Raw genomic sequence first — 47142 nt, 5'->3', positions numbered from 1 at the left:
ATACATGTCTTTAGCCTAAAGATCTATATGTTCAGCCTAAAGACAGACTTCTTTGCGTTTTCAAGCAAGTTGTCAGACCAGTTCCGTTTTATGCGCATCTGCTATTGCTCCGGAAGCGGCCAGTCCATCAGCCGCGGCAGTCCTTTTCCTTTTTTCACTCCATAATAGTTCCATGCTCCGGAGTCCGGAAGCCCGTACGTCTTTCCGGTGTCGGCTTTGTCCGTTCCGGCAAGAATGATGTCGCCTCCTTCAGGAATGTCAAAAACGTAATACCCCTTGCCTTCGGAAGTCATCTTCACTTTGTTTTGCTGCAATTGGAATACGCTGCTCCATTCAGGCAGACTGATCCGGCACGGCTGTCCGGCATCGCTGTGTATGCGGATCCATTCCGTACTGCCGTTCTTGCGTGAGGCTGACACAACGAAGCCGCCTTCCGCACGCAGTTCGTAGAAAGAGCAGTCTTTCCAGTCCTGCGGAATGGCCGGGAAGATGCGCAAGGTTTCTCCCCATCCCTGAAGCAGCATTTCGGTGACGGCCGTAGCTGCACTGAGGGGTGTTTCTATGACAGGGTTTCTTCCGCCGCTTTCCACATACATTGTGTTGGGAAGAAGCAGCGCCAGTCCGATCCGCTCGTTGAGGAAATGCCGCAATTGGGCATATGCCTTCTCGCCGTTTCCCTGATAGGCATAAAGAGATGCCGCTCCGGTATATGAATAGCCGGCGAGCGCTTTGCCGTTTTCGATGTTCAGCCAATGGTCGATCGACTTTTCGAGCAGCGCGTTCACCTCCGGGCGGGTGGTGTCTTGCAGCCTTAGCGGATAAAAAGAAAGGAGGTGCGAATAGTGGCGGTGCGACTTTGCCAGCGGCTTGTCAGAAGCGATCATTAAGCCGTTTTCGTCTGCGGGGGCAGGGTGCAGCTTTGCGAGGATCTCTTTCCATCCGGCATATTGCTCAGGCTTTACTCCTGTCCGTTCGCTCAGGCCAGTCATGGTCAGAAGCAGCCAGCGCAAGGCTGCCAGGTTATAGTTGCTGTTGTTGTAGGTCTTGAAACCTTCATACTCGGGCGACTCCATGTCGAGAAGGTGATAGACGCCGTTGCGCTCCTGCAGGTGGGGCATGTACATGGCAAGGATCGCTTCCGCTTTAGGTATGAACTTGCTCCTGATTTCCTCCCATGAGCTGCCGGAGTAGCGCATGTAGGAGTAGTAGGTGTGGAGTGCCCACGCGAAGTCGCCCACCTTGGCCGGCCCTCTTGTCCGCATGATGTCAATCAGTGCTTCGTCAGCCAGCTTCTGGTAGTTCGCCCCCTGCTCCAGGCGGTTGGTCGCATGGGTAGCCATGTAGGTAAGCTGCACATTCAGGTTCCACCAGATTCCCGGCCACTGGCTGGTTTTGTAGAATGTGCCGAATGTATCCATTACAGGTCCGTCGGGATGCGAGCAGGTAGCCAGTTTGTAGAGCTGCAGGTGGTAGAAATTCTCCATCTTTTTGTCCGGGATGCAGATCATGCCTGTTTCGTAGTAAGCGTTCCACCATCCGTGCATTTCTTCGCGCAGCGATGCCGTGCCCTGCGCGATGGCCCTGCTGACTTCTGTCTTGGCTTTGGACAGCGATATTCCCGGTTCCGGCACCTCGTTCATGGTTGCCACATAAAGTGTTGTCCCGTCCTTTCCGGCCGTTTCTTTCCAGTAGGTCGCATAGTCACCCCCTGCAAGAAGCGGGTGTACGCTCCAGCCTTCGTGCTTGCGGGCTACGCATTGCGGCGTCGGATTGTCGGTATAGTTCAGCTTCTCCTTCTGGTCGGGGAATACGATGATGCGGGGCGAACGGGGGCTTCCCGGGAACTGTTTCCATGAATAGGGCACAGACGTTTTCACTTCAACCACATTCAGTTCGTGCGCATAAGGAGTGAATGCCCGGAAAGAGATGTCGCCTTTGTCCGTGTGCAGCAGCCCTGTCAGTTCGGCATTGTAGATGTCCAGTTCCATGGTGCCCGACAGTATCCGGGCTTCCGGGAAGAGTTTCATCTTTCCAATGTCCATCCGGCAAAAGTCGGTAAGTACAGAGGCGCCCATTACTCCCATCGACGTTTTCCGTCCGGGTGCTTTCCGGTGGTCGGTTACGTCCGGACGGCTTAGCCAGAGGGTCAGCGAATTGTCTGTGGAGTCTGCATAGACCATCATGCCTATACGCCCGTTTCCCAAGAAGGCTCCTTCATTCCATTGCATGGGCAGCTGTTCCCATTTCATGGATTGGGTGCTCATGTAGTCTTTCAAGCTCCGGGTTTCTTCCGGGCAAACGTGGTTTGCGGCGAAAAGCAGGGCAAAAAGAATCAGCAGGTGTTTCATGGCATTTGATATTCTTGTTGTTTGACTTGGTTCTGCAATCACTCTAGGCAAGCGTCCAGTTCGCGGGTCAGCTCTTCTTTGTCGAGGTGCTGTCCGATGAATACCAGCTTGATCATCCGGTCGCCGTATTTTTCGTCCCAGTCGCGCATCAGTCCCGGTTCTTGCTGCATCAGCCGGATCAGGTCTTCTTCCGGAGCTGTCGCATACCACAGTCCCGCCTCCTTCAACTGTTTTTGCGTCCCGGCCTGTTCAAACAGGTACGACATGTCGCGGTTGTGGCTGAAATAGCATACCCCTTTCGTGCGGATTACATTTTTCGGCCATTTGGTTGCGATGAAATGGTCGAGCTTGTGGATGTCGAATGCCGGACGGCGGTAATAGACAAATGTTCCGATCCCGTATTCTTCCACTTCGCTTCCTTCCGCATGGTGGTGGTGATGGCCGTGGCCGTCTTCTTCCTTATCGTGTCCGTGGTGATGATGCTCTTCTTCGTGCCGGTGCCCGGGATGTTTTGCCTCATTCTCTTCCTCTTCGGTTGCCTGGCGTTCGATTTCGCGTATCCATCCGGCTGATGTGGCCACCCTTTCAAAGTTGAAGAGGTTTGTGCTGATGATCCGGTTCAGGTCGACATCCGCATAATTGCACTCGATGATTTCAGCGGCAGGCTGCAGCCTTCGGATAATTTGCCTGATGCGATCCAGTTCTTCGGCCTTCACTTCCGCTGCTTTATTGAGCAGGATGATGTTGCAGAATTCGATTTGCTGGATAATCAGGTTTTCGATGTCCTCTTCGTCGATATGTTTACGGGTAAGATCGTTTCCGCATGCAAATTCACTTTGCATCCGCAGTGCATCGACAACCGTCACGATGCAGTCGAGCCGGCAGATGCCGTATTTGGTGTAAGCCCCTCCCAGGCGCGGAATGGAACAAATGGTCTGCGCTATCGGTTCCGGCTCACAGATTCCGCTGGCTTCAATCACAATGTAGTCGAAGCGTTCCATTTTCATCAGTTCAAAGACCTGTTCGATCAGGTCGGCCTTCAGCGTGCAGCAGATGCACCCGTTTTGCAGCGCCACCAGGCTGTCGTCTTTCTTGTTGACGATTCCTCCCTTTTGAATCAGGTCGGCATCGATGTTCACTTCGCCGATATCATTGACAATGACTGCGAATTTGATGCCGCGTTTGTTTGCGAGGATATGGTTGACTAACGTTGTTTTTCCGCTGCCCAGATAACCGGTCAGAAGCAGTATGGGAATCTCTTTTGCTTTCATATTATACCTTATTTATATATTAGGAAAAAATCTTTTTGTTCTTCGGGACACAAAAATACAGTTTATTTCATTATAATGGTCAGTGAATGCTGTTACTTGCTCTAAAAAACGGAAGAAAGGTGAGTCCCTGACTAAAAAAGGTGGCGGCTCCTTTCATCTCCGAAAGAATGTAGCCGCCGGTCCTGCATGATGTAACAAATAGATAAGGAAACAACATATATGGCTGTTTCGTATTACAAAAATATTAAGAAATTGTTCATTTAGATAGCTGTTTTTTGATATATATCAATAAATGACATCGGTATCGCGAGTTTTTTCTGCTTTTGCTTTTATGTTGTTCAACATATTCTTATCTTTGTATCGGTAAAAAGATAAAGCTCGAGCTAGATTAGATTTAAGATTGTTTTTTAGGTAAAAAGTTTTTAGGTAACAAGTAAAATTTTAGGTATTATGAGAAAATCAGGTTTAACATTGGTTGCCGCTTTGGCATTTTCCGTATCAGTATTCGCTGATGGTGTAAAGGACAACAACAACGCTTCTGCGTGGGACGGTTCGATCAACAAGTCCAAGCTGACCCAGTATCTGAAGCTGAACGGCACTCAGAACGAAAAGGTAGCAGACATCTGCGACTTCTTTAAGGCTGAGATGTCCCTTGCAAACAGAGCGAAGGAAGGGAAGAATGAAAAAGTCCGTAACGCAGTTTATGGAAATCTGAAGCTGATGAAGGAAACGTTGGATGAAAAGCAGTATTCAAACTACCTTCGTCTGATGGCGATGACCTTGCGCAACAAAGGTATTGACGTGAATGTAGACAAATAAGTGCCTGCCAAGGGCTTCTGATAAATGAAGGCTTTCCTGTGCGTTTCCTTTCGGGGAACACAGGAAAGCCTTTTTTCATTTCTTTTCTTTGAGCATATCCTCCAGCCGGAGCAGCTCGTCGCGGTATTGTGCCGCCTCGATGAAATCGAGCTTTTTCGCTGCTTCCTGCATCAGCTTGCGCGTGCGGTTGATGCTCTTTTCCAGTTGCTCTTTCGACATGTATTCTACAATCGGGTCGGCAGCGGCATAAAGAACGGGCGTTTCCGTGTAAGCTTTCGGCTGTTTCTTTTCCGTTTCCGCCTGTTTGCCGTTTATCTCCAGCAGCGCATTGTCGCGCGAGCGGACAATCTGTTTCGGGGTTATCCCGTGCGCTTCGTTGTAAGCGAGCTGCTTCTCGCGGCGGCGGTTCGTTTCGTCAATCGTCTGCTGCATGCTTTCTGTGATGTGGTCGGCATACATGATAACCTTTCCGTTCACGTTTCGGGCGGCACGTCCTGCCGTCTGTGTCAGCGACCGGTGTGAGCGAAGGAAGCCTTCCTTGTCGGCATCCAGAATAGCAACAAGCGAAACCTCCGGCAAGTCAAGCCCTTCACGCAGCAGGTTTACGCCTACAAGCACATCATATACTCCCTGCCTCAGGTCGTCCATGATCTGTATTCTTTCCAGCGTATCCACATCGCTGTGGATGTAAGTGCATCTGATGCCGCTGTTCAGCAGATATTCTGTCAGCTCTTCCGCCATCCGTTTGGTGAGCGTGGTCACCAGCACGCGCTCGTTCACCTCCACGCGCTGCTGTATCTCTTCCATCAGATCGTCGATCTGGTTCAGGCTCGGTTTGACTTCAATAATCGGATCGAGCAGACCGGTGGGACGTATTACCTGTTCCACCACAATTCCCTCGCTTTGCTGCAATTCATAGTCTGCCGGAGTCGCGCTGACGTAAATTACCTGTCTGGCCATTTCCTGGAACTCCTCGAACGTGAGCGGACGGTTGTCCATAGCCGCAGGAAGGCGGAATCCATACTGTACGAGGTTGACCTTGCGCGCACGGTCTCCACCGTACATGGCCCTGATCTGCGGCACGCTTACATGGCTTTCGTCAATCACGATCAGGAAGTCTTCCGGAAAGAAGTCAAGCAGGCAGTAGGGGCGGGTGCCCGGAGCCCGGCCGTCAAAATACCGTGAATAGTTCTCGATTCCCGAACAGTGACCCAGCTCGCGGAGCATTTCCATGTCGTATGTCACGCGTTCGTACAGGCGTTTTGCCTCCAGCGTTTTGCCCATTTCCTCAAAATAGGCTACCTGTTTGGTCAGATCGTCTTCTATATCGTGAATAGCCCGCAGCGTGCTTTCTTTGGTGGTCATGAAAAGATTGGCGGGATAGATCTTGTACTCTTCAAAGCTTCCTGTCCTGTGTCCGGATACGGGATCAATCTCTTCGATGCCGTCGATTTCGTCGTCCCAGAACATCACTCTCAGTATGCTGTCGGTGTAGGCGAGGAAGATATCCACCGTATCGCCCTTTACCCTGAAGTTTCCGCGGTTCAGTTCGATGTCGTTGCGCACGTAAAGGCTTTCAACCAGCTTTCTCAGAAAAACGTTACGGTCCAGAAGCTTGCCTTTTTTGATATCAATGACATTATTATAGAAATCGGCCGGATTTCCCATGCCGTAGATGCATGAAACGGACGAAACGACAATCACATCCTTCCGTCCGGACAGCAGCGAAGAAGTGGCTGCCAGGCGCAGCTTGTCTATTTCGTCGTTTATGGCGAGGTCTTTTTCGATGTAGGTGTCGGTTGAGGGAATATACGCTTCGGGCTGGTAGTAGTCGTAGTATGAAACATAATATTCCACCGCATTGTGCGGGAAAAACTTCTTGAACTCACCGTACAGCTGGGCCGCCAGTGTCTTGTTGTGGCTCAGTATCAGTGTCGGTTTGTTGATGTTCTTTATAACATTCGCTATGGTGAAAGTCTTTCCCGAGCCGGTCACGCCGAGCAGTGTCTGGGCCGGTACATGATTCAGTATTCCCTCTGTCAGTTGGGCGATGGCTTCCGGCTGGTCACCGGTGGGCTGGTAATCGGAAATGAGTTCGAAGTTCATAATGTCATCCTCTGATTGATTGGGCAGTAAAATTACACATAAATTCCTTTGGTATTCCGCCTGTACGGAAAAATAATTTAAAAAAACATACATCAGTTGTATTATTCAGCGGAAAAGACTACTTTTGCACGACTATCTCAACTATGCAGACTGTTATGAAAAAATATATGATGTTGGGCCTCCTTTCCGCTGGGTTGTTGAGTTCCTGCGGAGAGTATAACAAAGTGCTGAAAAGCACTGACTACGAGTATAAGTACGAAGCCGCAAAGAGCTATTTCGCTAAAGGCCAGAACTCGCGCGCGGCAACAATTCTGGAAGAACTGATCTCTATCCTGAAAGGAACGGTGAATGGCGAAGAGTCACTTTATATGCTGGCAATGACCTATTACAACCAAGGAGATTTCGTGACGGCCTCTCATTATTTCAACACGTATTACACGACTTATCCCCGCGGAACCTATACGGAACTGGCGCGCTTCTTCTGCGGCAAGGCACTGTATCTTGACACTCCGGAGCCTCGCCTTGACCAGTCGAGCACCTATAAAGCCATAAACGAACTGCAAATGTTTATGGAGTACTTTCCGGCAAGTTCCCGCAAGCAGCTGGCCCAGGATATGATTTTTGAACTTCAGGACAAACTGGTGGAAAAGGAATTCCTGTCTGCCAAGCTGTATTATGATCTGGGATCGTATTCGGGCAACGCTTCTTACAGCAGCACGGGAAACAATTATCTGGCTGCCATCGTGACTGCGCAGAATGTGCTCAACGACTATCCCTATACCAAACTGCGTGAAGAACTGATGATGCTGATCTTGCGTGCACGTTATTATATGGCGAAGGAGAGTGTGATTGAAAAGAAGGAAGAGCGTATGCGTGAGGCGGTAGACGAGTATTATGCTTTCATCAATGAGTTTCCGGAGAGCAAATATCTGAAGGAGGCGGAAAGCATTCACAAGGATGCCAGCAAGTACGTGACCGGGGAAAGTGACATATATGCAGAATAACAACTATATTTAACTGAAATAAATTATGGATTACAAAAAGACAAATGCTCCTACTAACACAGTGACTCGTAACCTGATGGAACTCTGTGAAGATACAGGCAATATTTATGAAACTGTAGCCATCATCGGAAAGCGTGCTAACCAGATTGCTGCGGAGATGAAGAATGATCTCTCCAAGAAGCTTCAGGAATTTGCTTCATACAACGACAATCTGGAGGAGGTGTTTGAAAACAGGGAACAGATCGAAATTTCACGCTATTACGAGAAACTTCCGAAGCCGACGCTTATCGCTACACAAGAGTATATAGAAGGTAAGGTTTACTACAGAAACCCGGCAAAGGAAAAGGAAAAATTGCAGTAATCTTCTATGATACAGAGAATTCAAACGGTTTATCTGCTGCTCGTGGCTGTTCTCATGATTGTGGCGATGGCTTTGCCGGTGGGCAGTTTCTATACGGTAACGGATGTGTTCGGGATGACGAACCTTTACTATACGCTTCCTGACGGCACGATGAACTATTCTTCGTGCGTGCTGTTCATCCTTCTGGCCGTTGCAGCTGTCGTATCAATCATCACGATATTCCTTTATCGGAAACGGAAGCGCCAGATCCGGCTTACTGTCATGAACTCTATCGTTCTGGTGGCATATTATCTGGCGGCAATTTATTTTATCCTGAGCGCAGAAGGACAGGATGACAGCGGATTTGTGCCGTCGTGGTCATTGTGTCTTCCTTTGATAAGCATCATCTTGAACTGGCTTGCCATCCGTGCCATTGACAAGGATGAAATGCTGGTGAAGTCTTACGACAGAATACGTTGACGGATTTATCCGGATTTGTCTGTCCGGAAACGTTGAATACAAAAAGCGCAGAAGTGCCGATGCAGCGTACTTCTGCGCTTTTCCGTTTTGCCGCTTCTTGCAAGCGGCAGGAAGAAAATCAAAGGCCGGTTCGTTTGCACTTGGCACTGATCTTCTCGATGTCGAGGCGGATAATCTCTGTTCTGGCAAACGATTTGTTTGCGTATTCTATCCCTCTCATCTTGTCGTTCGGGGAGTATTTGCTCAAAAGAAGTGACAGGGCAGACATGCGTTCGGCTTCGTGGAGGCTGCGGTGAGCCGTGCATTCAAGTATCACGCTTTCATAGGCAGCGGTAAACTTTTCCGGTATCACTTTGGTTCTGCCGACAATGCAGAAGGATACGTTGGGACATTTGTCTATACATTCCAGCTTCCTTCCGGCAGGAGCGCAATGCAGGTAAATGGAATTTCCCCGGTCCCATACATAGTTGATAGGGACTCCGTATGCACCGTTTCCGCCTGCATCCTGCATGGAAAGCACGCCGTATTCTCCCTCTTTGATGATCTCCATCGCTCTTTCCTCGTCCAGCAGCCTGTCCTGGCGCCGTATGTTGTCATTGCTGAATATCATGCTGTAGCGTTTTAAAGGTTGGCTGTTTCATAAATCTGTCTTGTGGCCTGACGGTCGAGCTTGACATAATTGCCCACAAATTCCCCCTTGTTCTCATGCAGCCTGCATACCAGTGCGCTGATATCCGGGTTCTCAATCCCAAGCTCCCTGAATGTAGTCGGCATACCGATTTCATGCAGGAACGCTTTCATCCGTGCCACTCCCTCGAGAGCCATCGCTTTTTTGTCTTCCGATGCAGGTACATCCCACACCCGGTTGGCAAACTGAGCTACTTTCCTCACGTTGTGGTCGGCCATATAAGTCAGCCATGCCGGGAAAATGACAGCCAGTCCCGCGCCGTGCGTCACATCATAAAGCGCGCTCACTTCGTGTTCCATAAAATGTGAAGCCCAGTCTTCTTCGCATCCTACGCCGCATATGCCGTTATGAGCTATGGTTCCCGCCCACATGATGTTGGCCCGTGCCCCGTAGTTTTCGGGTTCCTTGATCACTGTGAGCGCTTCCTTGATAATGGCTTTCAGGGTGCCTTCACACAAGCGGTCGGTTACTTCCGTATCAGCCGTGTTGGTGAAATAGCGTTCCATGATGTGTGCCATCATGTCGGTGATGCCGCTTGCCGTCTGCCATGCGGGAAGCGTGTAGGTGAGTTCCGGATTCATTACAGCAAATGCCGGGCGAAGAACCTCGGGAGTGCGCAGGCTTAATTTCTTCAGTCCGTCTGTCTTTGTGATGACCGAATTGCCGGAACCTTCGCTTCCGGCTGCAGGGATGGTAAGCACAACGCCGATGCGCAAAGCCTTTTCCGGTACGGCTTTTCCTGTGAAAAAGTCCCAGAAGTCGCCGTCGTAGGGTATACCTGCCGCTATGGCCTTGGCCGTATCAATGACTGATCCTCCGCCTACGGGCAGCAGAAAATCCACCTTCTCGCGTCTGCCCAGTCCGATGCCTTCATACACTTTCGGGTCAGTCGGATTCGGTTGCACGCCGCCCATCTCGACATGCGCGATGCCTTCCTTGTCCAAAGATTCTTTAACCCGTTCCAGCAGGCCGCTTCTCAATACGGAACCTCCGCCGAATACAATCAGCGCTTTCGTTCCATGAAATTTCTTTACCAGTGCACCGGTCTGCAGTTCCGTTTCTTTACCAAATACAAACTCGGTGGGACTGTAAAACATAAAGTTATTCATACACTTTCTGTAAAATTAAACGATTCATTGAAAGCAAAGTTAGGAAAAATCTGCGAAATAATGGCAGGGAGCAGGTGATTTGTATTTTTAGATAGGATGCGGCTCGGCATAAAAAATCAAGCAAGTTTGTTTTTCTGCTCTCGCCTTTCAATTATTTTTGCAGAAATTCAACTGCGGAAACATCATGAATGTAGAAGACTTCAGAACCTATTGTCTTTCATTGCCCGGAGTGACGGAGCGGATGCCTTTCACTGCGGTAAAAGACCGCTATAGCCGGGATGTGCTGTGCTTTTATGTGGGGAGCAAGTGGTTTTGCTATGTGAACATAGAAGTGTTCGACCGGTGTTGCGTCAAGTCATCGGCAGACGACGCTGAAGACCTGCGCGAGCGGTATGCCGGAATCCGTCCGGCATGGCACATGAACAAGCGTCTGTGGAACGATGTCTATTTTGACAGCGATGTGCCGGATGCGTTAGTACGGGAACTTGTGCGCAGGTCGTATGAGCTTGTCCGGGCCTCTCTCCCCAAAAAGGAACGGGACGCACTGCTATGACAAGCGCAAAGACAAGGTACATACGGTGACGGATAAGGAAATCTCCTCCCTGTTTCCCGCGTGTCCCCTGTCTTTGCTTCTTATCTTGCGAATCACTTTATAAAGTCTGCTGCTTCAGACGCTCCACAAAATGGTCGATGCGGTGCAGTTCTGCCGGAATGTCGATCCGTTGCGGACAATGCGGACTGCACTGGTTGCAGCCGATGCAGTGGTTTGCCTGCCTCAATTTAGGAACGCTCCGGTCATATCCGATGAGGTAAGCGCGGCGGGCACGGCGGTAGTCTGCATCCTGCGAGCTTTCGGGAATGTTTCCTTCGTTCAGGCATTTGTTGTAATGGAGAAGAATGGCGGGGATGTCTATTCCATACGGGCAGGGCATGCAATACTTGCAGTCGTTGCAGGGGATTGTGTCAAACTGCATCATCCGGTCTGCTGCCCGTTGCAGGAAAGCGAATTCCTCTTCGCTCAACGGATGCAGAGGAGAGTAAGTGTGCAGATTGTCCTGCAAATGTTCCATGCGGGTCATGCCGCTCAGCACCGTCAGCACGTCGGGATGGCTTCCGGCAAATCGGAAAGCCCACGAAGCGACGCTTGCCTCCGGCTCGCGCTGTTTCAGCATGGCGACGATGGGGTCGGGCACGTTCGACAGGCGGCCTCCCAGCAGCGGTTCCATAATGACGACAGGGATGTTGCGCTTTGCCAGTTCATTATACAGGTACTCGGCGTCCGTGTTGCGCGGATTGATTTGCTTGGCATATTTCCAGTCGAGATAGTTCATTTGGATCTGCGCAAAATCCCAGTGATACTTGTCGTGCTCGGCCAGCAGGCGGTCGAACACTTTCACGTCGCCGTGGTATGAAAAGCCCAGGTTGCGGATGCGCCCGGCCTCACGTTCGGCGAGCAGGAAGTCCAGCATGCCGTTGTCAATAAAGCGGTGTTCATACTCTTCCATTCCGCTGCCCATTCCGACACCGTGCAGCAGCAGGTAGTCGATATAGTCAGTCTGAAGCTCCTTCAGCGAATTGCGGTATATTGCGATGGAACCTTCCTTCGTCCATGTGGCAGGAGCGAAATTCGACATTTTGGTTGCAATAAAATAAGTATTGCGCGGATGGCGGCTCAGCGCGATGCCCGTAGCATGTTCCGATTTTCCCCGGCAATAGGCAGGCGACGTGTCAAAATAGTTCACGCCGTGCGCCAGGGCATGGTCCACCAGTTCGTTCACCATTTCCTGATCTATTTCCTCATTGCCCTCTCTCGCGCTGCGTCCGCCCACCGAAGGCAGGCGCATCATTCCGAATCCGAGCAAGGATACCTTGTCGCCCGTCGAAGGGTTGGTGCGGTATGTCATTTGTCCTTCCGGTATATCTGTCCGGACTGTCTGCGACGTGCTGTTGCCGCAAGCCGCCAGTCCGGCCGCCGCTCCTGCCGTTCCCATCATCTTCAGGAAACTGCGGCGGGAGATGTTGTTCTTTTCATTCATAGGGTTTGCTGTGTTTTTATGATTTGGCGGGAAAATGTTCTTTTGACGTGTTTCTGTCGGATATTCAGGCTGCTCAGATCGTGCGGTGCACCTTATGTCCTTCGACATAGATTGCGCTGAAGGGGCGTGCCGGACAGAGATTCTCGCAGGCTCCGCAACCGATGCACCGCTCTTCGTTCACGACCGGAATCTTTGGCGAACCGGGGTCGCCGGCATCCGAAGGCACCATCTGAATGGCACCGGCAGGGCAGTGCCGGGCACAGTTTCCGCATTCTACTCCGTCGGTGAGCGGCACGCAGTTTTTCTTTATCCATACGGCATGGCCTATCTGCGTGGCAGACTTGTCCGCAAGTGTGATCGGGCGTATTGCTCCAGCCGGACAGACATCGCTGCATCGCGTACATTCCGGGCGGCAGTAACCGCGTTCGTAGCTCATTTCAGGCTGCATCAGCCGCATCAGGTCGGCAGCGGGACGAAGCACTTGGTTAGGACATGCCGACACGCACAGCTGGCAGGCGGTGCAGTGCCGGGCAAAATGCTGCGCGCTCCATGCGCCCGGCGGCACGACAGGCGTATTGCGGTGAGGAATCTGTTTGTCTTTGATGATTGCCAGTCCGCCGTCTACCTTCTTTTCCTGTGCCTTCAAGGTAACGGCTGCTGTCACCAGAGCGGTTGCGGTAAGGAAGCTGCGCCGGGACGCCCCTTCGCCTTTGTCTGTGGAGGGAGTTTCCGGTTCCGTTTTCCTGATGCTCTTCTTGCGGAAGGAAGCCGGAGAAAAACTGATGGCTCCCTTGTGGCATTTGCCGATGCAGTCCATGCAGGCCACGCAGCGGCTGTAGTCGATGCGGTGGCGGGAGATGTCGATGCACGAAGCCTTGCAGTTGCGGGCGCACAGCTTGCAGTTTACACACTTGTCGGTGTCAATCACAGGCTTCAGCCACGACCACCGGGCGAAGAATCCCAGTATGGTTCCTACCGGACAGATTGTGTTGCAGTATGTCCGTCCGTTCCGCCACGCCAGCGTGCATATTATAATAAAGGTAAGCGCCGCAATCACGAAAGTCGGCACACTCTTCAGCCATACTTCCGTTTCGTAAAAGGCATAGCTGCCGGCACGTTCGGCAAAATAAGCCAGCAGGTTGTTGCACCATCCGTAAAGCGGAGCGAAGAGATTGCCCGCTATCCGTCCGTACGAACTGTAAGGAGCGATCAGTGCTGCCAGCGAACCGGCTCCGGCCAGCATTGCAGCTATAAATAGAATCAGCACACCGCCGCGCAGCCACTGTCTGGCAGGAGAGAAAGTGTAGCGGTTCTTTTTCTGCTTCTTTCCGAACCATGCCGCTACGTCCTGCATCACACCCAGCGGACAGATGACAGAACAGTACACTCGTCCGAAGACAAGGGTAAGCAGCAGAAGAAATACGACAGCTCCGGCATTCAGCGCCAATACCGCCGGCAAGAATTGTAGTTTTGCCGTCCATCCCAGCCATGCGTGCACCGTTCCGGTAAAGTCAAGGAACAGCAGCGTGATGGCAGCAAAGAACAGAACAGCGAGCGTCAATCTGATTTTACGTAACATATCGGCTTGATTTTTGTTTGATTGCAAAAATAGCGCGGAAGAGTTGAACTCGCTGTACACAAATTACAGATATTAGCACCCGTTTTACAGATGGTTCACACTTTCTCCAATGCCTGGCTCAGATCGGCAAGCAGGTCTTCGATGTGTTCTGTGCCGACAGACAGGCGGACGGTGGCGGACGTGATATGCTGTTCGGCAAGCTCTTCGGGCGAAAGCTGCGAATGTGTGGTGGTGGCGGGATGGATGACGAGGCTCTTCACGTCGGCCACGTTTGCCAGCAGCGAGAATATCTCCAGCGAGTCGATGAAACGCCAGGCTTCCGCTTGCCCTCCTTTGATTTCGAAGGTGAAGATGCTGCCTCCGCCATTAGGGAAGTAGCGGGTGTAAAGGCTGTGGCAGGGATGTCCGGGCAACGACGGATGATTGACCTGCTTCACCTTGGGATGACGGTGCAAGAAATCCGCCACCTGCAAGGCGTTGGCAACATGCCGTTCCACACGGAGCGAAAGGGTTTCCAGTCCCTGCAGCAGCAGGAAGGCGTGAAAGGGCGAGAGCGCGGCTCCCGTGTCGCGCAGCAGGACCGCACGGATGCGCGTGACAAATGCGGCTTTGCCTGCCACGTCGGCAAACACTGCTCCGTGGTAGCAGGGTTCGGGCTTGGCCAGCGTGGGGAACTTGTCGGGATATGCCGCCCAGTCAAATGTGCCGCCGTCCACGATGACTCCTCCCAAGGCTGTGCCGTGTCCGCCGATGAACTTTGTCGCAGAGTGTACCACGATGTCGGCTCCGTGCTCGATGGGCCGGATCAGAAAAGGAGTGCCGAAGGTGTTGTCGATGATGAGCGGGACATGATGGCGGTGCGCTACAGCAGCCACGCCCTGTATGTCGGTCACTTCCGAGTTGGGGTTTCCGAAAGTTTCGGCGAATACAGCCTTCGTTTCCGGGCGGATGGCGGCATCAAGGGCATTGAGATCGTTTACGTTCACAATGCTGCAAGTGATGCCCGTTACAGCCAGCGTATGCACAATCAGGTTGTACGAGCCGCCGTAGAGGTTGTCTGCCGCTACGATGTGGTCGCCCGGGCGGAGCAGGTTCTGCAGCGCGTAGGTCACGGCAGCCGCTCCCGAGGCCACAGCCAGCGCCGCTACACCTCCTTCGAGTGCCGCCATGCGGGTTTCCAGAGCAGCTTGGGTGTCATTGGTCAGCCGTCCGTAGATATTGCCTGCATCGCGCAGGGCAAAACGGTCTGCCGCATGTTGGGAGTTGCGGAATACATACGAAGTAGTTTGATAGATAGGAACGGCACGGGCACCCGTTGTGGGGTCGGGCAGTTCTTGCCCGGCATGCAGTTGCAGCGTTTCAAAATGCAGGTTTCTTGTTTTCATACAATTTGTTTTTATGTTGTTTGTTTTATTCTCTGCAAAGAAAGACATTGCAGGGATTTTATGCAACATCTGTAGGAAATTTGGAAAATATAACTATTTTTGCCTCTACTTTTGGAATAAATATATGGCGAACGGTGCGGATGCACCTTCCCGGCAGAATAATATCCTTTCGTGAATGGCTGCCGTCTGTCTGCCGGACGGACGGAAAAGAAAAAGGCCGTCGTCTGAAAAAGGCTGCGCCCCGTGAAAATTCAAACGCTCTAAGCTAGAGATACAAATCTTCAGCCTGAAGATGCATGTTTTCAGCTTAAAGATATATATCTTCAGTCTGGAGATAAATTTGCCGGAAAGACAAGCGGATTTTTTTCTGGAAACGTTTTCCGCCGGAAGTCGTTTCTTGTTCAGAATCTGCCGGCAAGCATTTGCAGGGATTAACTTGAACTTTTATATCATATGGAAACGTTAGACAAAACCGATTTGCAGATTCTCCGCACGCTTCAGGAGAATGCCCGGCTGACAATAAAGGAGCTTGCAGCCCGGGTCAGCCTTTCGTCCACGCCGGTGTTCGAGCGGCTCAAACGCCTGGAAGCCGGCGGATACATAAAGAAATACATAGCGGTGCTTGATGCGGAAAAGCTTAACCGCGGCTTTGTGGTGTTCTGCCACGTCAAGATGGACCGCCTGAACCGTGAGATTGCGCAGGAGTTCAGCCGCATTGTCCGTGACATTCCGGAAGTGACGGAATGTTATAACATTTCCGGCAGCTTTGACTACCTGCTCAAAATCCATGCTCCGGACATGAAGTATTATCAGAAATTCGTGCTGAATGTGCTGGGAACGATCGAACACCTCGCTTCGCTGGAAAGCGTGTTTGTGATGGACGAGGTGAAGCATGCGTATGGGATACGGGTGTGAATTAGTCCGGCTCTGCCGGAAGAGGTAGCCGCAGCACGGAAACAGGCTTCTTTCCGGCCCGGAATGGCGGAACGGGAGCGGTGCGGAGTTGCAGCGCAAGACAGAAACAGCATGAGGCGCGCTCCTCCGCACCGCCGGTTCCGGCGGAATCATTTCATGGTCAGTTCAACGATATAGTCTACGCTGTCGGGCACTTCGCCGAGGTTCAGCAGGACGCCTTCCTTCGACTGCCTGAAATCCACTTTCTTGTCTGTTCCGAAAACCGTTGCGCGGGCAATCTTCCGGCTTATCGGCAGAAAGAGGGAAGCGTCAGACAATGAGAGAATGTGGACATACTGCTTGTTGCCTTTCTGTGTCGTCACTCCCCACGGGCGTTCGGGCACATCGCCGGCGGTTGTTCCGTAGACGCTTTCCCCGTTCTGCTCCAGCCATCTGCCTATTCCTTTCAGACGCTCCAGGGCTGCTGCCGGAATGCTTCCGTCGGGCTGGGGACCGATGTTCAGCAACAGGTTGGCACCTTTGCCGGCTGCGCGTACAAGGTATCTGATCAGATATTCGGTCGACTTGTAGTTCTGGTCCTTGACGCTGTAGCCCCATGATCCGTTCATTGTCTGGCAGGTTTCCAGAGGAAGCTGGCTCACCTCCTGGCCTTCGGAGTATCCGGCGGTGTTCTGTCCGGGAAGATCGCGCTCAAACATCTGGAAGTCTTCTCCGGGGAAAGGTTTCTTGTGGTGGTTGTTGCCTATCAGGCACGAAGGCTTCAGCTTGTGTATCATGCCGTACTGCTCGCCGAGCTGCCAGTCGAACGAGGCGTTCTTGTCCCATACGCCGTCGAACCAGATGGCATCCGGGTCGTAATTCTGTATAAGTTCGGTCAGCTGGTTGTTCATGAATGCGAAATACGACGGCCAGTCTGCCTTTTCCGGATCTTTCCCGGTTCTTGTTCCCGAGCGTCCCGCAGGATAGTCGTCCCTTGTCCAGTCGATGTGCGAATAATAGAAATGCAGGCGGATTCCGTGACGCTTGCAGGCTTCCGAAAGTTCGCGGACGATATCCTTTCCGTATGGAGTGGCATCCACAATGTCATAATCGGAGTATTTCGTGTCAAACATCGAAAATCCGTCATGGTGCCGGGTGGTGAAGCAGATGTATTTTGCTCCGGCATCCTTGAACGCCTTCACCCATGCGTCCGCATCGAAATTGGCGGGATAGAAGCCCGATGCGGCCTTGGCGTATTCGTCGCGGTTAAGCCCTCCGGTGTTCAGATACCATTCTCCCTGGGCAAACATGCTGTAAATGCCCCAGTGGAGAAAGATCCCGAACTTGCTTTCTGCAAATTCTTTTCTTGCTTCAAGATTCTCTTCTGTCGGCACATACCCTTTCTGGGCATGCGAAAACGGCATATTCAGGAACGAACAGAGGATTCCTGCTGCCAGCCAATAACTTTTTCTCATAAAAATATGTTTTGAAAGATTTGTCCTGTCTTGCGATGACAAGCAAAATTAAACAAAAGGAATGAAAAAATTGAATAAATCGCCAAAAGTTCTTACCTTTGCATGAAAATTTTCGCGTGATATGAAAATTAAGGAAGTTATAAGTGCCCTTGAAACATTCGCGCCTCTGCCATTGCAGGACGGATTTGACAATGCCGGACTGCAGATCGGACTGACAGATGCGGAAGCTGCAGGGGCTTTGTTGTGTCTGGACGTTACTGAAGCCGTGGTGGACGAAGCCATCGCTTTGGGATGCAACCTCATCGTTTCCCATCATCCGCTCATATTTAAAGGATACAAGTCCATTGCCGGACGCGATTATGTGGAACGGTGCATCATGAAGGCGATAAAGAATGACATCGTCATCTTTTCCATGCACACCAATCTGGACAACGCTCCGCAGGGGGTGAACTGCAAGATGGCCGAGAAAATCGGACTGACCAACCTGAAGGTGCTGGAGCCGAAAGGGAATATGCTGCTCAAGCTGGTTACGTTTGTGCCGGAAGCTCAGGCGGAAACGGTGCGCCAGGCACTGTTCGAGGCGGGATGCGGATGCATAGGAAACTATGACTCATGCAGCTACAGCGTGGAAGGCAAGGGTACGTTCCGTGCGAATAAGGGCTGTCATCCGTATTGCGGAAAGATCGGAGAGCTTCACACGGAGCCTGAAGTGCGCATCGAAACCGTTTTGCCGGCATTCATGGAAAAGAAAGTTCTGAAAACGCTGGCGGAGGTGCATCCTTACGAGGAGCCGGCTTACGACCTTTATCCCTTGCAGAACAGCTGGAGCCAAGTAGGCGCAGGGCTGGTGGGCGAGCTGGAAGAACCGGAAACGGAAGGCGAGTTCCTGAAACGGATAAAGAAGATATTTGAGGCGGGATGCGTGAAGCACTCCCGCATGAGCGGACGCCTCATCAGCAAGGTGGCTCTGTGCGGCGGAGCGGGGGCGTTTCTGCTTCCGAAGGCGGTGCAGGCGCATGCCGATGTCTTCATTACCGGCGAGGTGAAGTATCATGACTATTTCAGCTATGAGAACGATATTCTGATTGCGGAAATAGGGCATTACGAGAGTGAACAATATACGAAAGAAATCTTATATTCAATCATAAGGGAGATGTTCCCGACACTTGAAGTCACTATGACGCGTGTCAATACAAATCCCGTCAAATATCTATAAAAGACTATGGCTAAAGAAGTTAAGAAAGATCCCAGCGAACTGAGCGTGGAAGAAAAACTGAAGGCTCTCTACCTGTTGCAGACCTTGTTGTCTGAAATCGACAAAATTAAGACGCTGAGAGGCGAACTGCCGCTCGAAGTGCAGGACCTGGAAGATGAAGTGACAGGTCTTACCACACGCATCGACAAAATCAAAGGCGAGATTGAAGAACTGAAAACGAACATCGCCAACAAGAAGATTGAAATCGAAACGGCAAAAGCGTCGATCGAGAAATATAAGGGACAGCAGGAAAATGTGCGCAACAACCGTGAGTTTGACGTGCTGAGCAAGGAAATCGAATTCCAGACGCTCGAAGTGGAACTTTGCGAAAAGCGCATCAAGGAATATACGGCTGCCGTCAGCGCGAAAGAAGACGAAATCGCCAAGAGCAACGAAGCGCTCGAAGAGAGAGGAAAAGACCTTGAGGTGAAGAAGACGGAGCTTGATGACATCATCTCTGAAACCAAGCAGGAAGAAGAAAAACTGCGCGAAAAGGCCAAGACGGTCGAAGCGACCATCGAGCCGCGCCTGCTTCAGGCCTTCAAGCGTATCCGCAAGAACTCGCACAACGGTCTGGCCATCACTTACGTGCAGCGTGACGCTTGCGGCGGATGCTTCAATAAGATTCCTCCTCAGAAACAGCTGGATATCCGCATGAGAAAGAAAATCATCGTATGCGAATACTGCGGCCGAATCATGATCGACCCGGAACTTGCAGGGGTTGAAGCAGAAAAGCATCTGGATACAAAAATCAGCAGATAAATAATTTTGTGCGGGAGGCTGTTTCAATATGAGAATCCGTTTTCATTTTGAAACAGCCTCTCTTCATTCTTGCGCCAGTTCTGCATATGAGGGAATGTCGGCCAGAAAGCGGTAGCTCCGGGTCTGGTAGTCGATCTGGCAGCAGTAGTGGCTGATTCCGTTGGTCACAATCAGGTAATCTACCTTCAAAACCATATTGTAGCGGGTAATCTGGTCGAATACGTTCTGGGTGATTTCCACATCGGGAGCTTTGTATTCTACAATCATCCGGGGAATAAGGCCGCGGCTGTACAGCACCGTGTCGCACCTCTTTTTAGTACCGTTCAGCGTTATCTGTATCTCGTTGGCCAGAAGTCCGGCGGGAAAATTCTTGTAGCGGACAAGATAGTTCACGAAATGTTGGCGGACCCACTCTTCGGGTGTCAGTGCCACATACTTTTTTCTCAGCGGGTCAAAAATGTAGTTTTTCCCTTCCTTTGCGATAATTTTATGGGGATAAGCAGGTAAGTTTAATGCCAACATTTCGTATTTTTGCGTTTAAAGACAATTTTTCTGTCGCAAAAATACGAAAAGAATATGAAAACCAAGGAAGAAATAGTGGCAAACTGGCTGCCGCGCTACACAAAACGAAGACTGGAGGATTTCGGAGAGTACATTCTGTTGACAAACTTCAACAAATACGTCGAGCTGTTTGCCGCTCATTTCGGAGTTCCCGTACTGGGACATGATGCCAACATGACTTCGGCTCATGCCGAGGATATTACAATCATCAATTTCGGAATGGGCAGTCCCAACGCTGCCATCATCATGGATCTGCTGAGCGCCGTCCATCCGAAAGCCTGTCTTTTTCTCGGCAAATGCGGGGGCATATCAAAAAAGAACAGAATTGGCGATTTCATCCTTCCCATCGCTGCCATACGGGGAGAAGGCACTTCAAACGACTATTATCCTCCCGAAGTTCCGGCATTGCCTGCGTTCATGCTTCAGCGTGCCGTGTCGTCTGCCATCCGTGACCATGCCCGCGACTACTGGACCGGGACGGTGTATACCACCAACAGAAGAATATGGGAACATGATGAAGCATTCAAGAACTACCTGCTCAAGACTCGGGCGATGGCGGTAGATATGGAAACCGCCACGCTTTTCACATGCGGATTCGCAAACCACATACCGACGGGGGCATTGCTGCTCGTATCCGACCAGCCGATGATTCCTGAAGGAATCAAGACTGAGGAGAGCGATTCGCTCGTGACAAGAAACTTTGTCACTGAACATGTGGAAATCGGAATCTCCGCCCTCCGCATGATCATTGAAGAAAAGAAAACCGTAAAACACCTGAAATTTGACTGGTAAGAATGAAAGAAACTACTTACGAAGAAATCGTGCGCAACCTCAAGAACCGTGTCTACGCTCCCGTATATTTTCTGATGGGTGAAGAAGACTATTATATCGACCGCATCAGCGACTATATCCTGGATACCGTTCTGACGGAAACTGAAAAGGAGTTCAACCAGACCGTCCTGTTCGGAACGGATACGGATATGGCTGCGATAATCAATGCGGCGAGGCGCTATCCGATGATGTCGGAACACCAGGTCGTAGTGGTCAAGGAAGCGCAGGGGTTGAGAAATCTGGACGACCTGACTTATTATCTGCAAAAGCCTCTGCTTTCCACGATTCTCGTGTTCTGCTACAAGCACGGTTCGCTGGACAGGAGAAAGAAGATTGTAGCCGAGATTGAGAAGCGCGGCGTACTTTTTGAATCGAAAAAACTCAAGGACAGCCAGCTCCCCGGATTCATCTCTTCGTATCTGAAGCGCAAGAAGATCGAAATCGAGCCTAAGGCTTCCGAGATGATGGCGGAGTTCATAGGGGCCGACCTCAACAGGATGGCGGGAGAACTGGAAAAGCTTGTCATTACGCTCCCATCGGGACAGCGGCGGATTACTCCGGAACAGATCGAACGGAACATAGGAATCAGCAAGGATTACAACAACTTCGAACTGAGAAGCGCTCTCATTGCGAAAGATGTGCTTAAGGCAAACCAGATAATCAAGTATTTCGGGGAAAATCCCAAAAACAACCCGCTGCAGATGACGCTCGCCGTACTCTTTAATTTCTTTTCAAATCTGATGCTCGCGTATTATGCGCCTCAGAGAAACGAACAGGGAATCGCAGCGTTTCTCGGTCTCCGCTCTCCCTGGCAAGCAAAGGATTATATGGCTGCCATGCAGAAGTTTTCGGGAAACAAGGTGCTGCAGATTATCAGTGCCATACGCAACTGTGATGCCAAATCGAAGGGTGTGGGGAATCCTTCGATATCCGATGAAGATCTGCTCCGGGACCTGGTCTTCTTCATTTTGCACTAAACCGGAATCTAAAGAACAGCAGTACGCATTTGCCGGATTGCCAACACAGGGAGATGCGTATTGCTGTTTCCATTTCTACGCCACCATATCTGGAAGTACAAAGGCAGCTCTGACAAATAAAAAATAGGACACTTTCTAATAACATAATTTACATATGTAATCAGAATGCTTCTAAAAAATATGCTTTACATATGTATCTAATAATTTTTATTCCACTTGTAATAAAGGGGTAGGGGATTGTGTATATTTGTCAAATGTAAAGATGGAAATTTGCTTCTGTATATTACTGTAAACCAACTGATTGCATTTGTAAAACGCATAAAGATACAATAAGTGAATATGATGATATAGTATTATAAACCAGTCATTTACTTCCTTTATCTCAAGTGTAGTTTAAAGATTGAGGTGCAACAAGCGTATACATCGGTAAACTAAAGCGGAAATGTATTGGTCTTACATAAATAATTCTCTAATAACCATGTTGTTATGCTAAAAACTGAAACTTATTCAATATGCCTTCACAGATGTATTTACACATGTAAATAATACAGATGTATTGACACATATACATCTGTATTATACAAATATAAACAAACAAGAGTTTGCATTTATAAAACTAAATTCTTACTTTTGTAACTGCGTTAACGCTCAAATTCCAAATGTAAATGAAGGACAGAATCTATAAAATCATGCAAAATGAAGGATTGACCAATGCTGAATTTGCAGAAAAGCTGGGCATTTCTACCTCTTCGCTTTCGCACATTTTCAGCGGGAGAAACAATCCGAGCCTGGAGGTCGTAATGCGTATACACAAGGCGTGTCCTTATGTGAATCTCAATTGGCTGCTTTATGGCGAGGGACAGATGAAAGAAGAGGAAAATCCGGTTCCGGATCTGTTTGCATCAGGCAACAGAACGGCCGAGAATGCGGAAATCGCGCGCAACCCTTCGGGCGGTGCTGATTTTTCCAGGGAAAACGCCTCAGACAATCATGTTTTTCCACCTAAAGAAACTGTAATTGAGAAGATTAAGTACATCGAAAAGCCGCAGCCGAAAATCTCTGAAATAAGAATTTTTTTCGACAACGGCACATTCGAAGTGTTCCGGCCTGAAAAATGACCCGTCAGACAAGCCCGAAGTTCTTCTGTAATTGGCTGCAAATGCTTATCTTTGCATTCCAGAACTGAATTTATCTGACTTGTATGAAAAAATATGTTTTAGACCTTACGGTTACGGAAAATCTCAGCTTGCATGCCAATTATGTATTGATCAAGCTGACTCAAGACGCGCCTTTGCCTGAAATGCTGCCCGGACAGTTTGCCGAGATACGCATCGACGGCTCCAGCACGACTTTTCTGCGGCGGCCCATCTCTATCAATTTTGTGGACAGGGAAAAGAATGAAGTCTGGTTTCTTGTACAGCTCGTGGGCGACGGAACCCGCAAGCTGGCTACAGTGAAGAAAGGCGACACAGTGAACGCGGTGCTTCCGCTGGGGAACGGATTCAGCGTGCTTTCCGACTGCACGAAGAAAGTGCTTCTTGTGGGCGGAGGTGTAGGAACTGCCCCGATGCTTTATTTCGGAAAAGTTCTTGCGGAAAAGGGATTCAAGCCTGTATTTCTGCTGGGAGCGCGCTCTAAAAACGACCTGCTTCAGCTTGAACAGTTTGCCGCCTATGGAGAAGTGTTCACCACCACAGAAGACGGAAGCGCTGGAGAGAAAGGATACGTTACGATGCACAGCATCCTGCAGCGGGAGAAGTTTGACATGATATACACCTGCGGCCCGAAGCCTATGATGGTAGCGGTGGCCAGATACGCCAAAGCAAACGGCATCGAATGCGAAGTGTCGCTGGAGAACACGATGGCCTGCGGCGTGGGAGCTTGCCTGTGCTGCGTTGAAAAGACCGATGAGGGGCATGTGTGTGTATGCAAAGAAGGTCCGGTATTTAATATAAAGAAATTGTTATGGCAGATTTAAAAGTAAAGATAGGACAACTGGAAATGAAGAATCCGGTGATGACGGCATCGGGTACATTCGGTTATGGACTGGAGTTTCAGGATTTCGTCAATCTGGAAGATATAGGCGGAATCATCGTCAAGGGAACCACACTTCTGCCGAGGGAGGGAAACCCGTATCCGCGCATGGCAGAAACTCCCATGGGGATGCTGAATGCGGTGGGGCTTCAGAACAAGGGCGTGCACTATTTTGCAGATCACATCTATCCCCAGATCAAGGACATCAAGACCAACATGATTGTGAATGTTTCGGGGTCGCAGGTGGAGGATTACGCTGAAACGGCATCCATCATCAACGAACTGGAGCATATTCCGGCAATCGAGCTGAACATTTCCTGCCCGAACGTGAAGCAGGGAGGAATGGCATTCGGCGTTTCGGCACACGGAGCGGCAGAGGTGGTGAGCGCTGTCCGCAAGGTCTACAAGAAGACGCTGATCGTAAAACTCTCTCCGAATGTGACGGACATTGCAGAGATAGCACGCGCCGTTGAAGGCGCCGGAGCCGACAGCGTTTCGCTCATCAACACCCTGCTGGGAATGGCGATTGATGCAGAAAAGCGCAAGCCGGTTCTGTCGACTGTTACCGGGGGCATGAGCGGTGCCGCCGTAAAGCCTATCGCACTGCGCATGGTATGGCAGGTGGCCAAAGCCGTGAAGATTCCGGTGATCGGGCTCGGCGGCATCATGAACTGGCGCGATGCCGTGGAGTTCCTGCTGGCGGGAGCGTCGGCCGTCCAGATCGGGACAGCCAATTTCATTGATCCGGCCGTAACGGTCAAGGTTGTAGCCGGAATAAACGATTACCTTGAGCGTCACGGCTACGCTTCCGTAGAGGACATTGTCGGAGCTTTGGAGGTATAATACCGGACATTGACAACGCAATTTCTGTTTTAAGATAAAAGAGGCTCTTTCAAAGATGAATGCTGATTTTCATTTTGAAAGAGCCTCTTTTTATACCTTCTTGTAATCCTCCGGACCATTCTTTTTTACTCTTGGGCAGGAAACACGCCATACCCGGCCGAGCGGTAGTAGTTGCCCAAGGGATTCACATACGACGAGAAGAAGTTCAAGCGCCACCCGCTGCGTTCGTTGTTCGGTCCGGCCAGCCAATATAAGCCGTGACTTCCGACAAGACTCAAACTGCCGTCGGAATAGTTGCGGGACCCTGATGCCGGAAAGAAAATCTGCTGTCCGGTCCTGTTTGCCCGGGCGTAGAAGTTCCAGCCTTTGCGGGCGCTGTCCCAAGTTCCGTTGGCTGGAGAAGTGTTAGAGGTATTTCCTCCCGTTGTTGTAAATCCCGTAAATGCATTGTTGGCAGGAAGCTTGAAACCGACAGGACAAGGATCGTAAACGGTTTTGACGACCTGGTTGTCGTTGGCAGAATACGTATTGTTGTCGGCGTTCCACAGGTTGCAGCAGGTGTTGTCACCCGACAGATTCTTTTGCATCACATCGGGCTTGAGTATATAGTTTCTGATACATTCCGTACCATACGGGAATGCCTCCACTTTCATATGAGCGGCAGAAGCGGTGCCGTTTGCATCATACCATGTTTTGTTGCCGTTCCCGCCGTTGGACGGACGGAAAGGGTCCTTGCGTCCCCATTGGTAATAAGGATGATTGCCTCCGGTAGTGACAGTTGAGCTGTTTTGGGAAACGGCAATATCGGCTGTCTGCTCACCGGCAGTAAAGCGTACCTTGCAGCCGCGCGCGCCGTAGGTGACGGTTTCTCCATCACACCATCCGAGAGGGACGGGCATAAACCTGTATCTCACATTCTGGTGATTGGTCACCTCAATGGCATTGTCCACATCCTCGTCCGTCACCCAGATGTGCCATGACCAGAGAACGGTGCCCGAAGCGTCCTTGGCGGCAATCACCGCGTTGCCTTGCTGTATGGTATGCTTGTCTACCTTGAAAGAGATATTCCCGCCGTTGCTTCCTGTGTTGTACCTGATTTCGCTGACTAATGAAGAAGCATCCTGCCAGACCAGCTCCGCATAAGCGGGCGTACAGCCGTTATCCGTGAGATAGGGAGCTTTGATGCCAGCTCCCGCATGGTTGACGAACGGATTCAGGATGCTGGAACTTGACGCTGCGGCAGAGGTATACGCAGAACTGTTGGCTGCTCCGTCCTTGATCGCGTTGCCATACACCAGAGGGAAGGAATAATATCCCGGAGCGCCGATTACGTAGCAGTTGGCGGTATTCTCAACCGCGGAGCCGCCTTTGCCGTTCGCCAGGTTGTAAGGCGTTTCTTCCGTTCCCAGTACGGTCCTCAGCTCCCTTAACGTCTTTGTGTGTGGACTGTCCGTTGTGCCTGTCTGTGCGGCAACCGTAGCGTTGAGGGATGCCGCAGTCGCGCCGCCCGCACCGCTTGACGTGAACTCGGTGAGCCAGCCGGGTCTGGTATCGCTCCATGTCTTTCCGCCGTCGGCAGAGAACTGCGCCTTCCATTTTACGGGTTCTTTCTCGCCCCGGCCGTTTTGCCGATAACTGGTCACACTGTAGGCCTTTGTTCCTCCGGCATAGGTGAAATCGGCAGGTCCGTCGACGGTGAGCACGTATTCCCAGTTGATGGAAGTGGTGGATATCTTATAGGTTACGGTCTTTCCCATCGGCCATACCTGTTTTCCGATGCTTCCGGTCAGGACATGCTCTGTTCCGTCGTTGAGCACCACCTCGATTGCCGCACCGTCGGGGAGTGTCTGAGGAATCATCATGAAGGTTTGCGCATCTGTGGTGACGGCTTCGCCTTCCGTTCCGTCCGAAGCCTTGTCCAGTGTCTGGGAAAAGTCTTTCACCGCACCTGTACCGCTCCATGCGTGCGTTTCGAAATTGTAGGTGCCGGCGGAGTTCACACCTTTCAGCGTCACGCGCTTTACGGTGCCCGCCTTCATGTCACTGCCGCACACAAATTTCACGGCTGTCAGCGCGTGGTGGAAGGTAAGGCTAACCGGGGTGTTGGAGTTGCCCGGGAGTTCGCCGGATGCCGCCACAAGCAGATCCTGCTGGTCTGCCACATCATCAGGAACCGTACAGGAGATGGTCGGAGCTCCGGACGCTTCCCGTCCGGAAAGGCGGTAAGCCTCATTGTCCTTCGGGGCGTAGGCGAAGAATTTCATCCTGTAGGCACTTCCGGGCCAGTAACCGCCGGATGACGGCACCCACGGGCTGCCGATTCTGCCGACCGAAATGTCATACATGTAATTCGGAAGTTCCGTGCCGTTCCAGTCACCCGTATATGAATAGGCCGACACACCGAACGTTCCGTACATGTCGCCGGCGCTTGCCGGAGCGGCACGGGTGGACGGGCCGGCATTATCCGCAAACAGCGGCTCTATGCTGTCGGCATAGAGGGTGTGCAGGTAAAGGAGATTCATACCGTCAGCCTCCAGAGAAGAGACTGACGGACGGGCGTCTTCTGTCGTACCTCTTGTTCCGGCTGAAAGCCAGGCATTCTGGACGTCCGGTGTGAAACGGATACTGTCTGAGATCCGCATCTCATCATTGTCATCTGTGCAAGAAGCCGAGAAGAACAAACCTGAAAGTACAAGGGAGGGAAAATAATGTTTTATAAAATGATTCATACAGTCATATTTTATGTTTGTCGCGGCAAATATAATCCTTGTAAAGGATTCTGCAAGACATGGCGCGTGTACATTCCGTTTCGCTATATCGCTAATAATAAGACTGTTATCCGGACCGTTGATGTACAAAAGCATCCGGTGGCTGATGAAAGAGGAGGAAGTCTGCCGCGGGGACTCTTGACGACGGGCATATATAAAAAAGTGCGGTGCGCCACCACGAACGGCGCACCGCACTTTCCGGCAAAAAGATGACGGCTTATTTTAATTCACTTAACGGCTTATTTTATCTTGCATGACGAATAACTTTAATCCACTTGACGGCTTATTTTTTTACTTCAGCAAATCCGGCCGCAGACGCTTTGTCCGCTCCAGTGACTGCTGGAACTCCCATTCGCGGATTTTCGCTTCGTGTCCCGACAGCAGAATGTCGGGCACCTTCCAGCCGTTGTATTCGGCAGGGCGGGTGTATACGGGCGGTGCGAGCAGATTGTCCTGGAAAGAGTCGGACAAGGCCGACTGTTCGTCGGAGATGACTCCCGGGATGATGCGCACCACCGCATCGGCAATCACGGCAGCCGCAAGCTCTCCGCCCGTCAGCACGTAGTCGCCGATGCTGATTTCCTTCGTGATGAAATGTTCGCGGATACGGTAGTCTATTCCCTTGAAGTGGCCGCAAAGAATGATGAGATTCTGTGCCATAGAAAGCGTGTTGGCCGTCTTCTGGTCAAATTTCTCGCCGTCGGGCGAAGTGAATATCACCTCGTCGTACTCGCGTTCGGCCTTCAGCGCACTTATGCACCGGTCGATCGGCTCGATTTTCATCACCATGCCGGCACATCCCCCAAAGGGATAGTCGTCCACTTTCCGGTAGCGGTCGTAGGCGTAGTCGCGGAGGTTATGTATATGAAATTCGGCAATACCTTTCTTTTGCGCCCGGCTCATGATGGAGCAGTTGAAGAAGCCCTCTATCATCTCGGGCAATACAGTAATGATGTCTATCCTCATGTGTAGTACGTTTCTTTTTTGCAAAAGTACGAATATTTTTGTTACATTTGCGGAAATCATCATCCTTTAATGTCATGACAGAAATAGAAAGAATCGACCAACTGCGCAAGGAACTCCATGCGCACAACCATAACTACTACATTCTCAACGCTCCGACCATTTCAGACAAGGAGTTCGACCGCCTGATGCGCGAGCTGCAGGACCTGGAGGCGAAGCATCCGGAGCATTACGACGAAAATTCGCCGAGCGTGCGTGTGGGCAGCGACCTGAACAAAGACTTCAGGCAGGTAGAGCACAAATACCCCATGCTTTCGCTGGGAAACACCTACTCGGAGGCGGAAGTGACCGAATTTTATGAAAGGGTAAAGAAGTCGCTCAACGAAGACTTTGAAATCTGCTGCGAACTGAAGTTCGACGGGACGTCCATCTCGCTGACATACGAAAACGGAAAGCTGGTGCAGGGAGTGACACGCGGCGACGGCGTGAGGGGCGACGACGTGACAGACAACGTGAAGACCATCCGCAGCATTCCCCTGGTGCTTCAGGGAAGCGGATACCCGAAAAGTTTTGAGATACGCGGCGAAATACTGATGCCGTGGAAGGTGTTTGAGGACCTGAACCGCGAGAGGGAGCTTCGCGAGGAGCCGCTTTTTGCCAACCCCCGCAACGCTGCGTCGGGAACGCTCAAGCTGCAGAACTCGGCTGTAGTGGCATCACGCAAGCTGGATGCGTATCTCTATTACTTGCTCGGGGAAGACCTGCCTCACGACGGGCATTACGAAAACTTGCAGGAAGCGGCCCGATGGGGATTCAAAATCTCGAACGCCATGCGCAAGGTGCATACGTTGCAGGAGATTTTTGACTTCATCAGCTACTGGGACACGGAGAGGAAAAATCTGCCCGTGGCAACCGACGGAATCGTGCTGAAGGTCAACTCGCTCCGCCAGCAGCGCAGCCTGGGCTACACGGCCAAATCTCCCCGCTGGGCGATAGCCTACAAGTTTCAGGCCGAACGTGCGCTGACCAGACTGGAGAAGGTGACCTATCAGGTGGGACGGACCGGAGCGGTGACTCCCGTGGCAAACCTTGCTCCCGTACAGCTCGCAGGAACGGTGGTGAAGCGCGCTTCGCTCCATAATGCCGACATCATCGCATCGCTCGACCTTCACATCGGCGATATGGTTTATGTGGAAAAGGGGGGCGAGATTATCCCGAAGATAACAGGCGTGGATCTGGCTTCGCGCCCGCAGAACAGCGAAAAGGTGACCTTCATCACGCATTGCCCGGAATGCGGCTGCAAGCTGGTGCGCTATGAGGACGAGGCGGCCCACTACTGCACGAACGAATCTACCTGTCCGCCGCAGATCAAAGGGCGGATCGAACATTTCATCAGCCGCCGCGCCATGAACATTGAAGGGCTCGGCCCCGAAACAGTTGACCAGTTTTATCAGGAAGGCATGATCCGCGACGCGGCCGATCTTTATACCTTGCAGGCCGCCGACATCTGCCGCCTGGACAGGATGGGCGAAAAATCGGCCGAAAACATCATCAAGGGAGTGGAGAAATCGAAGCAGGTGCCTTACGAGCGTGTGCTGTTTGCCCTCGGCATCCGTTTTGTAGGCGAAACCGTGGCAAAGAAAGTGGCCAGGGCTTTCCCCTCGATCGACCGGCTTGAAGCGGCCACGCTGGACGACCTGATCCAGGTGGACGAAATCGGCGAGAAGATTGCGCAGAGCATCATCCGTTTCTTCAGCGACGAAAAGAACCGCATCCTCGTGAACCGCCTGCGCGAAGCAGGGCTTCAGATGGAAGCTGCGGCGGAAGACGTGGGCGGCCGCACCGACAGGCTTCAAGGCAAGTCAGTCGTCATCAGCGGGGTGTTCGCCCATCATTCGCGCGACGAATACAAGGCCATGATCGAAAGACACGGAGGAAAGAACGTGGGAAGCATCTCCAAGAAGACCAGCTTCATCCTTGCCGGAGAAAACATGGGCCCCAGCAAACTGGAAAAGGCGAAAAGCCTGGGCATACCTGTGATGAACGAAGACGACTTTCTTGCTCTTGTGGAAGAATAGGATACATATTTTTACATAATACATGCAAAGCGTAAAAAAACGATTAAAAATGCAGGGTAAAAAGAAAATATTCGTACTTTTGTACATCTATTAAAGTGTTTAGAACTCATTTATGATACGCAGAAGACTAAAAGGAATGGGGGTGGCACTCATCACTCCCTTCAATGATGACGGCAGTGTCGACTACCAGTCGCTGATGCGTCTGGTGGAATATCAGATACAGAACGGAGTTGACTTTCTTTGTGTGCTGGGGACAACGGCAGAAACGCCTACACTGTCGGCAGAAGAAAAGAAGAAAATCAAGCAGCTGGTTGTTGAACGTGTAAACGGGCGTGTCCCCATTTTGCTGGGAGTAGGCGCAAACAGCACACAGACTGTTATCGACACGTTGCAGAACGATGATATGACCGGTGTGGACGCTGTTCTGGTGGTGGTTCCCTATTACAACAAACCGTCGCAGGAGGGCATTTACCAGCATTATAAGGCGATAGCCAACTCCACCAAGCTTCCGATAGTGCTTTACAACGTTCCCGGACGTACGGGGGTGAACATGACGGCAGAAACCACGCTGCGCCTGGCGCGCGATTTCGACAATATCGTCGCTATCAAGGAAGCCTCGGGAAACATCACGCAGATGGACGACATCATCAAGCACAAGCCCGAGAACTTTGACGTGATTTCGGGAGATGACGGCATAACGTTCCCGCTGATAACGCTGGGAGCGGTAGGTGTGATTTCGGTTATAGGAAATGCGTTCCCGCGCGAATTCAGCCGCATGACCCGCCTGGCTCTTGCCGGCGACTATCAGAACGCGCTGACCATACACCACAAGTTTACGGAACTGTTCAAGCTCCTGTTTGTAGACGGTAATCCGGCGGGAGTGAAGGCGATGCTGAGCATGATGGGAATGATAAAGAACCGTCTGCGCTTGCCGCTGGTTCCTACCCGCATTACCACTTACGAACAGATGCGGCGGATTCTGGACGAACTGAAGATCAAGTGCTGATCGGTTTGAGATATTAGGCACAGGAAACGGCGGATTGCGAAAGATGCCGTTTCCTGTGCTTTTTTTGTGTCTGGCTGTTCGAGAAAGGGAGAGATAAAAACAAGAGAGGACATTTCCGCTGATGAAAATATCCTCTCTTTGTGATCGCGACAGGATTCAAACCTGTAACCTTCTGATCCGTAGTCAGATGCTCTATTCAGTTGAGCTACGCGACCGACACTTGATGTTTTTTCCTTTTGTGACCGCGACAGGATTCAAACCTGTAACCTTCTGATCCGTAGTCAGATGCTCTATTCAGTTGAGCTACGCGGCCAGCAAATATGGCCAAATCTCTGAGGTGATCGCGACAGGATTCAAACCTGTAACCTTCTGATCCGTAGTCAGATGCTCTATTCAGTTGAGCTACGCGACCAATCTCTTTTTGTTTGACGGGTGCAAAGGTAGGGAGTTTGTTGGATATATGCAAATTTTCGGGCAACTTTTTTCTAAACTTTTTAGTCCATAAACCTGCTTCCAAATATCTGCCAGCCCAATGTCAGCCCCACGTTCCAGTTGTTATTGGGTGAACTGTAGTGGTTTAGGTATGCGCTGATCGATCCGAAGGGCAGGCGCACCACCAGATCCAGTTCGCCCATATATTCGAACCTGGAGAACAGTTTTCCCAGATAGGCCTTGTGGTTTATGTCTTCTTTTATGGGAAAAACCGGAGCAAAGCCATAAATTCCCAGCCTGGCATGGAACACATTGTTGAACTGATAAATGGGGATCACCCCGAATCCTACGTACTGATTGGCCCGGAAAGCTTCGTTGTAGGCCGTCTTGCTATGAGCCGTTGGCGTAAATTCTCCTGCCTGCATCATTGTCGCACGATAGTTCTGGCTGAAGTTCCGCGATGAATAATAGATGTTCAGATAGCTTCCCAGCGCAAAATTATGGCGGAGATTGAAATATTTCTCCATTTCATATGACAGTTGCAGCCACGACTGGATATACTTGTAGCCGTTCTCGTAATCAGCCGATGCCACGCCGGGATAGAAATACTCCGTTCCGGTATAGATGTGGGCCGACAGGCGTTCGCGCCGTCCGGATGTGGCGAACTGGCGGCTGTTAAGCGTGTTGCCGTCAATGGCCACCGAGCCTCCGAATATAGCATACTGGCTTCTGTCGCGTTTCGCCGTATTAAAGTCGATGACATTGGTCTGGAAATACATGTCCTCAAGTTTGGCTGCTCCGATGCCGAACTCTGCCTTCAGGCTGCTCAAGAAAGGGAGCGACATGAACAATTTGACAAACCTTTCTTCCTGTTTGTTGAAAATAGGAGCGTTTCCTTTGTTCAGCAGTTTTTCCTGTTTCAGGTAATTGAACTTCGACAGCGAGGCGACGAGCCGGCAGGATGTCGGTATCTTGGTAGGCAGGTCAAGCCTTCCTGACACCTGAAAGTTGTTGTATATCTGTCCAAGCTGGCCGTCGACGGAAACCTCTTTCGAATAGTTGTTCAGGTTATAGTAAGTGGCTCCTATGTACATCTGGTTGGCTCCGTTAGACCCTACATTGCCTCCTACGCGGAGCGACAGCTCGTCTTCCATCTTCACATCCAGTACAAGCGTGTATGCCTTGTCATACGGATTGTATGTTGCATGGGGAAGTATTTCTGAGATCAGATTGTCTGACATGAGGCGGAAGTATCCCCTCCGCAGTTCTTCCAGCGGAAAGGTTCCGTCCTCGTCTGCATGAAATTCTTTTCTGATGTAGCGCTTCTGGTGTTCGTTTACTCCCCGGATTGTGATGTTTCTGAAGCGGAACTCAGGCAGTCTTCTCTTGAACTCGATGCGCTTTCTCTCTATCATCCGCGAATCTGTGCGCCTGGAGATGCGCTGCTTTATCGAGTCCATCATCTGGATGGTGCGCTTGTAGCCTGCGTCATGCAGTTCGTTGTAACGGTCAAAATCCATCAGGTTCACGTCGGTATATTTGAACGTCAAGAGAATGCCCAGCGAATCGGGCAGCGTATAGTCGGTTTTCTGCATGATCATGCTTTCCAGCTGGCCGATCAGATCCCCTTCTTTCGGCTTTCCCGGATTCGAACTGACTACACTGCCTATGATAATGTCGGGATGAAAAGAGTCAACCATCACGTTTACGGGGAAATTATTGTATATTCCGCCGTCGTAGGCAAGCACGGAGTCTATTTCAATAGGCTTGAACATGGCGGGAAAGCTCATGGAGGCGCGCACGGCGTCACCCAGATCGCCCTTGTCGAAGATGATGGGGCACTTGTTGTACACATCCGATGCCACACAGCGGAAAGGGACGAACAGCTTGTTGAAATCTCCGCTGCATCCGGCGGTCGCTTCTCCGAACAGTTCAAGGAAAGCCAGGTTCATCTGCATCGGGTCCACCACGCTCGAAGGCAAAAACTGGGTCTTCACCTTGTGCAAAGGATTTTTTAGCGATACCCGAATGTTTATGAATTCCGGAGTAGGGGGATTCTTCTTGAAATAATAGATGTATTTTTCCTCGATGCCGCCGGTATACCATCGCTTGAAATCGTCTGATTTGAGCAGCTTCTCCATGTCGTCGGGCGAATATCCCATGGCATAAAGCGAACCGACAATGGCTCCCATAGAAGTTCCGGCAATATAGTCAATGGGAATGTTGTTTTCCTCAAGCGCGCGGATAATGCCGATATGGGTGATTCCTTTAGCTCCTCCGCCGCTCAGCACCAGCCCCACCTTCTGAGCGCAAATGGGAATAGAGAAAAAGACTGTTGCCAGAAACGTCAAGACTGTGAATATTTTTTGCATATAAGTCAGCTTCAAAAAGTATGGTATCAAAGATACGCAAAAAAATAAATTATCTTGACAATTTCAGAATCTTTTCAGATTCATGCCGCAACTTTGTATCAAGGAAATGAAATAAGGTATATGTATATGAAAAGAATGGTTCTATTGGCCTTTATTGCACTAGGTGCGGTCGGCCTCCAAAGCTGTGACAAAGATGACGACAAGAACGTGCAGGTTCCGGATACATTGCGGCAAGCTTTCACGTCCCGTTACCCGAATGTGGCTTATGCGGAGTGGGAACGGAAAGGGGATTTCTATGAAGCAGAGTTTTCTGAGAACGGTTATGAGAACTCAGCCTGGTTCCTGCCTGACGGCACATGGCTGATGACTGAGCGCGACTTGCGCTATGAAGATTTGCCCCAGAATGTCCGTCAGGCATTCGAGTCCGGAGAATATGCCGGCTGGAGAAGAGATGATATAGATGTGATTGAACAGAAGGACATGGAAACCAAATATATCATTGAAGTGGAAATGCAAAATCAGGAATACGATCTGATCTATTTTGAAGATGGAACACTGGTTTCGGCGCAGGCTGACAGCGGAAACAGCGATGAAGGCCGTATGCCGATGGCTCCCCAGCAGGCTTCAGATATAAAGGAAGAAATAGAAAAGCGGTATCCCGGCGCCCGCATTCTGGATATTGAATACGAGAATAGGGGCAGAGTGGAAGTGGAAATCCGTGATGGAAGCATTCAGAAAGAAGTGGTTTTCACTTCGGATAACGCCGGCTCGTATGCATGGGTTCAGACGTCGTGTGATGTAAGGTGGAAAGATATTCCCAAAGCAGTTGCGGACACGATAGAAAACAACCGGAAGGGGGCGGAAATAGATGATGTCGACTTTATCGAAACGCCCTCAGGAAACTATTATCTGGTTGAACTGGAGATGCATTCTGCAGACATTTATTTGAAAATAGATGAGCAGGGAACAGTGCTGAATGCATGATATAAGTCAAAAAATATGCTGAAAAACATAAAAAATCAGCATATTTTATTCATCCTATCAAAATAAAGCGTACTTTTGCAGCGGACTTCCAATCAGATGACGGGATTTTCCGGAGTGATCCGCAGAATCCTTTAACTAACGTTCCGGCCGGGAAGTCGCTGTAAAAGGACAGAGCCGGATAGTATTAACTAAAATCAAATTACATGGTAAAAAATGTAAAATGGTTTTTTGTTGTATTAGCAATCAGTTCCTTGATTTCTTTGTCGTTTGACAAGAAAAAAACTTTAACAGACGAATTGCCCGTCGGCAAGCTGGCTCCTGAGGTAGTTCTCTGTAACGAAACCAAACCGCTCAACCTGCAATCTGCACAAGGGAAATACACCCTGCTGAGCTTTTGGGCGAGCTATGACGCAGCATCGCGTGTAAAGAATGCCAAACTGAATCATCTGGCCGGAAACGATGCGCGCATAAAGATTATTTCCATTTCGTTCGACCGCTATGAATCGGTATATAGAGCGGCGATTGAGCAGGACGGCAATGATTCCGGAAACTGCTATTGGGAAATGGAGGGAGAAAACTCGGATATTTATAAATCTTATGGTCTGAAGAATGGATTTACAAATTATCTGGTGGACAACGAAGGCGTGATAGTCGCCAAAGATGTAACAGCCGATATGTTGGCTTCCTTGCTGGATTAAGCATATCAGGTGTTATTTTTGAAGAGAAAACTTGGATACAACAAAAAGCAAGAGAATGCATCGTTCAGGAAGTACGTGCATTCTCTTTTTATTTTATAGATGCTTTGTAACTCTCAGCAATGTTATTCTACGGGTCATGTATGGTTAGATGTCTTGTTTGATTATAATCGGCATTATGTTTAATTAGATTCATGCAATGGAACAAGGGTCTGCTGCCCTTGTTCCAATTACGCTATTTGATAACAAGTATGGGGGTGCTGGTATGGAAAATCATTCTCCTGGCAATGCTTGGATTAAAAAGTCTGGCAAAGACGTTGCGCTTGTAGTTGCTTATACATAACACATCAATATTATTTGCCTTTACATACTTGTCAAGATTCGCAAGCAAATTATCGCCCGGAATCACGTCATATCCGATTGACAGTTGCGGGTACTGTTTCTTGAAATATTCTTTGATGCCGGCCAGTTTGATCTCATTCCACGTCCGTTTCTGTTCGTCGCTGGTCAGATTCAGGAAAGCGATTTCAAAGCTATAATCCTTGAAAGTGGTAATCAAGGAATCAAAAGCCATCAAATCTCTCTGGTCAAAGTTCGTGATGAGCGCGACCTTGCGAATCTCCTTGAAATTCTTCTTTTTCGCTCCTTCCGGAATTGCATAAACGAAAGTCGGACTTCTGTCGATGATTTCAGCGGTTACGCTGCCTATCAGGTCCATTTCTTTTTCTCCTTCGCCACGGGTCCCCATAATGATGATAAGCGGCTTTTCTGTCCGTGCGTAATGCAGGATTTCTTCTTCAGGAACGCCTTCACGCAACACACACGTGTATTTTACATCCGGCAGCTCCCCTTTAGCTATTTTTTCCTTGATGCTGTCGGTCAGCTTGTTAAGTTGGGCATGAACTGTTTCCAAAAGATGCTTGATACCCATTTCCGGTTCAACAGGCATGCCAAAGCCCTCCGTAGCATATTGGAGGCTAGGCATATAGACCGGACTGAAATAAACGTGCATCAATACGACCTCAGCATGAATTTCGGCTGCAAAGTTGAAACCAAACTCACACGCCTTCATCGAATAATCAGAGAAATCGACCGGAACAAGTATTTTGTTGCTTCGCTGCTTTTTGGGCTTTTCTTCACCTATTTCTTCCGACAGCCAGGCTGAATCTTCCACTATTTTCAAGGCACGCGGCAGATCGCTTTCTTTGATTCTCACACGTACCCCTGACGATATAACCGGCTGAATGAGGTTTACATTGTGGATATACGCTTCAATACCTTCATTCTCAAGAACATTTTTAAGGATCTGAGCCTTCGAGTATGTAAGGATAGCTAAAGTTACAAGTTTTTCTTCCATGGCTCCGCTGTTGTTAGGTTAGACAATAAAAAACAAGAGCTGCCATAAGGCGGAGTGCATTCCGCTCTTCTGACAGCTCTTTATGATTACGCCCGCTGGGCTTCTTTCAAGATGGCTATTGCTTTATCCAGCACAGTTGTATCGTCAAGCATCACCAACCCACCGTCTGGTCCTGGCTCCAAGTGTATTCCAACACATTTGCCGTCCTTGAAATTATGCCCGCCAAAAAAATTGCGAACGGTTTCAACACTCAGATTGAGTTCGTCGGCGATGCGGTGCATGCTACCGCTTGGCAAAGAATCTTTTATCTTTCGCAGCTCATTGAATGTTATTGTCCTGTTCATAGTAATCAAATATTTAAGTGTTCGACGGATATTGTTATTAAACTCGACTTAAAAGTAATGAAAAAATATGACAGACGCAAACCAAATCTGAAGTTTTTCTTATATTTTTTATAAAGAAAGGGTTCGCGTAACAATCATTCCTGCAATTAAAGCATAGAAATAGGTCAGCCACAGAACGGTATAAAGCAGCGTGACATCATCCCTGGAATATCCGGTTGGCGTATACTGTGACGATACATATTGCGGCCGTGAAGAGCACTTTTTCTGTATATAACGGAAAAGCGTATATACCAGCACTCCCACGATGCACCCCTCAGAAGCGCCGAATACAATATCTCCGGGATAATGAACGCCAAGATAAATACGTGAGAAAGAAGGTATTGCCGCCCAAAGATACATCATGACTCCCAACGGAAAGCTGCGGACAAGCAGAGTCACTAACGTAGCCACAACGAAAGTGTTGGCAGCATGGCTCGACATGAATCCAAAGGCTCCTCCCCTATACCCGTTCACCACATTTACAAGATACATGATTTCAGGATCCTGTGTCGGTCTTGGGCGTGCGAAATAAGGTTTGCAGATGCCGGAAGCTATCTGGTCGGCAAGAGTTACTCCCACCGCAAACATCAAGAGTATGACAAGCGATTGCGAGAGCTTGTTATTCTTGAAGATGACATACAGCAGCATGACAATTGCCGGAATCCAAGTCTTAGTGTCTGTCACAATCCACATCACTCCGTCCCACAGCAATGAATCATTGTCATTGAGGGTTAGCAATAAAGATTTGTCGGCTTCTATCCACTGCTGTATGTCCATTATATAAAAGTCTTAAAAATTATCATCAAATGACCTCGATTGAAGAAGCTTTAACCCATCCTACATTTCCATCCTCAAGGCGGATTTCCTTCCATTCCTTCATCGAATTGTCGTCAATGTATACTTTTGTGCCTTCGTGCAGGACAAAAAGGTCTGTCCCGCTCTCATTGGGCGTACTTTTCACTGCAACGGAAGGCTCCATTATGATAGCTCCGGTGCGATTGACAAGTTCGTCCTTCTGCTGTCCAGCAAAGACATTGGAGCCTATAGTGATCACCAGCATTACAATCGCTGCTACAAACCCCGTCTTTCTCAGCCACAGTTGTTTTCCAAAGATATAAAAAGAAAGCGTAATCAGACACAAAATAAAGGAAAAAATTCCGATGAAGCTCCACGACCGCTCGCTCATCGTATTGACAAGGCTTTTATACCACGTAACGATAAACACTTCTGCCGTAGGAGTAATCTGGTCGACGGTCTTGCTTCTGGCCATTTCCAGATTGAAGCGGATGTCAGAATCTCCCGGATTCAGAAGCAGTGCCCGCTCATAATTGAGAACAGCTTTCGCGATATTCTTTGACTTGTAATACGCGTTTCCCAGATTATAGTAAATAGCGGCCGATTCTCCTTGGGTATTCAGAATCTCTTCATACATTCCGACAGCCTCGCTGAAATTGTTTTTTTGATAGGCAGCGTCCGCCTCCTCTTTTGTCACTGCGGCATTGGCAATCTGCACAAAGGTTGCCGCCAGCAGCATGAACACGAAAGAAAGTTTCTTCATATATCAGTTTCTCCTATCCGTTTTTAATGTTTTATACTGTTTTCCATTTTGCTTATCACTTCGACAGACGCGCTGTATACTTTATCCATCGCCTCGTTTTCATTGCCCGGAGCATAACGGGCGAACTCACATTCGTTCAGCGTGTCAATGAATTCCTTTACGAGATTCTCAGAAACCCCGTAGCGTGACAGTTCCATTTCAATATTGTCCTTTGAAAGCTGCGATACCGGAATGCTCAGCTTATCGCTGATATATCCCCACAAGGCTTTCAGCACTTCATCATAAAATTCATTCTTTTTGTTTTCTGCCAGCAGTTTTCCTGCAAGTTTCATGCGTTTTGCAGCCACCTTGTTTGCTTTTTTAGTTTTCACCTTGGCCACATTTGCGTTCTCTTTCGCCTGTTTGCGATAAACAACCACAAAAGCTACAAATAAAACAAACGGTATCAGATACCATATCCAGTATCCTAATGTCCCAAAGAAGAAGTCGCCTTTCGGAATAAGTGACGTATCACCCAATTTGATGAAGCGTATATCTTTGGCAAGCATCTTTACACTTTCTTTATTGGTGAAATCTGCTATAACCTGATCGGCATTGCCTTTTCCTTTGGCTACCTTAACCGTATACTCTTCCGTTTTGAGCGTTTTGTAGCTGTTGCTTTTCAGGTCAAAATAGCTGAATTCTACCGATGGAATCTTGAACTCACCTGCATGGCGCGGAATGGCCAGATATTCAAACGTTTTGGTTCCGCTTACTCCGGCATTCGTCAATTTGGTGTTGTCCGTAGTCTTCGGGTCGTAAACTTCAAAGTCTTGCGGGAAATTGACCTCCGGAGCACTTATAAGCTTCATGTTTCCTGTTCCCGACAAGGTGAGTTTTACCGTAACGGCATCGTTTGTCTTCACATCTGTTGAGTTGATTGAAGAACTCAGCTTAAATTCACCTACAGCTCCCGAGAATCCTGCCGGTTTTGACGGAAGCGGAAGCACATCAATCGTCACTTTAGGAGTTACGATTTTCTTTTTGACCTCGATATACCCTCCTCCATTGAAAAAGGCATCGAACGGATCATCCGAGATTGTCTGCTGGGCAACTATCCCTTCGAATGTAATGGAAGGAATCTCCAGTTTGCCTGTCTGTTGGGGAAACAGCACATACTGGCTCCATACCGTTGTGTTATAATTGCGTCCTTTATAATGCTCTAGCGAGAACGTTTTTTGTTGCGGCAACGGAACTTCTTGTGTATGGAATCCTTTCAGGTCGGGCATTTTGCCTACCAACTGACGCAGATTAACCAGCGTATATACTTTATAGGTCAGCAGAATAGCCTCCTGTTCATGAACACGAGTCTTGCTTGCCGTTGCTGTGATGAACAAGTCATTGTTCGTTATGCGGCTTCCTGCCACCTGCCCCCTTGAAGACGAGGCAGAACCTCCCCCATTGTTACTTCCGGAATTGCCGGTCTTGTCTGGCGGAAGCACCTTGATTTGGATTGTATTTGAGAATATCTTTTTCCCGTCCACCTCAATGCTTGCCGCAGGAATCGTGTACGTTCCTTCTTTTCCGGCCATCAAGATGTACGTAAAGGCCGTAGAGCTGCTGGATGTACGTTTCCCGTTGATTATCTGAATGTTGCTCTGCTGTGAACGGCTTGGTCCCATCAGAACGTCAAATCCCGAAATCGAAGGGGCGCGAAAATCTTTTATGTCTTGCGAATTGACGGTAAATACCAGTCTGAACTGGTCACCGCTGACCACCACGTCCGGCGCATCAGCTGTCAGTCGAGGCTGTTCAGCTGCAAATCCCTGCAACGAAGCGATCACCATCAAAAGTAAGAAATATACCTTTCTCATCATTTATCATTCCGTTTTTATTGTTTCCACTTAATTTGTCAAACAGGATTACCAGTCTTTTTCAAGTTTGCGTCCTTGTATCTGGATCTGTTTCTTTACTTTATCCTGCACATTCTTTTCATCTTGCATCACAGCATTCAGCAGCTGCTCGGCATTTTCTTTCGACATCTGGTTCTGTTGCTGCTGTTGCTGCTGGTTGTTCTGCTGATTCTGCTTGTTTTGATCCTGCTGATCCTTATTCTGCTGTTTGTCATCCTCTTTCTGGTCTTGCTTCTGTTCCTGTTTGTTCTGATCCTGTTGCTGTTGCTGCTGATCTTTCAGCTGTTTTTGGGCAAGCGCCAGATTATACCGCGTCTCATTGTCGTGCGGATTGTTCCGGAGTGCTTCCTTATAGGCCTCAATGCATTGTGGAAGCTGTTTTGACGACTGCAAGATAACCCCCATATTATGATAGATATGCGAAAGTTTCATTTTATCCTTTTCTATTTTGGAGGCAGCGCTGAATTGTTCCATGGCTTCTTTTGCTTTCTGCTGCATGAGAAGCGTGTTTCCCAGATTATACATTGCATCAGCAGACTTGGGATTCTGCTCCAGTGCCTTTCTGTAATCTATTTCGGCTTTTACAAACGAACTGTCATTATAAAGTTTATTTCCGCTCCGCAGATAGTCGCGGTCTGTTTTCTGTCCGAAAACACAAACTGCCAGTCCGCAGCAAAATAAACACATAAAAAACCTTTTTCCACTCATCTTAGTTCTGTTTAAAGAGTTTCACATTTTTGAAAAGCGGATTCCTGCGGTTAAGAATCATAATTTCTACAGCGAGCAAAATCAAGGCAAGCCATGCCAACACCCTAAACTGTTCATCAAATTCAGTGAACACCTGTGTTTCCACGTCTGCTTTTGCCAGCTTGTTGACCTCCGCATTCAAAGCTCTTTCCGCATTGTTCGTGTTATCAACCCTGACATACATGCCATTTCCTGCACGGGCAATCTCACGGCACATTTCTTCATTCAAACGTGTGACAACGACATTTCCGTCTTTGTCACGACGGAACTCATTGCTTCCCTCTACAGGTATTGGCGAACCGTCGGGTGATCCGACGCCCAAAACGAAAACGTGTATGCCCTTTTTGGCCGCTTCTTGCGCCGCTTCGATAGCTCCGCCTTCGTGGTTTTCACCGTCGGTAATCAGAACGATCGCTCTTCCTACTCCATCATTCGGAGTAAAGCTTTTCATAGCCAGATTGATGGCTGCCCGTATATCTGTTCCTTGGGTGGATATCAGTGAGGGGCTTATCGTTTCAAGAAACATCTTTGCCGAAACATAATCGCTGGTGATTGGCAATTGCGTAAACGCCTCTCCAGCAAAAACGATCAATGCGACTTTATCGTTATTGAAGGTTTCAACCAGCCTGGATATCAGCTTTTTCGACTTCTCCAAACGGCTGGGAGCAACATCCTGAGCCAGCATGGAGTTTGAGATATCAAGTGCAACGACAGTTTCTATTCCCTGCCGTTTCACGGTTTCCATCTTAGAGCCGAACTGAGGCTGGGCAAGCATGAAAATCACCATAACCATAGCCGCCAGCATAAGCCAGAATTTCACGTCCGGGCGATACTTTGAAACTTCCGGCATAAGCTGTTTCAGAAGCTCCATATCCCCATATTCTTTCAATCTTTTGCGGCGCCGGTAGTTGGAATAAAAATAAAAGGCTGCCAATATCGGTACAACGATGAGCAGATACAAATATAACGGTTCTCCAAATCGAAACATAGTCACACGTTTTTAAGGGATTTTCTTTAATACAGTATTGCGCAAAATGATTTCCAGCAAGATGCAGACAAAAGCGATGAGAGCAAATACATGATAAGCTTCTTCCCGTTTGCTGAACTCTTTTACGTTCAGTTTCGTCTTCTCCAGCTTGTCGATTTCCTGATACACTTCCTTCAGCTTGCTGTTGCTTGTGGCCCTGAAGTAATTGCCTTCAGTCGTTGCAGCAATTTGCGTCAATACTGACTCATCTATTTCTACGGGCATCTGTACATATTGTACGCCAGCATAAGTAGGCATAGGATAAGGTGCAGTGCCATTGGTTCCGACACCGATCGTATAAACCCTGATCCCGAACTGCTTGGCTATTTCTGCCGCTGTGAGCGGAGAAATGTCTCCCCGGTTGTTTACACCGTCTGTCAGCAGAATGACAACCTTTGACTTCGCCTTGCTCTCTTTCAGGCGGCTTACTGCATTGGCCAGTCCCATTCCGATAGCGGTTCCGTCGTCGATAAGCCCGCGTTGGGCCATTTCACAGTTTATATTCTTGAAGAGATTCAGCAGCACACCGTGGTCAACGGTCAGCGGGCACTGTGTGAAAGCTTCCCCCGCAAAAATAGTCAGACCAATATTGTCGTTAGGCCGGCCGTTGATGAATTCTGCTGCAACTTCTTTGGCGGCCTCAATCCGGTTCGGCTTCAAGTCCTCAGCCAGCATACTCGTCGATACGTCCACAGCCAGCATGATGTCGATACCCTCGATTTCGGTGTTCTGCCAGTTGTCGGTCGTCTGCGGACGTGCCAGCACCAGCGTAATCATCACGAATGTAACGATACGCAGAAAAAACGGCGCATGAACGAGATAGACTTTCCAGCTTGCCGGAACTTTCATGTACATGCGTGTCGTTGACACCTGCAGCGAAGGTTCGGATTTTCTGTGCTGCATCACATACCATATAATATAAGGTATCAGCAGCAAAAGCAGAAATAAATATTCAATATTAGCAAAAATCATAGCTTCAACTTTAATTTATCAGAAGAAAAGGTCGATAATATGGCGCACGGTCAGGTAAAGACCGGTTACGGCACAGATTCCGGCAACGGTAATGCTGTACAGCAAGGCAATGCGTCCACGTTTCGAACGTTTTTCTTCCACTTTTATTTCCTTAGGCTCTTCTTTCTTGCCTGGCTCCTCCTCGATTTTCGTCTGGTTGATGAAATCGATAGCCGTAACCAGGTTCATGTCGTTCTCGTTAATCAGCGGTGAATGTTTGGCGAATTTCACCAGGTCGGCCGTTGAAAACAACACCTTCAAGTCATTGATCGATGCCTGGTCCTTTTCCTCAAGCAGCCGCTCGATTATCTCTGCCGATGTCATTTCCATCGCATTGAAACCGAAACGTTCCTTGATGTAGGTACGTATCACGTCTGTCAGTTCGGTATAATACTGCTTTGGATCTTCTTTCCGGTAATTGTTGTCGGCCTTGATCGTCTCAATCTTCTTCATCGCCGAAAGATGCGGAGGAAGTTTCGGCTCAACCTTTATAATGCGTATAATCGGCTTGTTGTTGCGATAGCGCACAATCAGGAAAACAGCCAACGCACCTGCAATGAGAAACAGCAGGACCGAATAAATCAGCGGTGCAAGGTCGTCCAGTGTCAGCGGAACTTCATGAATCGTTTTAGGTCCGAAAAACTGATCCGGATGCAGCGTATCGACCGGAACCGAGTATACTTTCAAAGCTAAAGCTGCCGACTGATATTCCTTATTGTCAACCGTCACTTTAAAAGGCGGCAGATAGTACAAGGCTGAATCGAACGAAGTTACCGTATATTCCTGGGAAACCAGCCAGCGTTTGTTGTCGTTCAGAAGTTGTGTATCGGGTTTCGCAATCTCCAGAATCTCTACTCCTTTCACCAGCGTATCTCTCAGCAGCGGCAAACGCAATTTCTGATTTGCATCCATACTCACCTGCAACTTTATCTTGGCCTGTTCACCTATAAGCAGTTGGAGCGAATCAATGGCAGCTTCAACGGTCACCTGCCCCTTTGCAGGAATTGCGGCCATTATCAGACAGGCTGCACAACAAAGCAGTTTCAGCATTCTCCTGCCTTCAAATAATAAGCTATGTTTCATTTCAATTTCGTTTAGCAAATAAGTTCAGCAATGCTTTCACATAGTCCTGATCTGTACGCACGGATACTGAATCCACATTGCAGTGAGTAAATACATCATTCAGTTTCTGCTGCCGCTGAATCCACCATTCGCGGTGCGCCTTCCTCAAGGTTTTGGATGATGTGTCAATCCATTGCTCATGTCCCGTTTCGGCATCCCTCACCCGCATCAGTCCGATATTGGGGAGATCTTCCATTCTGCGGTCATAAACCTGAATAGCCACCACATCATGCTTGCGGTTGGCAACGGTCAGCGCATTCTGAAAATCATGGTCATCAATGAAGTCGCTCAGCATAAAGGCTGTGCACCGCTTCTTCAGCACGTTCGTCAGGTATTCAATGGCACACTGCAAATCGGTGCGCATACTCTGCGGATGGAAATCCAGCAGCTCCCGTATGATGTATAAGATATGCTTGCGGCCTTTCTTGGGAGGAATAAATTTTTCAATCCTGTCTGAAAAAAATATCACTCCGATCTTATCGTTGTTCTGGATGGCCGAGAAAGCAATGGTTGCGGCTATTTCAGTCAGCATGTCTTTCTTCATCTGGACGGTTGTACCGAAATCCAGACTGTTCGACACATCCACCAGCAGCATTACCGTCAGTTCACGTTCTTCTTCGAACACCTTCACGAATGGCTTGTCAAAGCGAGCTGTTACATTCCAGTCAATATCACGTATGTCGTCACCGTATTGATATTCGCGTACTTCCGAAAAGGCCATACCTCTTCCTTTGAAAGCCGAATGATACTGCCCCGCAAAGATATTGTTTGAAAGTCCCCGGGTCTTGATCTCTATCCGGCGGACCCGTTTCAATAGTTCACTTGTTTCCATTCCTTTGGATTTTACAGTTGGCAGAGCGGCCGGACATCAAACGATGAGAACCCGCGTTCCGGCACGCTCCGATAACTCTTTTTGTCAATAGCTGGTCCTTTTCTCCCATTTCTTCCGAAGGCAAGGGCATCAGGGTACTTCCACCTTGTTCAGAATCTTGCTGACAATTTCATCGGAAGTCACGTTTGTAGCTTCCGCTTCATATGTCAGGCCGATGCGGTGGCGAAGCACATCGTGAGCCACGGCACGCACGTCCTCGGGAATTACGTATCCGCGGCGTTTGATGAATGCATAACTGCGTGCGGCAAGAGCCAGATTGATTGAAGCACGCGGAGATCCGCCGAATCCGATCAGCCCCTTCAGATCCTTCAGGTCATATTTCTCCGGATAACGGGTTGCGAAAACAATGTCTGCAATGTACTGTTCAATTTTTTCGTCAAGATATACCATGCGGACAATCTTCCGTGCCACGATGATATCGTCGGCCTTGATGATCGGGCGCACCTCGCGTCTTTCTCCTGAAATGTTCTGGCGGATGATTTTCTTTTCTTCTTCCAGTTTCGGATAATCGATAACCACTTTCAGCATGAATCGGTCGACCTGCGCCTCAGGAAGCGGATAAGTTCCTTCCTGTTCGATGGGGTTCTGAGTTGCCATTACCAGGAAAGGGCTTGGCAGGTCAAACGTTTCTTTTCCAAGAGTTACCTGGCGTTCCTGCATCGCTTCGAGCAAGGCACTCTGCACTTTTGCCGGAGCACGGTTGATTTCATCGGCCAGCACGAAGTTGGCAAAGATCGGTCCCTTATTCACAACGAACTGCTCGTCTTTCTGGCTGTAAATCATTGTACCCACAATATCGGCGGGCAGCAAGTCAGGAGTAAACTGAACACGACTATATTTTGAATCAATTAATGAAGCCAATGTTTTGATTGCAAGAGTCTTTGCAAGTCCCGGAACTCCTTCCAGCAATATATGTCCGTCCGACAACAATCCGATCAGCAAAGATTCTACCAAGTGTTTCTGACCCACGATCACTTGATCCATTCCTGTCACCAAATTAGTAACAAACGCACTTTCACGCTCGATGCGTTCGTTCAATTCTCTAATGTCAATAGCTT

The 47142-nt window shown here is 49.4% G+C and carries 41 protein-coding genes and 3 tRNA genes (1 of these 44 cut by a window edge); 17 read left to right on the top strand and 27 right to left on the bottom strand.

Going from position 1 to position 47142, the window contains the following annotated elements:
• Positions 1-101 precede the first annotated feature (101 nt).
• Complete coding sequence (locus tag QUW60_RS09275) at positions 102-2348, bottom strand: glycoside hydrolase family 95-like protein (RefSeq protein ID WP_289560026.1); 2247 nt, start codon at positions 2346-2348, stop codon at positions 102-104.
• Positions 2349-2386: 38 nt separating this feature from the next.
• Positions 2387-3619: a GTP-binding protein gene (locus QUW60_RS09270; protein ID WP_289560024.1), complete on the bottom strand. Its 1233-nt coding sequence runs from the start codon at positions 3617-3619 to the stop codon at positions 2387-2389.
• A 450-nt stretch (positions 3620-4069) separates the two neighbouring features.
• Here QUW60_RS09270 and QUW60_RS09265 point away from each other — a divergent pair, with 450 nt between their 5' ends.
• Positions 4070-4438, top strand: a complete 369-nt coding sequence (locus QUW60_RS09265) for a hypothetical protein (RefSeq protein ID WP_289560022.1) — start codon at positions 4070-4072, stop codon at positions 4436-4438.
• Between the two features lie 75 nt (positions 4439-4513).
• On the opposite strand, the gene uvrB is transcribed toward QUW60_RS09265, so the two are convergent.
• Positions 4514-6544, bottom strand: a complete 2031-nt coding sequence (gene uvrB, locus QUW60_RS09260) for an excinuclease ABC subunit UvrB (protein WP_289560020.1) — start codon at positions 6542-6544, stop codon at positions 4514-4516.
• A 155-nt stretch (positions 6545-6699) separates the two neighbouring features.
• Here uvrB and QUW60_RS09255 point away from each other — a divergent pair, with 155 nt between their 5' ends.
• From QUW60_RS09255 to QUW60_RS09245, 3 genes are read left to right on the top strand one after another with little or no spacing between them, the layout of a single operon-like run.
• Positions 6700-7548, top strand: coding sequence for an outer membrane protein assembly factor BamD (locus QUW60_RS09255; protein ID WP_258337445.1), 849 nt, complete (start codon positions 6700-6702; stop codon positions 7546-7548).
• A 25-nt stretch (positions 7549-7573) separates the two neighbouring features.
• On the top strand, positions 7574-7909 hold the full coding sequence (locus tag QUW60_RS09250; protein ID WP_258337444.1) for a DNA-directed RNA polymerase subunit omega: 336 nt from the start codon (positions 7574-7576) through the stop codon (positions 7907-7909).
• Between the two features lie 6 nt (positions 7910-7915).
• On the top strand, positions 7916-8368 hold the full coding sequence (locus QUW60_RS09245; RefSeq protein WP_258337443.1) for a DUF4293 domain-containing protein: 453 nt from the start codon (positions 7916-7918) through the stop codon (positions 8366-8368).
• 118 nt (positions 8369-8486) lie between these two features.
• Here the strand turns inward: QUW60_RS09245 and QUW60_RS09240 are convergent, their stop codons facing one another.
• Together QUW60_RS09240 and QUW60_RS09235 are read right to left on the bottom strand one after the other, a co-directional pair.
• Positions 8487-8978: a pyridoxamine 5'-phosphate oxidase family protein gene (locus QUW60_RS09240; protein ID WP_258337442.1), complete on the bottom strand. Its 492-nt coding sequence runs from the start codon at positions 8976-8978 to the stop codon at positions 8487-8489.
• Positions 8979-8989: 11 nt separating this feature from the next.
• Positions 8990-10165: an iron-containing alcohol dehydrogenase gene (locus tag QUW60_RS09235; protein WP_258337441.1), complete on the bottom strand. Its 1176-nt coding sequence runs from the start codon at positions 10163-10165 to the stop codon at positions 8990-8992.
• A 184-nt stretch (positions 10166-10349) separates the two neighbouring features.
• Between QUW60_RS09235 and QUW60_RS09230 the strand changes: the two genes are divergently transcribed.
• Complete coding sequence (locus tag QUW60_RS09230) at positions 10350-10718, top strand: MmcQ/YjbR family DNA-binding protein (protein WP_289560017.1); 369 nt, start codon at positions 10350-10352, stop codon at positions 10716-10718.
• A gap of 97 nt (positions 10719-10815) precedes the next feature.
• Here the strand turns inward: QUW60_RS09230 and QUW60_RS09225 are convergent, their stop codons facing one another.
• The 3 genes from QUW60_RS09225 to QUW60_RS09215 all read right to left on the bottom strand — a co-directional run bounded on the left by QUW60_RS09225 (position 10816) and on the right by QUW60_RS09215 (position 15165).
• The gene (locus tag QUW60_RS09225; protein WP_289560015.1) at positions 10816-12201 is read right to left on the bottom strand and encodes an aldo/keto reductase; all 1386 of its coding nucleotides are present in this window, start codon (positions 12199-12201) and stop codon (positions 10816-10818) included.
• Positions 12202-12274: 73 nt separating this feature from the next.
• Positions 12275-13780, bottom strand: a complete 1506-nt coding sequence (locus tag QUW60_RS09220; protein ID WP_289560013.1) for a 4Fe-4S binding protein — start codon at positions 13778-13780, stop codon at positions 12275-12277.
• Positions 13781-13875: 95 nt separating this feature from the next.
• Positions 13876-15165 (bottom strand): O-acetylhomoserine aminocarboxypropyltransferase/cysteine synthase family protein, encoded by a 1290-nt coding sequence (locus QUW60_RS09215; protein WP_289560011.1) that lies wholly within the window; start codon positions 15163-15165, stop codon positions 13876-13878.
• Between the two features lie 453 nt (positions 15166-15618).
• Here QUW60_RS09215 and QUW60_RS09210 point away from each other — a divergent pair, with 453 nt between their 5' ends.
• On the top strand, positions 15619-16080 hold the full coding sequence (locus QUW60_RS09210) for an Lrp/AsnC family transcriptional regulator (RefSeq protein WP_258337436.1): 462 nt from the start codon (positions 15619-15621) through the stop codon (positions 16078-16080).
• Between the two features lie 149 nt (positions 16081-16229).
• Here the strand turns inward: QUW60_RS09210 and QUW60_RS09205 are convergent, their stop codons facing one another.
• Positions 16230-17483, bottom strand: coding sequence for an alpha-L-fucosidase (locus QUW60_RS09205; RefSeq protein WP_289560033.1), 1254 nt, complete (start codon positions 17481-17483; stop codon positions 16230-16232).
• A gap of 172 nt (positions 17484-17655) precedes the next feature.
• Between QUW60_RS09205 and QUW60_RS09200 the strand changes: the two genes are divergently transcribed.
• Together QUW60_RS09200 and QUW60_RS09195 are read left to right on the top strand one after the other, a co-directional pair.
• Positions 17656-18750, top strand: coding sequence for a Nif3-like dinuclear metal center hexameric protein (locus QUW60_RS09200; RefSeq protein WP_289560009.1), 1095 nt, complete (start codon positions 17656-17658; stop codon positions 18748-18750).
• Between the two features lie 6 nt (positions 18751-18756).
• A complete protein-coding gene (locus tag QUW60_RS09195; protein WP_289560007.1) occupies positions 18757-19551 on the top strand; it encodes a zinc ribbon domain-containing protein in 795 nt (264 codons plus the stop codon).
• Between the two features lie 63 nt (positions 19552-19614).
• On the opposite strand, the gene QUW60_RS09190 is transcribed toward QUW60_RS09195, so the two are convergent.
• Entirely contained in the window at positions 19615-20073 is a 459-nt protein-coding gene (locus QUW60_RS09190) for a type I restriction enzyme HsdR N-terminal domain-containing protein (RefSeq protein WP_289560004.1), read from the bottom strand.
• 54 nt (positions 20074-20127) lie between these two features.
• On the opposite strand from QUW60_RS09190, the gene QUW60_RS09185 reads away from it, so the two are divergent.
• From QUW60_RS09185 to QUW60_RS09165, 5 genes are all read left to right on the top strand, one after another.
• Positions 20128-20904: an AMP nucleosidase gene (locus QUW60_RS09185; protein ID WP_258337432.1), complete on the top strand. Its 777-nt coding sequence runs from the start codon at positions 20128-20130 to the stop codon at positions 20902-20904.
• 2 nt (positions 20905-20906) lie between these two features.
• The gene (gene holA / locus QUW60_RS09180; RefSeq protein ID WP_289560002.1) at positions 20907-21920 is read left to right on the top strand and encodes a DNA polymerase III subunit delta; all 1014 of its coding nucleotides are present in this window, start codon (positions 20907-20909) and stop codon (positions 21918-21920) included.
• Positions 21921-22585: 665 nt separating this feature from the next.
• A complete protein-coding gene (locus tag QUW60_RS09175) occupies positions 22586-23038 on the top strand; it encodes a helix-turn-helix domain-containing protein (protein ID WP_258337430.1) in 453 nt (150 codons plus the stop codon).
• Positions 23039-23121: 83 nt separating this feature from the next.
• Positions 23122-23898 (top strand): dihydroorotate dehydrogenase electron transfer subunit, encoded by a 777-nt coding sequence (locus tag QUW60_RS09170; protein WP_258337429.1) that lies wholly within the window; start codon positions 23122-23124, stop codon positions 23896-23898.
• Entirely contained in the window at positions 23886-24797 is a 912-nt protein-coding gene (locus QUW60_RS09165; RefSeq protein WP_258337428.1) for a dihydroorotate dehydrogenase, read from the top strand. The genes QUW60_RS09170 and QUW60_RS09165 overlap by 13 nt, the downstream gene beginning before the upstream one ends.
• 125 nt (positions 24798-24922) lie before the next feature.
• Here QUW60_RS09165 and QUW60_RS09160 read toward each other — a convergent pair whose 3' ends face one another.
• Together QUW60_RS09160 and trmD are read right to left on the bottom strand one after the other, a co-directional pair.
• Complete coding sequence (locus QUW60_RS09160) at positions 24923-27526, bottom strand: fimbrillin family protein (RefSeq protein ID WP_289559999.1); 2604 nt, start codon at positions 27524-27526, stop codon at positions 24923-24925.
• Positions 27527-27856: 330 nt separating this feature from the next.
• Positions 27857-28531: a tRNA (guanosine(37)-N1)-methyltransferase TrmD gene (trmD, locus tag QUW60_RS09155; RefSeq protein WP_258337425.1), complete on the bottom strand. Its 675-nt coding sequence runs from the start codon at positions 28529-28531 to the stop codon at positions 27857-27859.
• Positions 28532-28605: 74 nt separating this feature from the next.
• Here trmD and ligA point away from each other — a divergent pair, with 74 nt between their 5' ends.
• A complete protein-coding gene (gene ligA / locus QUW60_RS09150) occupies positions 28606-30606 on the top strand; it encodes an NAD-dependent DNA ligase LigA (protein ID WP_289559997.1) in 2001 nt (666 codons plus the stop codon).
• 112 nt (positions 30607-30718) lie between these two features.
• Entirely contained in the window at positions 30719-31612 is an 894-nt protein-coding gene (gene dapA / locus QUW60_RS09145; RefSeq protein WP_258337423.1) for a 4-hydroxy-tetrahydrodipicolinate synthase, read from the top strand.
• Positions 31613-31753: 141 nt separating this feature from the next.
• Here the strand turns inward: dapA and QUW60_RS09140 are convergent.
• The 4 genes from QUW60_RS09140 to QUW60_RS09125 form a co-directional block, all read right to left on the bottom strand.
• A tRNA-Arg gene (locus QUW60_RS09140) sits at positions 31754-31827 on the bottom strand.
• A 24-nt stretch (positions 31828-31851) separates the two neighbouring features.
• Positions 31852-31925 (bottom strand) — tRNA-Arg (locus QUW60_RS09135).
• 25 nt (positions 31926-31950) lie between these two features.
• Positions 31951-32024 (bottom strand) — tRNA-Arg (locus tag QUW60_RS09130).
• 82 nt (positions 32025-32106) lie between these two features.
• Positions 32107-34416, bottom strand: a complete 2310-nt coding sequence (locus QUW60_RS09125) for a patatin-like phospholipase family protein (RefSeq protein ID WP_289559995.1) — start codon at positions 34414-34416, stop codon at positions 32107-32109.
• A 126-nt stretch (positions 34417-34542) separates the two neighbouring features.
• Between QUW60_RS09125 and QUW60_RS09120 the strand changes: the two genes are divergently transcribed.
• Both QUW60_RS09120 and QUW60_RS09115 read left to right on the top strand, forming a co-directional pair.
• Complete coding sequence (locus QUW60_RS09120) at positions 34543-35400, top strand: PepSY-like domain-containing protein (protein ID WP_289559993.1); 858 nt, start codon at positions 34543-34545, stop codon at positions 35398-35400.
• A gap of 203 nt (positions 35401-35603) precedes the next feature.
• Complete coding sequence (locus tag QUW60_RS09115) at positions 35604-36098, top strand: thioredoxin family protein (protein ID WP_258337420.1); 495 nt, start codon at positions 35604-35606, stop codon at positions 36096-36098.
• Positions 36099-36330: 232 nt separating this feature from the next.
• On the opposite strand, the gene QUW60_RS09110 is transcribed toward QUW60_RS09115, so the two are convergent.
• The 11 genes from QUW60_RS09110 to QUW60_RS09060 form a co-directional block, all read right to left on the bottom strand.
• On the bottom strand, positions 36331-37452 hold the full coding sequence (locus QUW60_RS09110) for a universal stress protein (protein WP_258337419.1): 1122 nt from the start codon (positions 37450-37452) through the stop codon (positions 36331-36333).
• Positions 37453-37538: 86 nt separating this feature from the next.
• Positions 37539-37796 (bottom strand): DNA-binding protein, encoded by a 258-nt coding sequence (locus tag QUW60_RS09105; RefSeq protein WP_258337418.1) that lies wholly within the window; start codon positions 37794-37796, stop codon positions 37539-37541.
• Positions 37797-37904: 108 nt separating this feature from the next.
• Positions 37905-38612, bottom strand: a complete 708-nt coding sequence (locus tag QUW60_RS09100) for a phosphatase PAP2 family protein (protein WP_289559990.1) — start codon at positions 38610-38612, stop codon at positions 37905-37907.
• A 25-nt stretch (positions 38613-38637) separates the two neighbouring features.
• A complete protein-coding gene (locus QUW60_RS09095; protein ID WP_289559989.1) occupies positions 38638-39393 on the bottom strand; it encodes a tetratricopeptide repeat protein in 756 nt (251 codons plus the stop codon).
• A gap of 23 nt (positions 39394-39416) precedes the next feature.
• Positions 39417-41246 carry a BatD family protein gene (locus QUW60_RS09090; protein WP_289560031.1) on the bottom strand — a complete coding sequence of 610 codons (1830 nt, stop codon included), beginning with the start codon at positions 41244-41246 and terminating at the stop codon, positions 39417-39419.
• Positions 41247-41294: 48 nt separating this feature from the next.
• Positions 41295-41972, bottom strand: a complete 678-nt coding sequence (locus tag QUW60_RS09085; protein WP_289559988.1) for a tetratricopeptide repeat protein — start codon at positions 41970-41972, stop codon at positions 41295-41297.
• A 22-nt stretch (positions 41973-41994) separates the two neighbouring features.
• Positions 41995-43020: a vWA domain-containing protein gene (locus QUW60_RS09080; RefSeq protein ID WP_289559987.1), complete on the bottom strand. Its 1026-nt coding sequence runs from the start codon at positions 43018-43020 to the stop codon at positions 41995-41997.
• A gap of 12 nt (positions 43021-43032) precedes the next feature.
• Positions 43033-44031: a vWA domain-containing protein gene (locus tag QUW60_RS09075; protein WP_258337413.1), complete on the bottom strand. Its 999-nt coding sequence runs from the start codon at positions 44029-44031 to the stop codon at positions 43033-43035.
• An 18-nt stretch (positions 44032-44049) separates the two neighbouring features.
• The gene (locus QUW60_RS09070) at positions 44050-45153 is read right to left on the bottom strand and encodes a hypothetical protein (protein WP_434736860.1); all 1104 of its coding nucleotides are present in this window, start codon (positions 45151-45153) and stop codon (positions 44050-44052) included.
• Between the two features lies 1 nt (position 45154).
• Positions 45155-46024 carry a DUF58 domain-containing protein gene (locus QUW60_RS09065; protein ID WP_258337412.1) on the bottom strand — a complete coding sequence of 290 codons (870 nt, stop codon included), beginning with the start codon at positions 46022-46024 and terminating at the stop codon, positions 45155-45157.
• Between the two features lie 129 nt (positions 46025-46153).
• Positions 46154-47142, bottom strand: the 3' portion of a protein-coding gene (locus QUW60_RS09060) for an AAA family ATPase (RefSeq protein WP_289559984.1). 7 nt of this gene lie beyond the right edge of the window; only the last 989 of its 996 coding nucleotides appear in the window; its start codon lies beyond the right edge, outside the window; its stop codon occupies positions 46154-46156.

The organism is Bacteroides gallinaceum, assembly GCF_030373775.1.
GTDB classification, from domain to species: Bacteria; Bacteroidota; Bacteroidia; order Bacteroidales; family Bacteroidaceae; genus Phocaeicola; species Phocaeicola excrementipullorum.
The sequence above is the reverse complement of the archived record's forward strand: the minus strand, read 5'-3'. Positions and strand labels throughout refer to the sequence as shown.

Excerpts from the sequence above, each read along its gene's own strand:
- QUW60_RS09265 (WP_289560022.1), top strand. The coding sequence starts at position 4,070 with ATGAGAAAATCAGGTTTAACATTGGTTGCCGCTTTGGCATTTTCCGTA.
- QUW60_RS09125 (WP_289559995.1), bottom strand. The coding sequence starts at position 34,416 with ATGCAAAAAATATTCACAGTCTTGACGTTTCTGGCAACAGTCTTTTTC.
- uvrB (WP_289560020.1), bottom strand. The coding sequence starts at position 6,544 with ATGAACTTCGAACTCATTTCCGATTACCAGCCCACCGGTGACCAGCCG.
- QUW60_RS09175 (WP_258337430.1), top strand. The coding sequence starts at position 22,586 with ATGAAGGACAGAATCTATAAAATCATGCAAAATGAAGGATTGACCAAT.
- QUW60_RS09225 (WP_289560015.1), bottom strand. The coding sequence starts at position 12,201 with ATGAATGAAAAGAACAACATCTCCCGCCGCAGTTTCCTGAAGATGATG.
- QUW60_RS09160 (WP_289559999.1), bottom strand. The coding sequence starts at position 27,526 with ATGAATCATTTTATAAAACATTATTTTCCCTCCCTTGTACTTTCAGGT.
- trmD (WP_258337425.1), bottom strand. The coding sequence starts at position 28,531 with ATGAGGATAGACATCATTACTGTATTGCCCGAGATGATAGAGGGCTTC.
- ligA (WP_289559997.1), top strand. The coding sequence starts at position 28,606 with ATGACAGAAATAGAAAGAATCGACCAACTGCGCAAGGAACTCCATGCG.
- QUW60_RS09240 (WP_258337442.1), bottom strand. The coding sequence starts at position 8,978 with ATGATATTCAGCAATGACAACATACGGCGCCAGGACAGGCTGCTGGAC.
- QUW60_RS09105 (WP_258337418.1), bottom strand. The coding sequence starts at position 37,796 with ATGAACAGGACAATAACATTCAATGAGCTGCGAAAGATAAAAGATTCT.
- QUW60_RS09250 (WP_258337444.1), top strand. The coding sequence starts at position 7,574 with ATGGATTACAAAAAGACAAATGCTCCTACTAACACAGTGACTCGTAAC.
- QUW60_RS09100 (WP_289559990.1), bottom strand. The coding sequence starts at position 38,612 with ATGGACATACAGCAGTGGATAGAAGCCGACAAATCTTTATTGCTAACC.
- QUW60_RS09075 (WP_258337413.1), bottom strand. The coding sequence starts at position 44,031 with ATGATTTTTGCTAATATTGAATATTTATTTCTGCTTTTGCTGCTGATA.
- QUW60_RS09120 (WP_289559993.1), top strand. The coding sequence starts at position 34,543 with ATGAAAAGAATGGTTCTATTGGCCTTTATTGCACTAGGTGCGGTCGGC.
- QUW60_RS09270 (WP_289560024.1), bottom strand. The coding sequence starts at position 3,619 with ATGAAAGCAAAAGAGATTCCCATACTGCTTCTGACCGGTTATCTGGGC.
- QUW60_RS09210 (WP_258337436.1), top strand. The coding sequence starts at position 15,619 with ATGGAAACGTTAGACAAAACCGATTTGCAGATTCTCCGCACGCTTCAG.
- QUW60_RS09215 (WP_289560011.1), bottom strand. The coding sequence starts at position 15,165 with ATGAAAACAAGAAACCTGCATTTTGAAACGCTGCAACTGCATGCCGGG.
- QUW60_RS09090 (WP_289560031.1), bottom strand. The coding sequence starts at position 41,246 with ATGAGAAAGGTATATTTCTTACTTTTGATGGTGATCGCTTCGTTGCAG.
- QUW60_RS09230 (WP_289560017.1), top strand. The coding sequence starts at position 10,350 with ATGAATGTAGAAGACTTCAGAACCTATTGTCTTTCATTGCCCGGAGTG.
- QUW60_RS09165 (WP_258337428.1), top strand. The coding sequence starts at position 23,886 with ATGGCAGATTTAAAAGTAAAGATAGGACAACTGGAAATGAAGAATCCG.
- QUW60_RS09190 (WP_289560004.1), bottom strand. The coding sequence starts at position 20,073 with ATGTTGGCATTAAACTTACCTGCTTATCCCCATAAAATTATCGCAAAG.
- QUW60_RS09205 (WP_289560033.1), bottom strand. The coding sequence starts at position 17,483 with ATGCCGTTTTCGCATGCCCAGAAAGGGTATGTGCCGACAGAAGAGAAT.
- QUW60_RS09195 (WP_289560007.1), top strand. The coding sequence starts at position 18,757 with ATGGCTAAAGAAGTTAAGAAAGATCCCAGCGAACTGAGCGTGGAAGAA.
- QUW60_RS09235 (WP_258337441.1), bottom strand. The coding sequence starts at position 10,165 with ATGAATAACTTTATGTTTTACAGTCCCACCGAGTTTGTATTTGGTAAA.
- holA (WP_289560002.1), top strand. The coding sequence starts at position 20,907 with ATGAAAGAAACTACTTACGAAGAAATCGTGCGCAACCTCAAGAACCGT.
- QUW60_RS09085 (WP_289559988.1), bottom strand. The coding sequence starts at position 41,972 with ATGTGTTTATTTTGCTGCGGACTGGCAGTTTGTGTTTTCGGACAGAAA.
- QUW60_RS09185 (WP_258337432.1), top strand. The coding sequence starts at position 20,128 with ATGAAAACCAAGGAAGAAATAGTGGCAAACTGGCTGCCGCGCTACACA.
- QUW60_RS09080 (WP_289559987.1), bottom strand. The coding sequence starts at position 43,020 with ATGTTTCGATTTGGAGAACCGTTATATTTGTATCTGCTCATCGTTGTA.
- dapA (WP_258337423.1), top strand. The coding sequence starts at position 30,719 with ATGATACGCAGAAGACTAAAAGGAATGGGGGTGGCACTCATCACTCCC.
- QUW60_RS09245 (WP_258337443.1), top strand. The coding sequence starts at position 7,916 with ATGATACAGAGAATTCAAACGGTTTATCTGCTGCTCGTGGCTGTTCTC.
- QUW60_RS09200 (WP_289560009.1), top strand. The coding sequence starts at position 17,656 with ATGAAAATTAAGGAAGTTATAAGTGCCCTTGAAACATTCGCGCCTCTG.
- QUW60_RS09275 (WP_289560026.1), bottom strand. The coding sequence starts at position 2,348 with ATGAAACACCTGCTGATTCTTTTTGCCCTGCTTTTCGCCGCAAACCAC.
- QUW60_RS09110 (WP_258337419.1), bottom strand. The coding sequence starts at position 37,452 with ATGGAAGAAAAACTTGTAACTTTAGCTATCCTTACATACTCGAAGGCT.
- QUW60_RS09070 (WP_434736860.1), bottom strand. The coding sequence starts at position 45,153 with ATGAAACATAGCTTATTATTTGAAGGCAGGAGAATGCTGAAACTGCTT.
- QUW60_RS09095 (WP_289559989.1), bottom strand. The coding sequence starts at position 39,393 with ATGAAGAAACTTTCTTTCGTGTTCATGCTGCTGGCGGCAACCTTTGTG.
- QUW60_RS09115 (WP_258337420.1), top strand. The coding sequence starts at position 35,604 with ATGGTAAAAAATGTAAAATGGTTTTTTGTTGTATTAGCAATCAGTTCC.
- QUW60_RS09220 (WP_289560013.1), bottom strand. The coding sequence starts at position 13,780 with ATGTTACGTAAAATCAGATTGACGCTCGCTGTTCTGTTCTTTGCTGCC.
- QUW60_RS09255 (WP_258337445.1), top strand. The coding sequence starts at position 6,700 with ATGAAAAAATATATGATGTTGGGCCTCCTTTCCGCTGGGTTGTTGAGT.
- QUW60_RS09065 (WP_258337412.1), bottom strand. The coding sequence starts at position 46,024 with ATGGAAACAAGTGAACTATTGAAACGGGTCCGCCGGATAGAGATCAAG.
- QUW60_RS09170 (WP_258337429.1), top strand. The coding sequence starts at position 23,122 with ATGAAAAAATATGTTTTAGACCTTACGGTTACGGAAAATCTCAGCTTG.